The organism is Blastococcus xanthinilyticus, assembly GCF_008124835.1.
Classification (GTDB): Bacteria; Actinomycetota; Actinomycetes; order Mycobacteriales; family Geodermatophilaceae; genus Blastococcus; species Blastococcus xanthinilyticus.
This window is the reverse complement of sequence record NZ_VNHW01000003.1, coordinates 229,988-284,939: the sequence shown is the minus strand read 5'-3', so window position 1 is coordinate 284,939 and position 54,952 is coordinate 229,988. Positions and strand designations below refer to the sequence as shown.

Here is a 54,952-nt window from a genome sequence, read left to right as displayed (position 1 = left end):
CGCACCGCGGCTCTCGACGAACCGGGCGGCGTGCTCCAGGAAGCAGCGCTGCACCTCGATGGCGGTCATCCGCCGCCCGTCGCGCAGCAGCACGCGGTGGGTGAGCGTCGGGTCGTGGCTGATCGCCTGCAGCTCCCGCACCGGCTCCTCGAGGGCCAGGTCGTGCGGCAGGGCCCGGGCCTCGATCATCGCCAGCACCAGCGACGTCGTCCCGACCTTCAGGTACGTGGCCAGCTCGGCGAGGTTCGCGTCCCCGATGATCACGTGCAGCCGGCGGTACTTGTCCGCGTCGGCGTGCGGCTCGTCCCGGGTGTTGATGATCGGCCGCTTCAGCGTGGTCTCCAGCCCCACCTCGACCTCGAAGAAGTCGGCGCGCTGGGACAGCTGGAAGCCCTCGGTCCGGCTCTCGGTGCCGATGCCGACCCGGCCGGACCCGGCGAACACCTGCCGGGTGACGAAGAACGGCACCAGGCCGCGGATGATGTCGATGAACGGCGTGCGCCGGTCCATGAGGTAGTTCTCGTGGGAGCCGTAGGACGCGCCCTTGCCGTCGGTGTTGTTCTTGTAGAGCTGGATCGGGCTGGTGCCGGGGATGCGCGCCGCCCGCCGGGCCGCCTCGGCCATCACCTGCTCCCCCGCCTTGTCCCAGAGCACGATGTCGCGCGGCGTGGTGACCTCGGGCGTCGAGTACTCCGGGTGCGCGTGGTCGACGTAGAGCCGGGCGCCGTTGGTGAGGATGACGTTGGCCATGCCCGAGTCGTCGTCGAGATCGTTGTGGTCCAGCGCCTGCGCGGGCGTCAGGTCGAAACCGCGGGCGTCGCGCAGCGGCGACTCCTCCTCGAAATCCCAGCGCGGCCGGCGCGGAGCCGGGGCCTCGGCGACCGCCCACGCGTTCACGACCAGGCTCGACAGCGTCGTCGGGTTCGCCCCCGGCTGGCCGGGAACCGAGATCCCGTACTCGACCTCGGTACCCATGACCCGCCGCACGCTCATGACCCAACCCTAGGCCGCGGACGCCGGCGGCCGGGGCGGGTGCCCGGCGACGGCACCACGCCCGGCGGGTGGCAGGCGGCGGGACGACTCCGTACGCTCGGGACTGCCCGGCCGCAGCAGAGTGGTCAGGGCCCGCGCGCGGGGCGTGGGTGGCCGTCGAGCCGCCCGCCGCGCGCTTCCCGGACCCGCCGCGCGCCCCCTCCGCCCGGTGGCGTGGTCCGTCCCCCATCCGGCTCCGTGGGCGGAGCGCGCCGCCCGATGCCGGGCGCCGACGCCGGGCGCCCGCCGTTCGAGAGGATCATGACGAACCCGAGCACCACCTCCCGCCTGTCCACCCGCTCCCTCCGCCGCCGCACCGCCGGCGTCGCGGCGACCGGTGCGGTGCTGATCGCGCCGTTCCTCGGCGCCGGGACCGCCGGCGCCGCCGACGGCGCCACCTGGGACCGCCTCGCGCAGTGCGAGAGCAGCGGCAACTGGGCGATCAACACTGGCAACGGCTACTACGGCGGCCTGCAGTTCTCCCCGTCGACCTGGGAGGCCTTCGGCGGCACCGAGTTCGCGCCGCGCGCCGACCTCGCCACCCGCGAGCAGCAGATCGCGACCGCCGAGAAGACCCTCGCCGTGCAGGGCTGGGGCGCCTGGCCGGCCTGCTCGGCGAAGCTCGGCCTGACCGAGGCCGACAAGGACGGGACCGCGACGCCGCCCGCTCCTCCGGCGCCCGACGACCCGGCCGACGCGGCGCAGCAGTACACGGTGCAGGCCGGTGACACGCTGTCGTCGATCGCGAGGTCCGCCGGCCTGTCGTGGCAGTCGCTGTACGAGGCCAACCGCGACGTCATCGGCGCCGACCCGGGGATGATCTTCCCCGGCCAGGTGCTCCGCCTGGGCTGACCCACGGCCCGGAGCGGCCGAGAACGCCGACGGCCCGGCCACCCCGCGGGGTGGCCGGGCCGTCGGCGTCGCCGGGTGCGGCCTACAGGTACTGGCCGGTGTTCGTCGCGGTGTCGATCGCGCGGCCGGACTCGTTGCCCTTGCCGCTGATCAGGGTGCGGATGTAGACGATCCGCTCGCCCTTCTTGCCCGAGATCCGCGCCCAGTCGTCGGGGTTGGTGGTGTTGGGCAGGTCCTCGTTCTCCTTGAACTCGTCGAGGCAGGCGGCCATCAGGTGGCTGACCCGCAGACCCGACGTGCCGGTCTCCAGGTGCTCCTTGATCGCCATCTTCTTCGCCCGGTCGACGATGTTCTGCAGCATGGCGCCGGAGTTGAAGTCCTTGAAGTAGAGGACCTCCTTGTCACCGTTGGCGTAGGTGACCTCGAGGAAGCGGTTCTCCTCGCTCTCGGTGTACATGCGCTCGACGGTGCGCTGGATCATCCCGGCGACCGTCGCCTCGCGGCTGCCGCCGTGCTCGGCGAGGTCGTCGGGGTTGATCGGCAGCGACGTCGTCAGATACTTGCTGAAGATGTCGCGCGCGGCCTCGGCGTCCGGGCGCTCGATCTTGATCTTCACGTCCAGCCGCCCGGGCCGGAGGATCGCCGGGTCGATCATGTCCTCGCGGTTGGAGGCGCCGATGACGATCACGTTCTCCAGGCCCTCGACACCGTCGATCTCGCTCAGCAGCTGCGGGACGATCGTCGACTCGACGTCGGAGGACACCCCCGAGCCACGGGTGCGGAAGATCGAGTCCATCTCGTCGAAGAACACGATGACCGGCGTGCCCTCGCTGGCCTTCTCGCGCGCCCGCTGGAAGACCAGCCGGATGTGCCGCTCGGTCTCGCCGACGTACTTGTTGAGCAGCTCCGGGCCCTTGATGTTGAGGAAGTAGGACTTCCCCTGGCTCGTGTCGCCGTCGCCGCGGACGGCGGCCACCTTCTTGGCCAGCGAGTTCGCCACCGCCTTGGCGATCAGCGTCTTCCCGCAGCCGGGCGGGCCGTAGAGCAGGATGCCCTTGGGCGGCCGCAGCTCGTAGGTGCGGAACAGGTCGGCGTGCAGGAACGGCAGCTCGACGGCGTCCCGGATCTGCTCGATCTGCCGCGCCAGCCCGCCGATGTCGGCGTAGTCGATGTCGGGGACCTCTTCGAGGACGAGCTCCTCGACCTCGCTCTTGGGGATGCGCTCGTACACGTAGCCCGAACGCGTCTCCAGCAGGAGCGAGTCGCCCACGCGCAGCGGCTGGCCGGTGAGGGAGTCGGCGAGGTAGACCACCCGCTCCTCGTCGGTGTGCCCGATCACCAGCGCCCGCTGGGTCACCCCGTCGATCGGCTCCAGCAGCTCCTTGAGCATGACGACGTCGCCCTGCTTCTCGTAGCCGCGGGCCTCGACGACGTTCATCGCCTCGTTGAGCATGACCTCCTGGCCGGGGCGGAGCCCCTCGGCCGGCACGTTCGGCGACACCGAGACCCGCAGCTTGCGACCGCCGGTGAAGACGTCGACCGTGCCGTCGTCGTAGCCGCCGAGGAAGACGCCGTAGCCCGACGGCGGCTGGCCGAGGCGGTCGACCTCCTCCTTGAGCGTGACCAGCTGCTCGCGGGCGTCGCGCAGCGTGCCGGCGAGCTTGTCGTTGCGCTCCGACAGGAAGGCCGCACGCCCCTCCGCCTCGGCGATCCGCTCCTCCAGCGCGCGCACCTGCCGGGGGCTGTCGGCCACCTTGCGACGGAGCAGCCCGATCTCTTCCTCGAGGTAGGAGATCTGGCTGAGCAGCGCCGTCACGTCGCGTTCACGCCGCGCCCTCAGCTCGTCAGGACCATTGCTCGAACCTGGGCCCATCACGCACCTCCGCACAGTCGGGGGAGCCAGGACGCAAATCTATACACGCGCGACGACACTTCGCCGTGGGCTCGCGGAGGCCCGGGCGCGCCAGGGACGAGGGGGCAGGGACGAGGGACAGGGCCCCTGTCAGTGCTTCTGGGCGCGCCGCTGCCGGATGGGTGCGACGGCGCCCTCGGCGAGCCGGCGCGCGGTCACGAGGAACGCGGTGTGCGCCACCATCCGGTGCTCCGGTCGGACGGCCAGGCCGACCGCGTGCCACGGGCGCAGCAGGGACTCCCAGGCGTACGGCTCGGTCCAGACGCCCTGGGCCCGCAGCGCCTCGACGTAGGTCGACAGCTGCGTGACCGTGGCGACGTAGCCGACCAGCACTCCCCCGGGCCGCAGCGCCGCGGCCACCGTGGGCAGCACCGCCCACGGCTCCAGCATGTCCAGCACGACGCGGTCCACCACCTCCTCGGCCGGGTGGTCGGCGAGGTCGCCCAGCCGCAGGGTCCAGTTCGCCGGCACCTCGCCGAAGAAGGCCCCCACGTTGCCGCGGGCCACGTCGAGGAAGTCCTCGCGCCGCTCGTAGCTGGTGAGCGATCCCCCGGCGCCGACCGCCCGCAGCAGCGAGCAGCTGAGCGCGCCCGAGCCGGCCCCGGCCTCCAGGACCCGCATGCCCGGGCCGACGTCCCCGAACCCGACGATCTGCGCGGCGTCCTTGGGGTAGATGACCTGCGCCCCGCGCGGCATGGAGAGCACGTAGTCGGCCAGCAGCGGCCGCAGCGCGAGATAGCCGGTGTTGGCCGTGGAGTGCACGACGGAGCCCTCCGGCGCCCCGATCAGGTCGTCGTGCTCGATCGCCCCGCGGTGGGTGTGGAACTGCTTGCCCGGCGTCAGGACGACGGTGTGCAGCCGCCCCTTGGGGTCGGTGAGCTGCACCCGGTCGCCGGCGACGAAGGCGCCCTCGACCGGCTCCGCGCGCTGGGCCGGGGGCTCGGCAGCCACGTCCTCCGGCGCGTGCTGCGCCTCCTCGACGACGTCGGTGTCCGGCTCAGGCTGGGTGTCCACGGGCGACCAGCGTACGGACGGCGCCGGTGTGACCCGTGCCGCCGACGCGGCGCGGGTGCCCGGAAGTGTCGGGGGCGCCACCTAGCCTCGGGCGCATGACGGCGATGGCCTACCCCGACGTGCAGGCGGCCGACTCCCCGGCCGAGGCCGCTCCGGACGCGCCCGCCCCGCGGCGCCCCTCCCTCTCCCCCAGCCGCGCGGCCGATTTCAAGACCTGCCCGCTGCTGTACCGGTACCGCACCATCGACCGGCTGCCCGAGCGCAAGAGCCTGGCCGCGGTCCGCGGCACGCTGGTGCACTCGGTGCTGGAGCGCCTCTACGACCTCCCCCCGGCCCGGCGCACGCCCGAGAGCGCGCTGGAGCTCCTCGAGCCGGCGTGGGCGGAGCTGCGCGAGGAGCCGGGGGTCGCCGAGCTGTTCGGGACCGCGCAGCCCGACGGCGCGGAGACCGACCCGAACGCCCCGGAGTCGGTGCAGGCCTGGCTGGCCTCGGCCGGGAAGCTCGTGGAGCGGTACTTCACGCTGGAGGACCCGCGCCGCATCCAGCCCGAGGGCCGCGAGCAGCTGGTCGAGGTCACGCTGCCCGACGGGCTGCTGCTGCGCGGGTACGTCGACCGGCTCGACGTCGCCCGGAACGGCGCGCTGCGGGTGGTCGACTACAAGACCGGCTCGATGCCGCGCGAGGCGTTCGAGTCCAAGGCGCTGTTCCAGATGAAGTTCTACGCGCTGGTGCTCTGGCGCACCCGCGGCGTGGTCGCCGCCCAGCTGAAGCTGCTGTACCTCGGCGACGGCGACGCGCTGACCTACGCCCCCGACGAGGGCGAGCTGGTCCGGTTCGAGCGGACGCTGCTGGCCATCTGGTCGGCCATCGAGCGGGCCGTGGCCACCGGCGAGTTCCGCCCGAACAAGAGCCGGCTGTGCGGCTGGTGCGACCACCAGGCCCTGTGCCCGGCGTTCGGCGGCACGCCCCCGCCCTTCCCGGCCGAGGCTGCCGCGGCGGCCGGCTGGCGGACGACGCTGCCCCTCACGCCGGCCTGACCGGCACCGTGGCGCCTTCCGTGCGGCCGGCGGTCGCGACCGACCTGTCCGGCGTCGTGGCTCTGTACGCGCGCTGTACGCGGAGCTGGAGCTCGCCGGGTCCGACCGGGTCCGCGACGCGTGGGCCGCCACGCTGGCGACCCCGGGGCGGACCGTGCTCGTCGCCGAGGCCGCCGGGGAGATCGTCGGCACCGTGGACCTCACGGTGCTCGCGAACGCGGCGCACGCCGGCGACCCGTACCTGCTCGTCGAGAACGTCGTCATCGACGCGGCGCACCGGCGCTCCGGGGTGGGCGCGGCGCTGCTGGCAGCCGCACGGGACCACGGGCGCCGGGCCGGTTGCTACAAGCTGCAGCTCTCCGCCGACGAGCCGGAGGCGTTCGCGTTCTACGAGTCGCTGGGCCTGCGCCCGCTGGCCCGGACCTACAAGGAGTACCTGGCGTAGCGGCCGGAGGGCCTGGCGCGCCAGGTGGTTGGCAAACGTGAACGGCGCATTCACTATTGGCCGCATGAGCATCTCCGCCGACGAGTACCGCAGCTGGGACGCCGTCGAGATGGCGCGGCTGGTGCGCAGTGGCCAGGTCACGCCGGCGGAGCTGGCGGACGCCGCGCGCGCCCTGATGGCCGAACGGTCCGACCTCGGCGCCGTCGCCGCCCACGCCCCCGCCACCCCTCCCGCCGACGTCCCCCCGCCCGGTCCCGCCGGTCCCCTGGCCGGCGTGCCGTTCGCCGTCAAGGAGCTGATCGGCTGGCCGGGCCTGCCGTGGACCTTCGGCTCCCGGCTGTTCGCCGGGCACCGCACCGAGGAGTACTCCCCCTACGCCGCCCGGATCCGGGACGCCGGCCTGCAGGTCCTCGGCTCCACGACCAGCTCCGAGTTCGGCCTGCTCGGGAGCACCGAGACGGCGCTGCACGGCGTCACCGGCAACCCGTGGCGCGTCGGCGTGTCCGCGGGCGGGTCCTCCGGCGGATCCGCGGCCCTGGTCGCCGCGGGCGTCCTGCCCATGGCCCACGGCGACGACGCCGGTGGCTCGCTCCGCGTGCCGGCCGCGCTCACCGGCGTCGTCGGCTTCAAGCCGACCAACCAGCGGCCCACCCCCGTCGGCCCGGAGATGCCGGGCCTCGGCCGGTTGGTGGTGGAGCACTGCATCTCCCGCACGGTCCGCGACAGCGCCGCCTTCCTGGCGGCGACCGAGCGCACCGGGGCCGACGCGGTCCACCCGCCGGTCGGCGTCGTCCGCGGGCCGGCCAGGGACCGGCTGCGCATCGCGGTGCTCGGCGCGACGCTCATGGGCGCGGCGCCGCACCCCGCCGTGGCACGCGAGCTCCGGCGTGCGGCCGACCTCTGCGCCTCGCTCGGGCACGACGTGGTGGACGCCGCGCCGCTGGACGTCTCCGGCCCGGCACTCAGCCGCGGGTTCTTCGGCGCGGCGGCGCAGACGATGGCGGTCGTCGCCGCGTCCGTCACGCCGCTGCTCGGCCGGCCGCCGGGCCCGGAGGAGCTGGAGCCGTTCACGCTGGAGCTGATCGAGTGGGGTGCCACCCTCGGCCCCGACGAGGACGCCGTCCGAGCGGCGGCGTTCGCCGACGGGACCCGCGCCTACCTGCGGCTGTTCGAGCGCGCCGACGTCGTCCTCAGCCCCACGGTCGCCCGCCCGCCGTGGCCCGTCGGCCACCTCTCCCCCGACGCCGGGCGGGAGGTGCTGATCCGCCGCACGGAGGAGGCGGTCGGGTACACGCCGATCCACAACATGTCCTCCTGCCCGGGCATGTCGCTGCCGCTCGGCCAGGACGACGGCCTCCCGGTCGGGATGCACATCGCCGCGCGCCCCGGAGCCGACGCGCTGCTGCTGGCCCTCGCCTACGAGCTCGAGCAGGCCGCCCCCTGGCCGGCGGCGCCGTGGCCGGGGGGAGCCTGATGGCGCAGGTCCGGAAGCCCGAGGTCCGGGCCCGCATCGAGAGCGCCGCCCTGCGGTGCTTCGCCGAGCAGGGCTACCCGGGGACGTCGATGGCCGCCATCGCCGCCGCGGCCGGCACCGCGCCCGGCAACGTGTACCGCTACTTCCCCTCGAAGGAGACGCTCTTCGCCGCGGTCGTCCCCGGCGACCTCGCCGACCGGCACGACGAGCTGCTGGACGGCCGCGTGGCGGCCCTCGCCGAGCGGTCCCCCCGGACCTCTCCCGCGGCGGGCGAGCTGCTCGACTTCTGGCTGGATCACCGGCTCGCCGTGGTCGTGCTGCTCGACCGGGCGGCGGGCACGCCCTTCGCCGGCTACCCCGCCGGGTTCGTGGCCCGCCTCACCGAGCACGTCCTCCGCTCGCTCGATGTGCCGCCGTCCGCGGCCCAGCGGAAGGTGCTGGAGATCGTCTTCGACAACACCCGCAGGACGCTGGCCGAGATCCTGCGCACCGCCGAGGACCCGGCCGCCGCGCGGGCCATGGTGTCGGCCTTCTGGAGCTACCAGCTGCCGGGCCTCGACGGGCTGCTGGGCTTCCTGCGGGAGGGCGCCGCCGGCGCCCGGTGAGGGCCGGCCCCGTGACGGCAGCGCCGCCGGTGGCCCGTCAGCGGCCGGTGACGCCGTCCAGCAGCTCGCGGGTGGCGTCGGCGTGCCCGGCGTGCCGGGCGGTCTCCTCGACCAGGTGCAGCAGCACCCAGCGCAGGTCCCGCCCGCTGCCGTCGGCGCACGGCCGGGTCACCTCCATCGACCGCACGGCGGCGGCCGTGGCCGCACCCCGCTCGCGGTAGCCCCGCACGGCCGCGGGCACGGTCAGCTCCGGGCCCGGGGAGAACTCGGCCTCGCTCCGGTGCACCGCTTCCCCGAGCATCCGGCCGTCGATCCAGCGGCGCTCCACGTGGGTCAGGTGGTTCACGATGCCGATCACGCCGATCAGGGCACCGTCCGGCCGCCAGCGCGCCTGCTCCTCGTCCAGGTCCTCGAGCATGCGCAGGAGCGATGCCCGGAGGTGCTCCAGCCAGGCCAGCAGCAGCTCCCGTTCGTCCGCGATCGGTCCGGGCTGGGCCGTCTCGGGCTGGGCGGTCTCGCGGTGGTCGGCCACGCCGGCAGCCTAGGGCCGGGTCAGCAGCCGGCGGGCTCCATCGCCGGGCCGGCGGCGAGCACGGCGGCCAGCTCGGGCAGCCCCACCCCGGCGAGGGTGTCCCGGAGGGTGAGCCCGGGGGCCGGCGGCACCGGCTGGAGCGCCGGCACGCCGAGCACCGCCATCCCCGCGGCCAGCCCGGCGATGATCCCGACCAGCGAGTCCTCGACGACCACGCAGGTCCCGGGGTCGACGCCGAGCACCGCGGCGGCCTGCAGGTAGGGCGCCGGGTCCGGCTTCCGGGCGGGCACCTCGTCGCCGCAGACGGTGGCGTCGAACGGATCGGCGCCCAGATCGGCGGCGATGCTGGCGAGCACGACGTCGGCCAGCCGGCGGGGCGTCGTCGTCACCAGGGCGGTGGCGAGCCCGGCCGCGCGGACGCCACCGACCAGCTCCCGGGCACCGGGCCGCCACGGGATGCCGGCGGTGGCCATGAGTTCACCGGTGCGGTCCTCGACCCGGCGGGCGTCGGCCTGCAGCTGCTCCTCCGAGCGGGTCAGGCCGAGGTCGGCGTACAGCACCTGCATGGAGTTCCGCATGCTGGTGCCGACGGTCGCCGCGCGCGCCTCCGCCGACATGCGCCCCCCGAGCGAGGCGGCGAGCTCGAACATCGCCTCGCCCCAGTACTCCTCGGTCTCCACGAGAGTGCCGTCCATGTCGAACAGGACGGCGGCGGGGCTCTTCGTCATGTGAACTGCGATCCCTCTCGGCCACTCGGATGCCGCCGCGAGTCTCCCAGCCGACCGGGGTCTCCCCGATGGCGGCCCCGGTGGACCGAACCCGGGTGTGGGGAGGATCGGAACGGTTTTTGGCGGTAGCGGGACCGAAAGGGCCGTATTGGTGACGTAGCGTCCCACTGCTTATACGGTTTGTGGCTATGCCGGTCGATTTTCTGTCGGAAGAGCAGGTGTCCCGCTACGGGCGTTTGGGTCGCTGCAGCAAACCTCCCGCCACCTGGTCCACACCGACCGCATCGCCCAGCACTGGCCCGACATGCTGCGGGTGGCCGGTTCCCTGAGCCTGGGCGAGGTCCGCGGCTACGACCTGATCCGGATGCTCTCGCGAGAGGGACGCCCCACCGGCCTGGGCGACGCGTTCGCGCAGTACGGGCGGATCTTCAAGTCCCTGCACGTCCTACAGGTGATCGCTGACGGCGACTACCGGCGGATGCTCACCGCCCAGCTGAACATCTCCAAGGGCCGCCACACCCTGGCCCGGCGGATCTTCTTCGGCCACCGAGGCGAATTGCGCCAGCACTACCGCCAGGGGATGGAAGACCAGCTCGGCGCCCTCGGCCCGGCCCTGAACGCCGTCGTGCTGTGGAACAGCCTCTACATCGATACAACGGTCAAAACCCTGATGGAAAAGAAGTTTCCCGTCACGGACGAGATGATCGCCCGCATGTCGCCCCTGCAGTTCGAGCACATCAACTTCCTCGGCAGGTACGCCTTCACGCAACCCGACATCACCACCCTGCGATCACTTCGCGAGCCGGACACCTCCGCTGCCGGCCCGGAACCTTGGTGACCTTCGGTCCTGATCGCCATGCGGACTGCCCACGTCTGTCTTGGCTGGGCCGTGACGGTCCTCACCCTTGCTCCTCGGCGGCCTCCCGGTTAGGTTTGTTATTGTTCAATCACTAACCAAGGAGCGACCATGAACGCCAACCCGACCCGCGAACTCACCCCCGCGCAGCACGCCCTGGCAGAGCACCTGCGGCTGGTGTCCTCCGGCCAGATCGACGAGTGGATCGAGCTGTACGCCGCGGACGGCACGGTCGAGTTCCCCTTCGCTCCCGCCGGTGTGCCTACCCGGGTGCAGGGACGCGAGGCGCTGATCGCCCACATGCGCGGCTTCCCGCAGACCTTCGATGTGAAGTTCGTCGACGTGAAGTTCATCGAGACGACCGACCCCCGCACCGCGGTCGCCGAATACCGCTCGGAGGGAAGCGTCCTCAGCACCGGCAAGCCGTATGAGCAGACGGTCATCACGGTGATCCGCCTCGACGAGGCGGGCCTGGTCGAGCGGTTCGTCGACTACTGGAACCCTCTTGTGGTTATCGAGGCCATGACCCCCGACCAGGCGGCCAGTGGCCAAGACGTGTCGTGGCCCGCAGGGCGCTGATCCCGATTCGACAGGGTGAGAGGGGGGCAGGACGGGTCGCCCACCCGTCTTGCCCCCCTCTCACCCCGTCTCACCCCGCAGTGAAAAACTGGTAGACATGCCCGCCTCCGGCTCCAGCGTGAAAAGCGATCAACGCCGTCGGGTCGTGCTGGACGCTGCCGTGGCCTGTTTCGCGCGCAAGGGTTACTACGGCACGACAACCAGTGAGATCGCCGAACGGGCCGGAATCTCTCAGCCCTACGTCTACCGTCTCTTCGCCAGTAAGGAGGCGCTGTTCGCCGGTGCCGTCCTCCACGTGTCCGAGCTGCTCTCGGATGCTCTGACCGGAGCCGGCGCCGGCACCGATGAGGCAGGGCCGCCCCGACAGGCGGAAGGGGTGATGCGTGCGATCCGGTCCGCGTACAGCACCCTGATCCAGGACCGGGACGTCATGCGGTTCCTCATGCAGGCCAGTTGCGCAGCTGATGAGCCGCTCGTGGCCGAGGCGGTGCGCACGTGCTATGCCCGGCAGGTCGAACTCGTCAGTGAGCTCCTGAACCACGACGACGCTGCGGTCCGGCTCTGGTTCGGCGCCGGCATGCTCGAGAATGTCACGCTGACCCTCGGCCTGGCCGACGTCGACGAGCCCTGGGCACGGACCCTCAGCGGGCAACGGCCTCGATCGGACAGCGGTAACTTCACCCACTAGGTTTCGCCCTAGCTTCTACCGCAAGGGCGGGATATGCAGGCGGCCTGCCGGGCCGTCCCACTTCCTCGGAAGTGGGACACCGGCGGCCAGCTCCGGCGCCGATCACAGACGCCCAGGTCGAGATCGTCCCAAAAGCTGTCCCACAAGTGAGTACCGAATGTGTCGTACGATCTTGAATTTCGGTACGGTAGCGACCTGGATCTTGGGTACGCGCGGGTCTCGACCACCAAGCAAGATCTTGATCGGCAAATCATGGCGCTCGAGGCGGCCGACATCCCGCCCGAGCGGATCTACGTCGACAAGAAGTCCGGGGCCACACCAACCGGCCCGGCCTGCAGGCGGCGATGAGTTTCGCCCGGCACGGCGACGTCATCGTCATCCACACCCTCGACCGGCTCGGGCGGACCGTGCGCGACACCCTGAACCTGATCCACGACCTGGCCGAGCGCGGAGTCGGCATCCGCACCCTCGCCGACCCCATCAAGGTCGACTCCGCCAACCCGGATGATCCGATGGCCCAGCTGGCCGTCGTGCTGCTGGCGCTGTTCGCCCAGATGGAACGCACCTACAGCCTCGAACGCGCCGCCGGTGCCCGCGCGGCCGCGACCGCGAAAGGCCGGCGGATCGGGCGGCCCGCCGTCGTCGACCCCGACAAGCTCGCCTACGCCGCGCACCTTCGCGACACCGGCAGCACGATCGCCGAGATCGTCACTAAGAGCGGGATCACCCGCACCAGCCTCTACCGGCACCTGCCGCCACGCCCCGCGGCCCAGGTCACCGCCGCCGAGCATGAACTGCACGCGCCTCCGACGACCGAGGCATAGCCAGAACCAGAGCTGTGAACACTTCATCTCTGCTGGGGGCTTCGCCGTCAGCAGAGATGGCTACCGCCAACAACCGTTCCGATCCTCCTCGGACCCCAACCCGGCCCGCCTACGCCGACCCCTCGTCCGCGCGGCCCGCCTCGGACGGGCCGCCGGTCCTGCCGGTGACCGCGCCGAGCAGACCGAACAGGTCGCGGTCCGCGGGCAGGCTCCCGAGCCCGCGCAGCTCCGCGTCGATCCCGGCGATCACGGCCTGTCCCGTGGCGAGCAGCCGGCGGCCACGGGGAGTCAGGTCGAGCAGCGCCCGCCTCCCCCGGCCCGGACCGGCGGGCGCGACGGCGCCGGCCTCGATGAGTGCCGCGACGGTGGCGTGCATGCTCTGCGTCGTCACCCGCGCCCGCCGCGCGAGCTCGGTGTACGAGAGGCCGGGCTCGCGGGCCAGGTGCCCGAGGGCTCCGAGCAGCCGCAGGGACAGGCCGACCTCCTCGAGGGAGCCGTTGATCCAGCCGTCGAGCTGCCGGCCCAGGGCGACGAGCAGGACGGCGGGGCTGGTCGCCGGCGGGCTCGGCACGTCCGGGCTCGTCACGTCGTCTCCTCTCGTCGTCGGGCCGGGCCACATCCTCCCCCGGGCCGACACGGGCCGTGCTAGTTTCAGCCGGACTAATACCCCGGACGAGAGGGGAACCGATGGCCGCGGTACTGCTCAGCGTGCACGTGGTGGCGGCGGTGGTCTTCGTGGGCTCGGTGACCGTCGCGGTGAGCCTCTTCCCCCGCTACGCGCGCCTGGCGCTCGACGGGACGACGGCGCGGTCCGCCGTCCCGGCCCTGCAGCTGCTGCACCGCATCACGCGGGTGTACGCGGTCCTGGCGCTCGCCGTGCCGGTGTTCGGCCTGGCGACCGCCGCCCAGCTCGGCGTCCTGGGGAACGCCTGGGTGCAGGTGTCGATGGCGCTGACCGCGCTGGCCGGCCTGCTGCTGGCGGCCGTCGTGCTCCCCGGACAGCGGGAGCTGCTCTCCCGGGCCGCCGACGGGTCCGGGGAGCCCCCCGGCAGCGGGGCGGCCGCCACCACCCGGGCGGCCGCGCTCGACGCGCCCGCGCTGGTCCGCCGGCTGGGCGCGTACTCCGGCGTCGTCAACCTGCTCTGGGTGGTCGTCGTCGTGCTGATGATCGTGCGGCCCGGCTCGACGACGGGCGTCTGAAGTGCCCCAGCGCTGGCTGGTCGTCGCCGCGACGGTCGAGACGGCCACCCTGGTTCTCCTGCTGGCCAACCTGGCGACCGTCCACGTGCCGTCGGTCGCCTCCGCGCTCGGCCCGGTGCACGGGTTCTGCTACCTGGTCGTCATCGCGCTCGCCTGGCAGCTGCCCGCGCCGACCCGCGTCCGGGCGCTGTCGCTGGTGCCGGCCGTCGGCGGGCTCCTGGTCGTGCGGGCGGCGCCGGCGCGCTGACGCCCCGGCGGGAGGTCGTCCGGCTCAGGCCGGGCGGGTGGCCACCAGCGACGCGAACGCGATCACGTTGTCCGTGTAGCTGCGGGCTCCGGAGTCGAAGTCACCGCCGCAGGTGATCAGCCGCAGCTGGGCGTCGTCGGTGTTGCCGTACACCTCGATGGTCGGGAAGTCGTCCTTGGGGTGGCGCTCCACCCGGTCCACGCGGAAGACGGCGACGGTGCCGTCGGCCCGGGTGACCTCGACCTCGCTGCCGGGTTCCAGGGCGCCGAGATCGAAGAATATGCCGGGTCCGTGGGCGGCGGAGTCCACGTGGCCGAGGATCACCGCCGGGCCGACGGCGCCGGGCGCGGGCCCCCGCTCGTACCAGCCCGCCCGGTCGTCGGCCTCCAGCGGCGGGACCTCCACCGTGCCGTCGTCGTTGAGGCCCAGCCGCATGAGCTCGCTGCTCACGTCGATGGCCGGGATCGTCACCGCGACCGGCGGGGCCGCCGGGGCGGCGTCGGTGGCGGGGGTCGTCGGCTCCGGAGGGGCCACCTGGTCGGAGACCTCCGGGGCGGCCGAGGCGGCCGGCTCGGTCCGGTCGGTGGCCGCCGGCGGCTGCGGCGCGCGCTGCTGACCGGTCACGGCCAGCACCACGGCGAGGACGCCGACGAGCGCGAGCACCAGGGCCAGGGCGGTCCACGTGCGGGTGCCGGGTCGCCGGCTGCGCTGCTCGGTCACGGGGACCATCCTTCCTCCGGTGGGGCGGGGCGCGGAGCCGCGCGGGAGGGCATGCCCCCCGCGCGGCTCCGCGGCCGGATCAGGCCTGGTCGGCCTGGCGGCGGCGGTAGGCGATCGCCCCGGCACCCGCGGCACCGGCCAGCGCCAGCGCGCCGACGCCCATGGCGGTCTGCGCCTCGAAGCCGGCGGTGCTGCCGGCGCCGGTCTCGGCGCCACCCGCGGGAGCGGCGCCCATCTGCGCGGCCTCGAGCGACCCACAGGCGGCCGGAGCGGTCGCCTCCATGGGCAGCGACGGGTCGAGGTCGCTCATGACGTCACCGTCGTAGGCGCCGGAACCGTTCTTGTCGACGCCGTGCAGGACCAGGACGGCAGTGCCCTCCTCGAACGCCGCGTGGACGTCGTCGCTGACCTCGAAGGTCCGCTCGTAGCTGACCGAGCCGTCATCGGCGGTCGGGAAGCGGTCGATGGCCAGGCCGCTCTCGGGGCTGGTGTCGCCGGTGGTGGTCAGCGACGTGCCGATGGCGCCGTAGGCGGGCGCGCCCTCGGTGGTGCTCAGGAAGCCGTCGCCGTCCTTGTCGTCGGCGTCGGTCGGGCACTCGCCCAGGGCGCCGATGTGGAAGTGCTGGGCGTGCGGCGAGCCGGCCAGCAGGCCGGTCGCCTCGACCATGACGGTCGCGGTGTTGCCGTCCAGGGTGACCATCCCGGTGCCGTCGACACCAGAGGAGTTGAGGGCACCGAGGTCGGCCTGGTAGCTGTGCGCCCCCTCGTGCGCCGAGGCGGCGGACATGGTGAGCAGCGGGAACGCCGCGGCGGCGATGGCAACGGTCGGAAGTGCGAGTGCCTTGCGCAAGGTGAGCTCCTCGTCGTCGGAAGAGCCGACTCCGCTCGGAGGCGGGCCGGCGGGCCGCGGTTGGGAACCGCGGGCCCGTCGTGCCGGTGGATGCGCCGGTGCATCCACCGTGGTGCAGGTCTGGTGCGACCTCGGCCAGCGGGCCGGTTCCCCCGGCGGACGAACTCGCCGTCCGCCACCGCGCTGACCACATGACCTTCGTCGTCGATGCCCGATCGGTTCACCGTCATGCCGAAGTAACTCGATCGTGTCCTAGTCGGTTGCGCCCCACCTGGCCCTCCACCAGGCTGGACCCCCGCCTCCGGGGCGCGCCGGCCGGTGCCGCCCGAACCGGAACCGCCCGCACGGACGAAGGCCGGTCATGTCTGCATCGCGCACGCCCGGGCCCGCCCGGGGATCCCGGCCGTCAGCGCTGCTGGTCGTCGCCCTGGTGGCGCTCGGCATCCTGCTGGCGTCGCCCTCGGTGGCCTCCGCCCACGACGGGCTCGTCGGCAGCTCCCCGGGCGCCGGGGAGACCGTCGCGACCGCGCCGTCCGCCGTCGAGCTGCGGTTCAGCGGTACGCCGCTGCCCCTGGGCACCGAGGTCGTCGTCACCGGGCCGGACGGCGGGCGGATCGACCGCGGGGCCCCCGAGATCCGGGACGACGCCGTGGTGCAGCCGCTGGCCGACGCGCCGGACGCCGGCACGTACACCGTGCAGTGGCGCAGCACCTCCGCCGACGGGCACCCGATCTCCGGCTCCTTCGCGTTCGGCGTGACCGGGGACGGGGCCGGCGGCGGGGCAGCCCCGGCTCCGGCCGGCTCGGCCCCGGCGGCGGAGCCCGGCCCCGCCGGCGGTGGTACGGCGTTCGGTGGCCTCGCGGCGGGCGCGGTGGGCGCGGGTGCGCTGTCCGTCCTCGGGCTGCTGCTGGCCCGGCGGCTGCGCGGCCGCGCATGAGCAGCGCCGCACCGGCGACCCGGCAGGCCGGGCCGGAGGAGCCGCCGGTTGCGGCGACCACGGCCGGCCGCGGGCTGCTCCTGCCCGGGGTGGCCCTCGCCCTGGTCGCGCTGGTGCTCGGCGCGGCCGCGATCGGCGGGGACGGCCCGGCGTCCGGGACCGCCGGCCTGACCACGGCCGGCCCGGTGGTGGAGGGCGGGCTGCTGGTGGTCACGCTGGCCGGCCGGATCGCCGCGGTCGGCACGATCGGCGCCCTGGTCCTCGCCGCCGTCCTGGTCCCCGGCCGGTCCGGCTCCCTGGCGCCGGCCGCCCGCCGCGCTGTCCTCGCGACGTCCCGGTGGGCCGCGGCCTGGGCGGGAGCCACCGTCGCCGGCGCCGTGCTGACGCTCAGCCGGCTCGTCGGCGCACCCCCGACCGAGCTGACCTGGTCCTCGGCGCGGGTCTTCCTCACCGACACCGGGACGGGGCGGGCGGCGCTGGTCGTCGTCGCGCTCACCACCACCGTGGCCGTGGGCGCGCGCCGCTGCACCGGGGCGGGCGGCACGCGCGCGATCGGGCTCGTCGCACTGGCGGCGCTGGTCGTCCCGGTGGTGCTCAGCGGGCACTCCTCCGACGCCGACTCCCACCTCCTCGCGGTGACGGCCCTCGGTGCGCACGTCGTGGCCGCCGCGGTCTGGGTCGGGGGCCTGCTCGCCCTGCTGGTGCACGCCCGGCGGGGCGCGGACCTCCCCCGCGCCGCCGGGCGCTTCAGCGGGCTGGCACTGGCCTGCCTGCTGGTCACCGGGAGCTCCGGCGTGGTCGCGGCGTGGATCGTCGCGGGCGGCGCCGCCGGGCTGACCACCGTGCTGGGCAGCGGCTACGGGGAGCTGCTCCTGGCCAAGTCGGGAGCGTTCGTCGTCCTCGGGTTGTTCGGGTGGGCGCACCGCCGGCGCACGCTGCCGCGGCTGCGCGCCGGCGCGCCGGGCGCCTTCCGCCGGTTCGCCGGTGTCGAGGTGCTGGTCATGCTGGCCACCCTCGCGGTGGCCGTCGCGCTGGCCGCGAGCCCTCCCCCGCAGCCCGCGGTCCCCGCACCGGGCACCGCGGCCGCGACCGCGCCGGCGGCCGATCCCATGGCGGGCCACGACCACGGCGAGCTGTCGGTCACCGTGCTGATCGACGACGAGCGCTTCCACGTCGCCGGGCCGGTCGCCGCGGGGTCACGGGTGACCGTGCACAACGGCACCGCCGCGGAGGCGACGATCACCGCGGCCGACGGCTCGTTCGACGTCGTCGTCCCGGGGCGGTCGCTGATCACCTTCCTCGTCCCCGCCGAGTCGGGGAGCTACCCCTTCACCAGCCGCTCCTCCCCCGCGTTCGCCGACGTCCTCGTCGTCGAATGACCCGGTGGGGCGGGGTCGGTCACTCGTCCTCGGTGCGGTAGCCGAGGTTCGGTGACAGCCACCGCTCCGCCTCGGCCACGGTCCAGCCCTTGCGGCGGGCGTAGTCCTCGACCTGGTCGCGGCCGACCCGGCCCAGGACGAAGTAGCGCGACTCGGGGTGGGCGAAGTACAGGCCGCTGACCGCCGCTCCCGGCCACATGGCGAGGTTCTCGGTGAGCTCGATGCCGGTGGCCGCCTCGACGTCGAGCAGCTCCCAGATGGTGCGCTTCTCGGTGTGCTCGGGGCAGGCCGGGTAGCCCGGAGCCGGCCGGATGCCGGCGTACTTCTCGGCGATCAGGGCGTCGTTGTCCAGCGCCTCGTCGGCGGCGTAGCCCCAGAACTCACGGCGGACCCGCTCGTGCAGGCGCTCGGCGAACGCCTCGGCGAGCCGGTCGGCCAGCGCCTCCAGCATGATCGCGCTGTAGTCGTCGTTCTCCTTCTTGAACGCCGCCACCCGCTCGGCCGCCCCGAGGCCGGCGGTCACCGCGAAGGCCCCGACGTAGTCGGGCAACCCGGTCTCCTTCGGCGCCACGAAGTCCGCCAGCGACTTGCGCGGCACGCCGTCGCGGCCCTCGGTCTGCTGGCGCAGCTGGTGCAGGGTGGCCCGGACTTCCGCGCGCGACTCGTCGGTGTAGAGCTCGATGTCGTCGCCCTCGACCTGGTTGGCCGGGAACAGCCCGAACACCCCGCTGGCCCGCAGCCACCTCTCATCCACGACCCGGTCGAGCATCGCCTGGGCGTCCTCGTACAGCCGGCGGGCGGCCTCGCCGGTGGTCGGGTTGTGCAGGATGTCGGGGAACCGGCCGCGCATCTCCCAGGCGTTGAAGAACGGCTGCCAGTCGATGTAGCCGCGCAGCTCCTCCAGCGGGTAGTCGGCGAAGGTCTTCACGAACTGGGTGGCCGCGTGCTGGAGGTGGTCGCAGGGCGGCCCGGAGCAGGTGTCGAGGGCCTGCTGCAGCAGCATCCGCGGCCGGGGCGGCGCGTAGCTGCTCCAGTCGATCGGCGGGGCCGCGGCCCGCGCCGTGGCGATCGGCAGCAGCGTCCGGCTGTCCTGGCGGGCCGCGTGCCGCTCGCGCAGCGCCGCGTAGTCGGCGTCGGTCTCGGCCAGCAGGGTGGGCCGCTGCTCGTCGGACAGCAGGGCGGCGACCACCGGCACGGACCGCGACGCGTCCTTCACCCAGATGACCGGCCCGTGGTACTTCTGGTCGATCTTGACCGCGGTGTGCGCGCGCGAGGTCGTCGCCCCACCGATGAGCAGCGGGATCTCGAAGCCCTGCCGCTCCATCTCCGAGGCGAGGGTGACCATCTCGTCCAGCGACGGCGTGATCAGCCCGGACAGGCCGATGACGTCGGCCCCCTCCGCCTTGGCGGCGTCCAGGATCTTCTGCGGCGGGACCATGACGCCGAGGTCCACGACGTCGTAGTTGTTGCACTGCAGGACGACACCGACGATGTTCTTGCCGATGTCGTGCACGTCGCCCTTGGCCGTCGCCATGACGACCTTGCCGTTCGAGCGCTCGGCGTCGCCCGGCTGCTTCTCCGCCTCGATGTAGGGGATGAGGTGGGCGACGGCCTTCTTCATCACCCGCGCCGACTTCACCACCTGGGGCAGGAACATCTTGCCGGCGCCGAACAGGTCGCCGACGACGTTCATGCCGTCCATGAGCGGGCCCTCGATCACCTCGATCGGCCGGCCACCGCGGGCGGCGATCTCCTGGCGGAGCTCCTCGGTGTCGCTCTCCGCGAACTCGTCGATGCCCTTCACGAGCGCGTGGGTGATCCGCTCCCCCACCGGCAGCGACCGCCACTCCTCGGTGGCGACCTCCTTCACCGAGCCGTCGCCGGCGAAGTCCCCGGCGATCTCGAGCAGCCGCTCGGTGCTGTCCGGACGGCGGTTGAGGATCACGTCCTCGATCCGCTCGCGCAGCAGCTCCGGCACCTCGCTGTAGACCTCCAGCTGGCCGGCGTTGACGATCGCCATGTCCAGCCCCGCCGCGATGGCGTGGTACAGGAAGACCGAGTGGATCGCCTCGCGCACCGGGTTGTTGCCGCGGAAGGAGAAGGACACGTTCGAGACGCCGCCGGAGACCAGGGCGCCGGGCAGGTTCTGCTTGATCCAGCGGGTGGTCTCGATGAAGTCCAGGCCGTAGTTGGCGTGCTCCTCGATGCCGGTGGCGACGGCGAAGATGTTCGGGTCGAAGATGATGTCCTCGACCGGGAACCCGACCTGCTCGACGAGGATGTCGTAGGCCCGCCGGCAGATCTGCGTACGCCGCTCGAAGTTGTCCCCCTGGCCGTCCTCGTCGAACGCCATGACCACGACCGCGGCGCCGTACTTGCGGCACAGCCGCGCGTGGTGGACGAACTTCTCCTCGCCCTCCTTGAGGGAGATGGAGTTGACGATCGCCTTGCCCTGGACGTTCTTGAGGCCGGCCTCCATGACCTCCCACTTGGAGGAGTCGACCATGACCGGCACGCGCGAGATGTCGGGCTCGGCGGCGATCAGCTTGGTGAAGCGGTCCATCGCCTCGACGCCGTCGATCATCCCCTCGTCCATGTTGACGTCGATGACCTGCGCGCCGGCCTCCACCTGCTGCCGGGCGACGGTGAGCGCCGTCGGGTAGTCACCGGCCTTGATCAGGTTCCGGAAGCGGGCCGACCCGGTGATGTTCGTGCGCTCGCCGACGTTGACGAACAGGGACTCCTCGGTGACCGTCAGCGGCTCCAGGCCGGAGAGCCGCAGCGCCGGCCGGATCTCCGGGACGGCGCGCGGCTCCTGGTTCCCCACCGCCCGGGCGATCGCGGCGATGTGCGCCGGGGTGGTGCCGCAGCACCCGCCGACCACGTTCACGAACCCGCTCTCGGCGAACTCCGCGACGATGGCCGCCGTCTCCTCCGCCGCCTCGTCGTACTCGCCGAAGGCGTTGGGCAGCCCGGCGTTCGGGTAGCAGGACACGAACGTGTCGGCAACGCGGGAGATCTCGGCGATGTAGGGCCGCATCTCCTTGGCGCCCAGGGCGCAGTTGAGCCCCACCAGCAACGGCTTGACGTGCCGCACCGAGTACCAGAACGCCTCGGTCACCTGCCCGGAGAGGGTGCGGCCGGAGGCGTCGGTGATGGTGCCGGAGATCATGACCGGCCAGCGGCGGCCGCGCTCCTCGAACAGCGTCTCCAGCGCGAAGATCGCCGCCTTGGCGTTGAGGGTGTCGAAGATCGTCTCGATCAGCAGCGCGTCGACGCCGCCGTCGACCAGGCCGTTCGCCTGCTCCAGGTACGCCGCCACCAGCTGGTCGAAGCTGACGTTCCGGGCGCCGGGGTCGTTGACGTCCGGGGAGATCGACGCCGTCCGGCTGGTCGGGCCGATCGCGCCGGCGACGAACCGCGGCTTGTCCGGCGTGCGCGCGGTCATCCCGTCGCACACCTCGCGGGCGAGGCGGGCGGAGGCGACGTTGAGCTCGTAGGCGAGGTCGGACATGCCGTAGTCGGACAGCGAGATCGCCGTCGCGTTGAACGTGTTGGTCTCGATCAGGTCCGCGCCGGCCTCGAGGTACTCCCGGTGGATGGCGGCGATGATCTGCGGCTGGGTGAGGCTGAGCAGGTCGTTGTTCCCCTGCACGTCGCTCGGCCAGTCGGCGAAGCGCTCGCCGCGGTACCCGGCCTCGTCGGGCCGGTCGCGCTGGATCGCCGTCCCCATGGCGCCGTCGAGCACGAGGATCCGCTGCCGGAGCAGCTCGGTCAGCGCGGCGGTGGCGTCCGGGCGGAGGGTGGGCGAATCGGACACGGCAGATCCCCAGTGGTGAATCGATGGGCGTGCGGGCGCTGTCCCCGGGTGGAGGCGCTCCGTCACCCCGGCGGGCTGGCCCAGGCCTGGGCGTTCCCGATGTCGTGCTCCATCGTCTCACCTCGCCGTCCGCGGGCGCAGCAGGCGAGCACGCGCCACCTGCGCTCGCGCGTCCCGGGCGGGTGGACCGACGTAGGCTGACAGGGGTGACCGACCCGAAGTCCAGTCCCGACGACCTGCCCCAGCTCACCGACCCGGTGGTCGTGGTGGCGTTCGAGGGCTGGAACGACGCCGGAGACGCCGCCACCGGAGCCGTGGAGCACCTCGAGCTGATCTGGGACGCCAAGCCGCTGGCCGCGCTCGATCCGGAGGACTACTACGACTTCCAGGTCAACCGGCCCACCGTCTCGCTGATCGGCGGGGTCAACCGCCGCATCGAGTGGCCCACCACCCGCATCTCGGTCGCCCACCCCGAGGGCATGGACCGCGACGTGGTGCTGATCCGCGGCATCGAGCCCAACATGCGCTGGCGCGGCTTCTGCGCCGAGCTCATCGAGATCCTCGAGGAGCTCGACGTCTCCATGGTGGTCGCCCTGGGCGCGCTGCTGGCCGACACGCCGCACACCCGGCCGACCCCGGTGACCGGCTCGGCGTACGACCAGGAGTCCGCCCGGGCCTACGGGCTGGAGACCTCCCGCTACGAGGGCCCCACCGGCATCCTCGGCATCTTCCAGGACGCCTGCGTGCAGGCCGGGCTGCCGGCGATCAGCTTCTGGGCCGCCGTGCCGCACTACGTGTCGCAGCCGCCGTCCCCGCGGGCGACCGTGGCGCTGCTGCAGCGGGTGGAGGAGGTCCTGGAGACCACCGTGCCGCTGGGCGCGCTGCCGCAGCAGGCCGACGAGTGGGTGAAGACCGTCGACGAGATGGCCCGGGAGGACGACGAGGTCGTCGAGTACGTCCGGTCGCTGGAGGAGCGGGCCACCGAGGTGGACCTGTCCCAGGCCAACGGCGACCAGATCGCCCGCGAGTTCGAAAGATATCTGCGCCGCCGCGGCGGCTCCGCCGGCGGAGCCTGAGGCCCCTCGCAGGGTCCCGCCGCGAGCGTGCGAGCGGTGGGGGGCGACGGAGTCCTTCTGCTGCGCCGCCGCGGCGGCTCCGCCGGCGGAGCCTGAGCCGGTCTCCCGCGCGTGGCACGCCCCCACGCGGTGACGAGCCCCTAGATTGCCGCCATGGATCCCGGCTTCCCTGAGCTCCCCCTCTTCATGCTCATCGCGATGGGTGCGTTCGGGGTCGTCTTCCTCGGCGCGCTCGCGTACATCGTGACGACGGCAGTTCGCAGCCGACGGGTGCTCCGCGACGCCGGGCTCGACCCGGTGGCGGCACCCGCCCAGCTCGTGGCACGCCTGGCCCAGGGGCCGCTCGCCCGTCCGGCGACGAGCCTGGAGGCCCGGCTGGCCGAGCTCGACGACCTGCACCGCCGCGGGCTGATCACCGCCGCCGAGCACGCCGCCGCGCGCGCCCGCGCTCTCGACCCCTCCCGCTGAGCCCCGCTCCGGCGGCTAACGGCGGGACAGACCCGTCACGAAGGCGCGCGCCTCGCGCAGGTAGCGCAGGCAGGTCGCCTCGTCGGGCGCGGGGATCGTCACCCACTCGCGCATGGGCCGGCCGGGCCGGGGCGAGCAGGGCTCCCCGGCACCGCCGGCGATCAGCTCCGCCACGCGCTCGGCGGGCAGCTTGACCACCAGTGCGTCGTCCGAGGCGAAGCCGTAGAACTTCCCGCCGGTGCGGAGCCCCGGCGCGTGCAGCATCCGGCCCTCCTCGTCCTGGGGGTGCTCGGCGAGCAGCTGTGCGGCGGCGGCCGGGAACGCGGTCGCGGCTGTGGGCGCTGGCTGGGTCGGCACGGTCGTCCCTCTCGTCGGCGTGGTCCAGGCATGCAACCACCCCCGGCGGGGAAACGGGGTCAGACCGTGCGCAGCAGCGGGCGCATCTGCGCCGAGGCGTCGGCGTCGAACAGCCGGTCGTGGGTCGCCAGCGCGAACCGGTCGGTCATCCCGGAGACGTAGTCGACGACCTGGGTGACCGGGTCCGCCGCGGTGTCGCGGTAGGAGGCAGGTATCAGCTCGGGGTGCGCGAGGTGGTGGTCGACCAGCCGGCGGATCACGTCGACGGCGAGGTGCTTCTGGCCGGCGGCGACGTCGGAGGCGTAGACGCGGGCGAACATGAAGTCGCGCAGCTCGTGCATCGCCTGCAGCGCGTCGGTGTCCATCACCACGGCGCCGGCGGCGTTCGCCGGCGAGAGCGAGCCGGCGACGACGGCGTCGATCATGGTGCCCACCATCTGGCTGCCCGGCTCGCCGAAGACGGCGACGGCCCGCGCCGGCAGGTCGGCGGTGCGGATGACGCCGGCGCGGGCGGCGTCCAGCGCGTCGTGCGAGAGGTACCCGATCCGGTCGGCGTACCGCACGCACTCGGCCTCGCGGGTGGCCGGCGGCGGGTCGATCTTCCAGCTGTGCGCCCGGATGCCGTCGCGGACCTCCCAGCTGAGGTTGAGGTCCTCCAGCACCTCGACGATCCGCACGCCCTGGGCGGCGTGGTGCCAGCCGCCGGGCACGTAGGGGTCGAACGCCTCCTCGCCGATGTGCCCGAACGGCGAGTGCCCGACGTCGTGGCCCAGCGCGATCGCCTCGGCGAGCGTCTCGTTGAGCCCGAGGGCCCGGGCCAGGGACCGCGCCACCTGGGTCACCTGCAGGGTGTGGGTCAGCCGGGTGACGAAGTGGTCGCCGTCGGGGTGCAGGAAGACCTGCGTCTTGTGCTTGAGCCGGCGGAACGCCTTGGCGTGCAGGATGCGGTCGCGGTCGCGCTCGAAGGCGGTGCGCAGCGCGTCCTCCGGCTCGGAGCGCGCCCGGCCCCGCGACCCGGCAGCACGGGTGGCGGCGGGCGCGAGCAGCTCCTCGGCCCGCTCGCGCGCGGCCCGGTCGGTCGGCCGGAACGGGCCGGGAGGCGCCTCGGGCATCAGCAGTCCGCCAGCTCCACGCCGAGCAGCGCGTCGACGGCGTCGGCGACGACCTGCGGGGCGTGGTCCTCCAGGTCCTCGCCACCGGCGAGGGTGTGCGCGGCCCACGCGTCGACCAGCGCGATGGCGCCCGGGCTGTCGAGGTCGTCGGCCAGCCGCTGGCGCAGCCCCTGCAGCACCGGGCCCGCCGGGGCCCCGGCGTCGCGGGCGGCGGCGCAGCGCCAGGTGGCCAGCCGGTCCTCCGCCTCGCTCAGCAGGGCGGCCGTCCAGGCCCGGTCGGTGCGGTAGTGCCCGGAGAGCAGGGCCAGCCGGATGGCCATCGGGTCGACCCCCTCGCCGCGGAGCTTGGAGACGAACACCAGGTTCCCGCGGCTCTTGCTCATCTTCTCGCCGTCGAGGCCGATCATCGCGGCGTGCACGTACGCCTTGGCGAAGGGCTCGCCCTTGACCCCCGTGGCCGCGGCGGCCAGCGCCTCGACGTGCACGGCGGAGAACTCGTGGTGCGGGAAGATCAGGTCGCTGCCGCCGCCCTGCACGTCGAAGCCCATGCCGATGGTGTCCAGCGCGATGGTGGCGCACTCGATGTGCCAGCCCGGCCGGCCGGTGGTGCCGTTCGGCCCCGCCCAGGAGGGCTCCCCCTCGCGCCGGCCGCGCCACAGCAGCGGGTCGAGGCGGTTGCGCTTGCCCCCGCGGTCGGGGTCTCCCCCGCGCTCGGCGAAGAAGCGCAGCATGGTGGCCTCGTCGTAGCGGGACTCCGAGCCGAACCCGGGGGCCTGCGTGACGTCGTGGTAGACGTCACCGGTGCCGTCGTCCAGCACGTAGGCCAGGCCCTCCTCGAGCAGCTGCTCGATGTACCCGACGATGCGCGGGATGGCCTCGACGGCGCCCACGAAGTCCTCCGGCGGCAGGATCCGCAGCGCCGTCATGTCCTCGCGGAACAGCGCCGTCTCCCGCATGGCCAGGACCACCCAGTCCTCGGAGTCGCGTGCGGCCCGGTCCAGCAGCGGGTCGTCGATGTCGGTGACGTTCTGGACGTAGTGGACGGCGTGGCCGGCGTCCCGCCACATCCGGTTGACCAGGTCGAAGGCCAGGTAGGTGGCGGCGTGACCGAGGTGCGTGGCGTCGTAGGGCGTGATGCCGCAGACGTACATGCGCGCCGTCCGGTCCGGGGTGGTCGCGACGATCTCGCCCCGGGCGGTGTCGTAGACCTTGAGGACGGAGCCGGTGCCGGGCAGGGTCGGCAGCAGCGGAGCGGGCCAGGAGAGCACGGTACGAGCCTAGAGGCGCGGTCCGACGACGCCGATCCGCACGTCCGTGCGGGTCATCACGTCGGGGTGCGCTCCCCCGCCGTCCGCAGGAGGAACCATGGACCTCGACGAGTACCTGCCGGCCCTGCGGCGCGCGGACGCCCGGTTCGCCGAGGCCGCCGCGGCCGCGGTTCTCGCCTCCGGCTGGGGCGCCGCCGTGCCCGGCTGCCCGGGCTGGACGCTGGCCGACCTGGTGTGGCACCTGGCCGAGGTGCAGCGCTTCTGGGCCTGGGTGGTGCGCACCCGCGCCACCTCCCCGGCGGAGTACGACGAGCCCACCAGGCATCCGGACGACGAGCTGCTCGGCTACGTCACCGCGCGGAGCGCCGACCTGGAGACAGCGCTCGCCGGCGCCGATCCGGCCGAGCCCGTGTGGACGTGGGCGCCGCGCAAGGACGTCGCGTTCGTGCTGCGGAGGCAGGTGCAGGAAGCCACCGTGCACACCGTCGACGTCGAGCAGGTGCTCGGCGACGTCCGCCCCATCCCCGCGCGCGTCGGGCTGGACGGGCTGGACGAGTGGCTGGAGCTCATGGTCCCCGCGGCGCTGCCCGACGGCCCGCCCGCCGACGCCCACCCGGTGGTGTTCCACGCCGTGGACGCGGACGCCGTGCGCACCCTGTTCCCCGGGACCAGGCCGTTCCCGATCGCGGCACTCACCGGCACGGCCGGCGACCTGCTCCTGGCCGCGTGGCGCCGGGTGCCCCTGGAGGTGCTGACGGTCGATGGCGACGGGCTGCAGGCCGCCGCGATGATCGGGCTGGTGAGCAACGACTGAGCTCCGGGGCGGCTGCTCACGGCCAGGTCACCGCGTGCCGGTCGAACTCGTCGCCGGTCTGGACGCCGACGACGCAGAACACCAGCCCCGCCGGGTCGAGCAGCTGCCAGAACGAACCCATGTCCGCATGACGGGTGGCCCCCAGGGCCTCCAGGCGGGCGACCTCGGCGGGGATGTCGTCGGTCTCGACGTCGACGTGCCAGCGCGGCGGCGTTCCCTCACCCGTGCGCTGGACCTCGACGTGCCACCCGTCGGCGAACGATCCCAGCGATGCCCACTTCTCGTCGTCGGCGTCGGGTTCGGCGGTGCGCCCGGTGGCGCCGGCCCAGAAGGCGCTGCCGGCGGCATGGTGCTCCGGCGGCAGGTCGAGCAGCAGGATCGACAACCGCGAACGATGGCCCATTGATCACCCCTCAACGACTACGTCGGAACCCGACGACGAACTCTGATCATCAGACCTCTCAGACTCGGCATCCAAGACCCCGAGGTAGGGCCGGAAAGCTGGATGGATTGCCACATATGCCTCCCGGTGCAGCTTGACCCCAAGGCGCGCGGCTAGCACGCGCGCCTTTTTTTCTCCCTGATCAGTGACGGGATAGTCGAACTCCCCCTGTCGCACCTCGATGCCGAGGAAGTTGGCTCTAAGCAGGCGACTGAAGGCTTCTTCGGCGGTCATACTACTTACTGCACCCTCCAGCAGCGCCATGACCTCACTAAGAGGCATCGCCGAGTCTGCGCCAGCGAACTCCAGCAGCACATCATCGAGGTCGTCGGATGCAGAACCTTCAACACGCAGGGCATCGAGAGCAAATCTCGAGTAGTCCTCCTCTGCGCGAGCGACGTCCCCTTCTTCAATACGGTTATGACGCCTGTTCGTGGCAGTAAGTACGCAGGAGTTGCACAGATAGACCAGATCGCGAGGGCGCGGTAGTGAACGCCAGAGCAGATAATCCCGAGTAGGCATGCCTCGGACCTCGGGACAGAAAAAGTCCGTCCACAACTCGCTGCCTATGGCACCTCCCCCACGATGGGCCTCGTATCGGTCCTCAATGAGACGGGCCAACAGTTCCTGATCGTCCCACTGAACCTGCAAGGTCTTAATCTTGTCAGGCTCCCGGGCGTGCTGACGTACGACATCGAAAATATCAGCGCGAAGAAAAACCGCGAGAGTCACGTTCACCTTGGCGCGCCAAGCATCCTCGCGCCGGAAGTCCTTCTCTACCCGCCCGACGGCAGACAGAAGCCCAAGAATCATGCGACTCTGGAGCTCTCTGTCTGCGCCCCGCTCCCACGCCTTGTCAAGATTGTCAATTAGTAGTGCAACCCGCTGCCTATCTCGGAGAGCCCGACCCATTACCGCACGAAGATCGGCAAGCGCTCCACCGTGAAGCCGCCCAGAGAGCCAAGCCTGAGCGTCCTCAACACCCTCCGGCAAATCAGACAGACCAGGCAGCAGCTCATCTAGCAGTCTTTCCAAGCGAAGGGCGAAATTGAGGTCGGCACCCCCAGCGAACTCCTCCATATGAGTACGAAGACGGTCCATATCGCTACCAGTAGCGATACCCGCTGGACGCCCCTCCGCCTCGCGGACCGCCGAGCTGGCAATCTCCGTCAGAAGCATGTAGCGCCAGAGCCCGTCGAGGAGGTAGTCGGCGACTTCGCGCTTCGGGAGGTGGGTCAGCACGGCGACGAGACCCTCAAGCTCGTACCCCGATGGCTTAATGACAGTGACCAGATTGCGCTTGTCGACCGCTAGGCTTTCCGCAGCCGTTAGCATGTTGGCCGTCTTTCCCGTACCTTTGCGACCCACAAAGACCGATGAGGTGCTCGAAAGGACCGCTTCGTACTGCCCAGTTTCCACGAAGTAGTCGGCCAATGCATCTTGCTCATTCTCGGCGACATACTCACCAAACCGTGGCAGCTCCGCCGTTAGCTTTTTGCGACCGACTGCGCGCGTCCCTTCCAGAGCTGGTAGTTCGTCCAGCCATCGCGTTGCATGCTCTCCCAGCTGTTTGGCAGTCGGATAGATGTAGAGGAGATCGCGATAATCCAGTGGTGGCTCAAATCCTTCCTCGGCTACGAGGAGAGTTGGCAACCCGAGCCCAGCAGCCATGCCCGCGAACAGGCTGGCTCGTGCATTGTGCACAGCCGCGCGCTGCCGACTCGGCGCTCGGAGATGCACAATTGCAGCACTGGACGAATAGATTTGACCGACGTACCACGACAGCGGAGCGAGCCCTTGGACCTCCTCGTCGGCAGTGTTTACCGACAGATTTTTGCGCGCCAGCAGCGTCCGATCTAGCGTCTTTCCGGCGTCACCCCTGGTACCGACGGGAAGATAGAAGATTGTACGCGGCTCCCTGGGGCGCACGCCGCCCGCCACTAGCAGGTCCTCCCAGAGCTTGTCGGTGCGCTCATGAGGCCGTAGCTCCGCAAAAGCCTTTGAGAGATGTTCACTGCTACCGCTGTATCCGGTGTACCCGATCGACGAGAGGACTCCCAGCTCCTGCCAGTTTCTGATGGCACGCGTATCGGTGTTGTCGATCAGGAGCATCACCTGCTTCTCCAGGGCCATCGCGTAGCCCACTTCGAAAAGCACATTGGAGTTGATTGAACCAATCTCAGCAGCCACCACGGTCGACGAGTCGATGGCACGGAGAACCTCGTTTATCATGACTCGGCCGTCGACTTTGAGCTGCTCCCATGTCGTGCACGTCACTTGAGAGCGGACCTCGACCTTATGAGCGGAACTGCGCAGTGTCTCTGCAAGCAGCGGGGGCGAGCCGGGGTACGCGAAGAAGACCTGTCCAGTGGGGAGCGTCACACCGCCACCCTGCCACGACACACTGACAGCGGGGAGTCACGGAGCACTGGCGGAACGCCTTCGATCGCGGTGCGAGCCCTCAGAAGTAGCGCAGGCGCCCACCTGGCCGCGGTCGGAGCCCGGAGGGCGACAGATTAAAACGGCGGCCAGGGAAGGGCGGGCCACTCCCCGTTGGGCTCGGGGTGCCGGCCGGTGCGCAGCAGGTCGGCGACCCGGCGCTGGGTGCAGCGCACCTCTGCCCGGGTGAGGTGCTCGTGCAGCTGCTCGCCGAGGTCGGCGCGGAGGTCGTCGGCGAGCCGCTCCAGCATCTCGACCGCCTCGGCGGGCAGCTGCTTGCCCGCCCAGCGCCACAGCAGGGTGCGCAGCTTGGGGTCGACGGAGAAGCAGATGCCGTGGTCGACGCCGTACACGTGGCCGCCGGGCATCGGGATGATGTGGCCGCCCTTCCGGTCGGCGTTGTTGACCACGGCGTCGAACACCGCCATCCGCCGCAGCGCGGGGTCGTCGCGGCGCACGAAGGCGGCGAGGTCCACCTCCGGGTCACCGTCCATCCACAGCTGCACCATGCCGGGACCGAACGGGCCCTCCCGCAGCACGGTGGGTGGCACGACCTGCCAGCCGGTGGCCTCGGAGACGAGGAACGCGGAGATCTCCCGGCCGGCGAGCGTGCCGTCGGGGAAGTCCCAGAGCGGCCGCTCCCCCGCCACCGGCTTGTAGATGCACTCGGCGGCGAGGTCGCCGGTGCGGATGGCGCCGACGAGCGTCACGTTCGACGCGTCGAGCATGCGCCCCTCGAGGTCGATCACGCCCTCGCGGAGCAGCTGGGCGGCCTCGGCGTCGTCGGCCGGCGGGCGGAGGTCGGGCTCGGTGGGCTGCTCGCTCATCGAGGAGCCGCCGCTCAGCGGCGGTAGCCGTTCTGCCGCGGGCAGACGTGGCCGACCGGGTCCAGCGGGAGGGAGCACAGCGGGCAGGACGGGCGGCCGGCGGCCACGACCCGGCGGGCGCGGGCGATGAAGGCCCGTGCGGCCGTGGGGGTGATGGTGACCCGCAGGGCATCGGGGCCCTCGTCGCTGTCGGAGAGGATCGCGTCCTCCTCGATCGGCTCCTCGCCGGCGGCGACCGCCTCCACGACGACGGCCTCGGCGGTGCCGTCCCACGCCAGCCCCATGGCGGCGACGCGGAACTCCTCGTCGACCGGCGCGGTGAGCGGCTCCAGGTCGTCGACGTCGGCGTCGGCCGGGATGACCGTGTCGGGCCGGTTGCCGACCTCGTCGAGCAGGTCGTCCATCCGGTCGGCGAGCACCTGGACCTGGTTCTTCTCCAGCGCCACGCTCACCGTGCGGCCGGTGTCGTCGGTGGCCTGCAGGTAGAACGTGCGGTCCCCGGGCTGACCCACCGTTCCTGCGACGAACCGGGTGGGGCGATCGAAGAGATGGACCTGGCGGGGCACGCGCCCAGGTTACGCGGTACGAGCACCCGGCCCGTCCCACGCCTCGCAGGCCCGGGACGGAACCGGCGGCCTCAGGCGGGCGCGCCGGCTCCCCCGCCCACCACCGCGTCGGACGACGCCTTGCGCCGGCGGCCCTTCCGCGGCGGCGGGATCAGGGCGGAGACGTCGCCCCCGGTGTCGTTGACGCGGGCCACGAACGGCCGGGTGTCGGTGTAGCTGACCACCGAGATCGACGCGGGGTCGACGACGATGCGCTGGAAGGAGTCCAGGTGCAGGCCCAGGGCGTCGGCGAGGATGGCCTTGATGACGTCGCCGTGGCTGCACGCCAGCCACACCGCGTCGGGGCCGAGCCGGGCGTTCCACTCGCGGACGGCGGCGACCGCCCGGGCCTGGGTCTGGGCCAGGCCCTCCCCCTCGGGCCCCGGGAAGACCGCGGCGGAGGGGTGCTGCTGGACCACCTTCCACAGCGGTTCCTTGGCCAGCTCCTTGATCGCGCGGCCGGTCCAGTCGCCGTAGCGGGCCTCACCGAGCCGGTCGTCGGTCTGCGGCTCCAGGTCGCGGCCGGCCCCGACGGCCGCCGCGGTCTGCCGGCAGCGCTCCAGCGGGCTGCTGACGACGGCCGCCAGCGGAACCTTCGCCAGCCGCTCCCCCACCGCCCGCACCTGCGCCTGGCCGGTCTCGTCGAGCTGGACACCGGGCGTCCAGCCGGCCAGCACCCCGCCGGTGTTCGCCGTCGTCCGGCCGTGCCGGAGGAGGATCACGGTGGTCACCGGGCGAGCGTAGGCGGTGACTGCCGCGGCCCCCGGTCCCGCGGCCGGTCCACCGGCGCCTCGATCGAGGCCACCATGTCGTCGAGGAAGGCGTCGATCACCGCCCGCTGCTCGGGGGTCCGCTCGGCCAGCACCGCCGCCGTGGCGTCGACGAGCGGGCCGAAGAACGCCCAGCCCAGCTCCTTCGCCGACTCCTGGACGACCACGTCGACCCGCCGGCGGTCGTCGCTGCGCGGGGTGCGGCGGACGTGACCGGCCCGCTCCAGGCGGTCGAGCAGTGTGGTGACCGAGGCGGTGGTCATGCCCAGCTGCCCGGCGAGCCAGGTGGGGCTGGCCGGCAGGCCCGCCCGTTCCCGGTCGAGCAGGCAGATCAGCGCGCGCACGTCGTTGGCACCGAGCCCGTTGCCCGCCGCGAAGGCCTGTCCCGCGGTGTCCAGCAGCAGGGTGAGGGCGCGCAGCCGGTGCACGGTCGCCGGCGCACGCCGCTCCTCGGAGGTCACCGGAGAATCCTAGGTTGCCGAACAGCTAGATTGTCTAGTTACCTGTCCGCGTGACGTTCGAGCAGAGCTACGCCGCCGCGGCCGCCCGCTGGCCGGCCGGTTCCGACGGCTCCCTCGTCGGGACGTCGTGGGGCCGCACGCACGTGCTGGCCGCCGGGTCGCCCGGCGCGCCGTCGGTGGTGCTGCTGCACGGCGACGGCGCCACGGCCACCGCCTGGGCCGGCGTCGCCGCGGGGCTCGCCGGCCGGTTCCGAGTGCTGGCACCGGACCAGCCCGGCAATCCCGGGCGGAGCACCAGCAGCCGGCCGTTCCGCTCGACCGCGGACCAGGTGGCCTGGCTGGGCGAGCTCCTGGCGGCCGCCACCGACGGCCCCGTGCACCTCGCCGGCCACTCGGCCGGCGCGCACCTGGCGCTCTCCTACGCCCTGGCCGACGACGGGCCGCCGCCGGCGTCGCTCAGCCTGCTCGACCCGACCGCCTGCTTCACCGGGTTCAGCCCGCGCTACCTGCTGCGCGCCGCGCCGTCCCTGGTGCGCCCGACCCCGGCCCGCGTCCGCCGGTTCCTCGCCTGGGAGACCGGCGGGCGCCCGCTGCAGCCGGCGTGGCTGGACACCTACGTCCGCGGCGCCACCGAGTGCCCGCGGACGCCGATCGTGCGCACCCGCCGGCCGGCCCGCGACCGGCTGGCCGGCCTCGCCGTCCCGACCCTGGTGCTGGTCGCCGGGCGCAGCCGCGCGCACGACCCGCGCCGGCTGGTGGCCGGCGCGCGGTCGGCTTTGCCGTCGGTTGACCTGCAGGTGCTCCCCACAGCCACCCACCACACGATGCCGGTGCTGGACGCGCCCGAGCTGGCCGCCGCGATCGAGCGGCACGCCCAGGGCTGACCGGCCCCGGGTCAGGCGCCGGCGGCCGGCTCCAGCACCCCGGCGAACACCAGCGCCAGGATGAGCACGCCGAGCACGATCCGGTAGACGACGAAGGGCACGTAGCTGCCGCGGTCGAGGTAGCGCAGCAACCAGGCGATGACCACCAGGCCGACGCCGAACGCGAGCACCGTCGCGAGGATCGTCGGCCCCCAGGCCAGCGGCGGGCCCTCGACGTCCCCGCTGAGCACCTCGTACACCTGGAAGAACCCCGCGCCCAGGACCGCCGGTACGGCCAGCAGGAACGAGTACCGGGCGGCGGCCGACCGGGTGTAGCCCAGGAAGAGGCCGGCGGTGATCGTGCCGCCGGAGCGCGAGACGCCGGGGATCAGCGCCATGGCCTGGGCGAAGCCGAAGGTGATGCCGTGGCCCACGGTGAGCCGGTCCAGCTCCCGTCGCTTGGCGCCGACGCGGTCGGCCCAGAAGAGCACCAGGGAGAAGACGATCAGCGCGGTCGCCGTGATCCGCAGGTCGCGGAAGGTCGTCTCGATCGAGTCCTGGAACAGCAGGCCGAGGACGACGATCGGCAGCGTGCCGATGATGATCAGCCAGCCCATGCGGGCGTCGGGATCACCCTTCCGGCGTCCGCCCAGGGAGGCGATCCAGGCGGTGATGATCCGCCAGATGTCGTGCCGGAAGTACAGCAGGACGGCGGCCTCGGTGCCGATCTGGGTGATGGCGGTGAACGCCGCGCCGGGGTCGTCCCAGCCGAAGGCCTCCCCCACCACGCGCAGGTGGGCGCTGGAGGAGATCGGCAGGAACTCGGTGAGCCCCTGCACCAGCCCGAGGACGACGGCTTCGATCCAGCCCACCTCAGCACCCCCGGGAGGGGACGGGGGCGGCCGGGCGCGGGACGGGTCGATCGGGCACGGGTGCCCACCCTAGGTGCTCCCGGTGCCGGGCTCGTCGCGGCGCCCCGAGCGTCCGGTGCTCCCGGGTGCCGGCCGCCCGGCGCCGGTAGGTTGGCCGGTCGTGGAGCAACGGGCGTTGGGGCGCAGCGGACTGGTCGTGTCCCGGCTCGCGCTGGGGACGATGACCTGGGGCCGCGACACCGACGAGGACGAGGCAGCGATGCAGCTGACCGCCTTCGTCGACGCCGGCGGCACCCTGGTCGACACCGCCGACGTCTACTGCGACGGCGAGAGCGAGCGGGTGCTGGGGCACCTGCTGGCCGACGTCGTGCCCCGGACCGACGTGCTGGTCGCGACCAAGGCCGTCGGCCGGACCGGGCCGGGGCCGATGGGCCGCGGCGCGTCCCGCGGCCACCTGATCTCGGCCCTCGACGCCTCGCTCGAGCGGCTGGGCCTGGACCACGTCGACCTCTGGCAGCTGCACGCCTGGGACGACGCCACGCCGCTGGAGGAGACGCTGGCCGCCTGCGACCTGGCCGTGAGCTCCGGCCGCGCCCGCTACATCGGGATTAGCAACTTCACCGGCTGGCAGACCGCGCAGGCCGCCACCTGGCAGAAGGCCTGGCCGGGTCGCACGCCGCTGGTGAGCACCCAGGTCGAGTACTCGCTGCTCCAGCGCGGCGTCGAGCGCGAGGTCGTGCCCGCCGTGGAGGCACTGGGCCTCGGGCTGCTGGCGTGGTCGCCGCTGGGCCGCGGGATCCTCACCGGCAAGTACCGGCACAGCACGCCGTCGGAGTCCCGGGGCGCCTCCCCGCAGTGGCAGGGCTTCATCGACGGGCTCCGGTCGGCGAAGTCCGACCGGATCGTCGAGGCGGTGATCACCGCGGCCGAGGGGCTGGGCACCAGCCCGCTCGCCGTCGCGCTGGCCTGGGTGCGCGACCGGCCCGGCGTCGTCGCCCCCGTGGTGGGCGCCCGGACGGCCGGCCAGCTCCAGGCCTCCCTGGACGCCGACGGCGTGCGGCTCCCCGCGGCCATCCGCACCGCGCTCGAGGACGTCTCGGCGCCCCCGTTCACCTACCCCGAGCGGCGGTCGGACCGGTGACGCCCGAAGCGCCCACCCCCGGCCCGGACCTGGTCTTCGCCGCGTTCTGCACCGCGGGCCTGTGGCCCGGGCTCGGCAAGCGCACCGCCGCCGACCTCCCGGCCGCCGGCATCACCACCCCGGACGACGTCACGGCCGACCGGCTGGTGAAGCTGCCCCGGGTCGGCCGGCAGCGGGCCGAGCGGCTGTTCTCCAGCTTCCTGGCCGCCGCCCCGACCTACGAGGTCGTCGAGATGCTGGTGGCGGCCGGGCTGCCGGCCAAGCTCGCGTCCGGGGTCGCCGACGGGCTGGGACCCGACGCCGCACGCCGGCTGCGCGACGACCCGTGGGCGCTGCTCGGGCTGCCCGCGGTGGCCCTTGCCGACGCCGACCGGCTGGCCATCGCCGTCCTCAAGGGCGCCGACCGGCAGGACACCCGCCGCGGCCGGGCGATCGTCGGGCTGACGCTGCGCACCGCCACCCGGGACGGGCACACCGTGCTGCCGGTCGACCTGGTCGTGGCGGCGCTGCGGGCCGAGGGCATCGGCGACCCGGTGGCCGCGGTGGTGGCCGCCGTCGACTCCGGCGAGGTGCTGGAGCACGAGCCCCCCGAGCCGGAGGTCGACGAGGACCGGGTGGGCGGGGAAGACGGCGCAGAGCTGCCCGAACCGGATCCGGCGCTCCGGACGCTCTCGCTGGCCCGGTTCGGCATGGCCGAGGAGGCGGTGGCCGAGGGCGTCGCCCGGCTGGCGGCCTCCGCCGAGCGGATCGCCGACCCGGCGTCGGTGCGGTCGGTGGCCCAGGGCCTGGACGAGGCGCAGAAGCAGGCGGTCGCCCAGGTGCTCACCGCCGGCGTCAGCCTGCTCACCGGTGGGCCGGGTACCGGGAAGAGCCGCACGGTCGCCGCCGTGGTGAAGCTGCTGCGGGCCAAGGGCGCCGACGTCGCACTGGCCGCTCCGACCGGCCGGGCGGCCAAGCGGCTGGAGGAGCTCACCGACCACCCGGCGGTGACGGTGCACCGGCTGCTGGGCGCCCAGGGTGCCTCGGGTGGCTTCGCCCGCACCGAGGAGTGGCCGCTGGACGCCGACGTCGTCGTGGTCGACGAGGCCTCGATGCTGGACGTGGAGCTGACCGCCGCGCTGCTGGAGGCCTGCCCGGACGGCACGCACCTGCTGCTGGTGGGCGACCCGGCGCAGCTGCCCTCGATCGGCCCCGGGCACGTGCTCGGCGACCTGATCGACTCCGGCGCCGTCCCGGTGACCGAGCTGACCACCCTCTACCGGCAGGCCGAGGGCGGGGCGATCGCCCGGCTCGCCTCGGGCGTGCGCGGCGGGGAGCTGCCGCCGGTGGACTCCCCCGACCGCGAGGTGGTGGTGGTGCCCGCCACGGGCAGCGCGGAGGCCGCCCGCCGGGTGGTGCAGCTGGTCACCGACTCCATCCCCCGGGCGCTGGGCATCGAGCCGGGGGCGGTGCAGGTGGTGACGCCGGTGCACCGCGGGCCGGCCGGCACCATCGAGCTGAACAAGGCGCTCAAGGCGAAGCTGAACCCCGGCGATGGCGCGGTGTTCGGCTTCGACCCCGGCGACCGCGTGGTCGCGACCGCCAACCACATGGACCTGGAGCCGACCGGCTTCGCCAACGGCGAGGTCGGCGTGGTCACCAAGACCGGCGACGGGTCGATGGACGTCGCCTTCGCCTCGGGGCCGGTCACGGTCTCCGGGCAGGCGCTGTTCGACCTCCGGCACGGCTGGGCGATCACCGTGCACCGGGCGCAGGGCTCGGAGTGGCCCGGCGTCGTGGTCGTGCTGCCGCCCGAGGCCGGGGGGATGCTCTCCCGGCCGCTGGTCTACACCGCCCTGACCCGCGCCCAGCGGCACCTGTCGATCGTGCACGCGAGCGGCGGGGCGCTGGCCCGGGCGGTGCGCGACGTCGACGTCCGGCCGCGCCGCACCCGGCTCGCCGAGCTGCTGCGCGAGATTCCCGGCTGAACTCAGCCGCGCGCGGCCCGGGCGGCGCAGAGCACCCGGGCGACCGCCGGGCCGAGCTGGCCGGCGCAGGTGAGCGGCCGCGGAAAGGGCACCCGGACGTCGACGTGCCCGAACCGCCGCTCCACCCGCAGCCGGAAGCCGAACCGGTCCAGGGCCAGCGGCCGGAGCACGTCGCCGGGGCCGAGCAGGCCGGCCGGGAGGCGGCCGGCCAGGAGGGCGAGCACGTCGGCGTGGTCGGCGGCCAGGTGCGTGAGGTGCTCGGCCTCGATGCCGGCCAGCGGGTCGGGACGGGCGGCCAGGAACTCCTGCAGCCCGACGTCGGCGGCCGCGCCGGCCTCGCCCAGCACCACCTCCGCCAGGTCCAGGCGCAGCAGCTCGGCGGTGCGCCCGACGTCGAGCAGCGACGGGTCGGGGCGCTGCTCGGCGAAGGCGAGGACGGCGGTCCGCCGGTCGGCCGGCCGGACGGGGGTGGCCCAGCCCGAGAGCCACAGCTGCGCCCGGACCGGGCAGCGCAGCGGCACCGGCGCGTGGTCGCTCACCATCAGCAGGGTGGAGAGGTCCTGGCCGGGCGCGGCGCGCACCGCGGTGGCGAGGTCTCCGTCGCGGGACACGACGAGCAGCACCTGGCCGTCGCGGGTGACGGTGTGCGCGAGCACCCGCCCGCCCTGGATGCCGGGGGCGCACACCGTCGCCGCCGGGCGGGTGGCGACGGTGCGGGCGCGCTCGGCGGCGTCCGGGCCGACGGCGACCGGCTCGGGGCGGCGCTCCGGCACAGGAGGGTTCGGCGGCACGGGGTGGCCTGGGGGCACTGGGTGGCTCGGGCTGCTCGGCATGACCCCTCCTCGGGTAGTTAGGGCAGCCTAACCACACCGGGCGGTGGTGAGAAGAGCCGTCAGCTCGCCGGACCCGCCGTCCGGCGGCGCTGCCGCGCCAGGTGCAGGAGCAGCAGGCCGACGCCCGGCACCAGCAGCGGCCAGGCGCCCGCGGTCGTCGCTGCGCCCTGCACCAGCACGGCGAGGGTGGCGAGCAGGGCCCCGGCGGCCAGGCCCAGGAGCACCCCGCGGCTGAACCGGGCGGTCGTGGACGTCCGCGGGGTGGCATCGAACGCCACCGACGGCGGGACCCCGGCGGCCCGCGCCCAGCGCTCGGCCGCGGCCCGCACCTCCGCATCGGTCGAAGCCCGGCCGTGCTCGTCCGCCGTCACCGCCGGCCACCTCCCCGTCGCGTCGTCCGTCGTCCCACCCTGCCCCCGCCCCGGCGGGCCGGCAGGCCGGAACCGCGGCTTTCACCCACCCGGCGGACCCGTGCGGCCGGCGGCGGGACGGGAGACGACGAGGCCCGGGAACGGCGACGGGGCCCGGCGGATGCACCGCCGGGCCCCGTCGCGAGCCGCTGCCGATCCGGGGTCACTCCCCCGGCTGGTCGTCCTCGATCGGGACGTCGGTCTCCTGCTCCAGCACGTCGGCGTCGTCGGCCTCCCGGTAGCCCACCGGTCCGCGGGGGCCACCGGCCTCGCCGGGGCGGGCGGACAGCTGCTGCTCGAGCGCGTCGGCCTCGGGCACGTCCTCCGCCGGCGGCGTGGCCTCCGCGGTGCGGACCACGGCGGGCGGGTCGAGGAGCGCCTCCTGCTCCGCGCGGTCGGCGTCGGGCACGTCGCTCGTGGAACCGGGCTGGGTCACGTCGTCCTCCCTTTGTGCAGGCGGTTCGGTCGGTCCCCATCGTGCCGTCCCGGCGACGACCCGGCAGGGCGGGCGGGTGTGAGGGAGGCGACGACGACGTGACCGGAGCGGGAACGGCAGGCACAATCGCTCGGGATGAACACCGCTGGGGACTACGAGTTCGCGCCGATGCGGATCCCGCCGGGTACCTCCCGGTCCGCCGCCGCCACCATGCTGAGCCTCCAGTCCGACGTCGGCGGCTGGGAGCTGGCCCGCCTCCAGCTGCACGCCGACGGCACCCGCAAGGTGATCCTGCGGCGCCGCGCGCGGCTGTCCTACCTGCCCAAGCCGGTCATCTAGCCCCAGTGCGCCGGGCGGTGCACCGCCGCCGGGATCCGCGTCGCCGCATCCCCCCGGGCCGCCGACACCTGCGGCTGGGTGAGGAACAGGCAGCGGCCGAGGTCGGCGCCCCGGACGTCGGCGGCGCGCAGATCGGCGCCGAGCAGGTCCGCCGCCCCCAGGTCGACGCCCCGGAGGTCGGCGCCGATGAGGTAGGCGCCGCGCAACCCGGCGTCCCGCAGATCCGTCCGGCGCAGGTCGCGGCCCATGAGGTCTGCCCCGCGCCGGTCCCGCCCCCGCCCGCGGACCCGGTCGCTGACCCGGCCCAGGAGCTCGCCCACCGCGGCCCGCAGCGCTCCGACGTCGAGGCCGGTCAGCTCGTCGGCGGTGCCGCGGGTCAGCGCCTCGACGTCGTCCCGCAGCCGCGCGGCCTCGCCGGCCAGCGCACCGGCCGCGGGCAGCGCCCGCGCCTCGGTGAGGTACCAGAGCATCTCGTGCAGCTGGCGCATCACCGGCAGGACGGCGAACTGCGCCCGGGCCAGCTCCGGCGTCTCCCGCCAGCTGCGGCCGCCGAAGGTCTGCTGGGTGATCCGCTGCCCGGCGCCGAAGCAGTCGAACACCGTGCAGCCGGGGAACCCCTCGTCGCGCAGCCGGTCGTGGATGCCGCAGCGGAAGTCGTCGGCCAGGTGCCGGCAGGGCGTGCCCGCCGGCTTGTCGATTGCGAAGTCCGCCGAGGCGGCGAACGCCGGCGCCACGCAGCAGAGCCCGGCGCACCGCGAGCAGTCCGCCCGCAGGTGCGACCGGTCGTCGATCACGGGGAGCGGGTCGGAGGGCATGGCGGGACCAGGCTAGGCCGGGTCCCGCCGGGCCCCGGCCTCAGGGGACGAGCACGACCTTGCCGACGGTCTCGCGGGAGGCCAGCCGGGCCAGCGCCTGCGGGGCCTCCTCGAGCGGGTGCACCGCGCCGACCAGCGGGTCGACGTGCCCGTCGGCGACCAGCCGGGTCAGCTGCTCGTGGACCATGCCGAAGACCGCCGGGTCGTGCTTGCGGTAGAGCCCCCAGTGCAGCCCGACGACGCTGTAGTTCTTGACCAGCAGGTGGTTCGCCCGGGCCTCGGGGATCCGGCCGCTGGTGAACCCGACGACCACGATCCGCCCCTCGAAGGCGATGCACTTGGTGCTCTTGTCGAAGACGTCGCCGCCGACCGGGTCGTAGACGATGTCCGCCCCGTGCCCGCCGGTGACCTCCTTGACGATGGGGACGAAGTCCTCGGTCGTGTAGTCGACGACGTGGTCGGCACCGAGGTCGGTGCACACCTGCGTCTTGCGGGAGCCGCCCGCGGTGGCGATGACCTTCGCGCCGGCGGCCTTCGCCAGCTGGATCGCCGCCGTCCCGACGCCGCCGGCCCCGGCGTGCACGAGCACCCAGTCGCCCGCGGCGATGCCGGCCCGGCGGTGCAGGCCGACGTAGCCGGTCTGGTAGGTCAGGTAGAGCGCGGCGGCCTTCTCGTCGGAGAGCCCCTCGGGCGCGGGGAACGCAGCGGCGGCGTCCATGAGCGCGTACTCGGCGAAGGCGCCCGGGCCGCCGGCCGGCGAGCCGATGACCCGCTGCCCGGTGCCCACGATCTCGCCGCACAGCTCCACACCCGGGGTGTAGGGCAGCGGCGGCTTCTCCTGGTACGTGCCCATCGCCATGAGCACGTCGGGGAAGTTGAGGGCCGCGGCCCGCACCTTCACCAGCACCTGGCCCTCACCGGGGGTGGGCTGCTCGACCTCGTCGAGGCTCATCACCTTCGAGGGATCACCGAGTTCGTGGACCCGCCATGCACGCATGCCCCGACCTTGCCAGACACCCCGTGACCGCCGTCACGGGGGCCGCTTGGCCCGGGTGGCGTCGGCGTGCCAGGGTGCGCAGCGGTGGCTGTCCTCCCGGCGGCCCCGGGAGGGGAACCGATGATCGAGCACGTGACCGACCGGCTGCGCTTCCTGGGCGCGTTCCTGGCCCACCCGCGACAGGTCGGCGCGGTGCTGCCCACCTCGCGCGCGGCGGTCCGCGACATGCTGGACATGGCCGACGTGCCGGCCGCCGGCCTGGTCGTCGAGCTGGGGGCGGGCACCGGGGCGCAGACCCAGGAGATCCTGGCCCGCCTGCGACCCGGGGCGCGGTTGATCACGCTGGAGATCGACCCCCGGCTGGCGAAGCTGCTCGACGAGCGCTTCGACGATCCGCGCGTGCAGGTGGTCTGCGACTCCGCGGAGAACCTCAGCGCCCACCTGGGCGACGCGCGCGCCGACGTCGTCGTGTCCGCGCTGCCCTACACCTCGCTGGAGCCCGGCCTGCGGCGGCGGATACTGGACGTGCTGCCCGGGGCGGTCGCCCCCAGCGGCACCACCGTGGTCATCCAGTACTCGCCGCTGCTGCTGCCGGAGCTGCGGAAGCGGTTCGCCTCGGTGCGCTGGCGGATCACGCCGTGGAACGTCCCGCCGGCGTTCCTCTTCGCCTGCCGGCAGGACTGAGCCTCAGCGCATCGACGGCGGGCGCAGCGCCTCGGGGACGACGGCGGTCTCGCCGCTCGCGGTCTTCGCCGACGGGACGCCCTTGAACCTGTAGGGCACCGTGCCCACACCCGGCTGGATGACGTAGGCGGCGCCGGGCTCGGCCGACGTCCAGGCCATGACCATGGCGTCGGCGACCTCCTCGGCGGTGAGCACCGGGAAGTTCGCGGCGGTGAACTGGTCGCGGATCCGGTCGATGATCGCGGTGTCGGCGAAGCCCGGGCAGATGGCCGAGATGGTGATGCCCTCGCGCTGCAGCCGGGGGGCCATGGAGCGGGCGAACGCGATGGCGCCACCCTTGGCCACGCTGTAGCCGGGGTCGCCGGCCATCGGCGACAGGCCGGCCAGCGACGCCGTCACCACGATCGCCCCTCCCCCGGCCCGCTTGATCGCCGGGCGGGCCGCCTCGGCTCCGTAGACGACGCCGAAGAGGTCGATCTGGACGACCCGCATGAACTCGTCCATGTCGAGGGCGTCGTCGCTCTTGGCCGCCGAGATGCCGGCGTTGAGGTAGGCGGCGTCCAGCCGGCCGTGCTCGGCCTCCACCTGGGCGACGACCGCCTCGTTGGCGGCGCGGTCGGTGACGTCGAGGACGACGAACGGGCAGCCGAGGTCGGCGGCCACCTGCCGGTTGCGCTCGCTGTCGAGGTCGGCGAGCACCGGGGTGACGTCGAGGGCCCGCAGCTTGGTGGCGAGAGCGCGGCCGAAGCCACCGGTCCCTCCCGTGATCAGAGCGACGGAACCGGCGGCAGGTGTGGGAGTCGTCACGGTCGCATCACACCACGTGCCCCGTCCCGGAGGGTGGCCGCGGGGCTCAGAACGGCCCCGGGCGCTCCGGCTGGAAGAAGGTGAGCGCGTTGCCGTCGGCGTCCAGGGCGGTGAACTCCCGGCCCCACGGGCCGTCGTCCAGGCCGCCGTTCGGGTGCACCACCCCACCCGCACGCAGCTCGTCGTGCAGCGCTGCCACGTCGGCGACCGCGATCCGGCACGAGCCGCTCCCCGCCAGGTGCGGCTCGGCTCCCGCCACGCCCGGCGAGTCGGCCGGCCACAGGTGCAGCTCCACCCGGTCGCGGGTGACGACGCCGTAGTCGGCGTCGACGTAGCCGGCGGTGAAGCCCAACCGGGCCACGAGGTGCTCGACCGACCGCCGGATGTCGCGGACCGGCAGGGCGGGCACCGCGCTGAGCAGGGTCATCGGGCACCTCCGTGGGGTCCGGCGCTCTGCACAGCCTTCCACCCGCGGACCGCGACGCGGCGGTCAGCTGGCGCGCAGGAAGCGGTCGAGCACCCGGATGCCGAAGCGCAGCGACTCGACCGGCACCCGCTCGTCGATGCCGTGGAACAGCGAGGCGAAGTCCAGGTCCGGCGGCAGCCGCAGCGGGGAGAACCCGAAGCACCGCATGCCCAGGCGCTGGAAGCTCTTGGCGTCGGTGCCACCGCTCATCGTGAACGGCACCGGCCGGGCGCCGTCGTCCTCGGCCTTGAGCGCGGCGACCATCGAGTCGACCAGCGCACCGTCGAACGTCGTCTCCACCGCCTGGTCGTGCACCAGCCACTCGCGCTGCACGCCCTCGCCGATCAGCGCGGCGAGCTGGCGTTCGAACTCCTCCTCCTGGCCGTAGAGGAAGCGGCCGTCGACGGTGGCGCTGGCGCTGCCGGGGATGACGTTGGCCTTGTAGCCGGCGTCGAGCATCGTGGGGTTGGCGGTGTTGCGCAGCGCCGCGCCGATCATCCGGCTGATGCTGCCCAGCCGCGCCAGGGCGAGCTCGGGCTCGGCCGGGTCGATCTCGACGCCGTAGGCGTCCTCGATCGCGGCGATGAACTGCCGCATGGGCGGGGTGAGGGTGAGCGGGAAGCGGTGCGCGCCCACGCGGGCAACGGCCTCGCACAGCCGGGTGACGGCGTTGTCGTCGTGCTCGAAGGAGCCGTGGCCGGGCCGGCCGGCGGCGGTCAGCCGCATCCAGGCCAGCCCCTTCTCCGCGGTCTGGACCAGGTAGAGGCGCAGGTCGTCGCGGACGGTGATGCTGAAGCCGCCGACCTCGCTGATCGCCTCGGTGCAGCCCTCGAAGAGATCGGCGTGCTCGTCGACCAGGAAGTGCGCGCCCAGCTTGCCGCCGGCCTCCTCGTCGGCCACGTAGGCCAGCACGATGTCGCGCGGCGGCTGGACGCCGGTGCGGGCCCAGTCGCGCACCAGCGCCAGGACCATCGCGTCCATGTCCTTCATGTCCACCGCGCCCCGGCCCCAGATGTAGCCGTCGCGCTCCTCGCCGGAGAACGGGTGCACGCTCCACTCGGCCGGATCGGCGGGGACGACGTCGAGGTGGCCGTGCACCAGGAGGGCGGGGCGGCTGCGGTCGGCGCCCGGGATGCGGGCGACCAGGCTGGCCCGGCCGCGCTCGGACTCGAAGATCTGCGACCCGATGCCGACCTCGTCGAGCTTGCCGGCGACCCACTCGGCGGCGGCCCGCTCCCCCGCGCCGGTGGCCGTGCTGCCGGTGTTGGTGGTGTCGATCCGGATCAGGTCCGACAGCAGCTCGGCCACCTCGGCCTGGGCGCCGGCGAGCGGTGCGGGGGTCTCGGCCATGCACCCGATCGTGCCGCAACGCCAGGACACCTGCCCCCCACGGGTGAATAGGCCTACAGCAGCCGCTCTCCGCCGTCGATGATCCGGGCGTGAGGATGACGCGCGCGCTGCGCGCCCACGAGCCCCGGGGAGCCGGGCACAGCGCCGCCCTCATCCTCGTCGTGACCGCGTTCGCGCTGCTGGTGCTGCCGCTGTTCGGCGTCCCCATGGGGGGCGTGGGCACCAAGCTGATCCACTTCGGCGGCGTGGTCGCCCTGCTCGGAGCCGCCGCGGCCTGCCACGTGCTGCCCGACGAGCTGCTCGAGCGCTGGCACGTCGTGCCGGCCATCGCCCTGGCCGGCATCGCGCTGATCGGGACGCTCAACACGCTCACCGGCGACGCCTCCGCCGGCTCCCAGGCGTTCTACGCCTTCCCCGTGCTGTGGGTGGCGATCCATCTGCGGACGCCGGCCGTGGTCCTGGTGACGGCGAGCGCGCTGCTCACCGACCTGGTCACCCTGCTCATCCTGCTGCCGACGGCCGCGGCGCTGGCCGACTTCATCTTCTTCGGCGCCGTGCTCGCCGTCATCGCCACGCTGCTGGTCCGGGCCAACCGCACCCAGGCGCTCCTCGTCGAGGCCCTGCAGCGGCAGGTGACCATCGACTCGCTGACCGGCCTGGCGACCCGGCGGGCGTTCGACGAGGCGCTGGAGACGGCGCTGCACCACCCGGTGCCCGGCGGCACCTCGCTGGTGCTCATCGACGTCGACTCGTTCAAGTCGATCAACGACAACCACGGGCACCCGGTGGGCGACGACGTGCTGGTGCACCTCGCGCGGGTGCTCCGCGGCCGGATCCGGGCGGAGGACGCCGTCCTGTCCCGGCTGGGCGGCGACGAGCTCGCCGTCCTCCTGCCCGGGTGCGCGGTGGACGTCGCCGCCCGGCGCGCCGAGGAGCTGCTGCACGCGGTGCGCGCCGAGCCGCTCGTGCTCCCCGACGGCACCCTGCTGTCGCTATCGATCAGCCTGGGCGTGGCCCACCTCCCCCGGTTCTCGCGGGACCGCCGCGCGCTCTACACCTCGGCCGACGCGGCGCTCTACGACGCCAAGCGGGCCGGCCGTGGACGGGTCGCCCTGGCTCCCGCCTGACCCGCCACGGCGCCGCCGGGGGGTGCGTGATCAGCCCCCGGGGGTCAGGTAGTCTTCTCCTCGCACTCGTCCGGGTGGCGGAATGGCAGACGCGCTAGCTTGAGGTGCTAGTGCCCTTTATCGGGCGTGGGGGTTCAAGTCCCCCCTCGGACACCAGCTCATGCACACCTCTTGATGGGTGTCACTACACGATTCCTCGTGTCAGGACCCACCGGTGTTCGAAGTCGAGTACCTCGGCGGCGATCTCGAAGTCGCTGTCGTAGTGCAGGACCGTGACCCCGTGTTCCGCGGCAAGCACCGCCGTTAGCAGATCGGCGATACCCACCGCTCGATGCCGCCCGCTTCGGGCGAGCGTTCGCTGGGCGTCGAAGGCACGCTGCCAGTGAACGTCGTCGGTGGGCAGGTACTCGTACGCCTCTCGGCGGTCCGCACGCACCTGCTCGTACTCGGCCGGGCTGCGAGCGCTGTGGAGCGCCTCGGCATCGAGGGTGGCGCAAGTGGCGACCAGACCGCCGGTGATGAGCGGCTCCAATCGGTCCGCGACGGCAACCACGCGCATACGGGCCGCCGCGCTGGTGTCGATGAGAAACCGGGCGATCACCGCCACACGTCAGTCCGCTTCTCCGGATCGGCCAACGTCTCCAAGCCACCCTCTCGCAGCCAAGCAACCTGCCGCGCACGCGCGGCCGCGCTTGCTGCCTGCCACAGCGCGGCGCGGACCGTGTCCGACACCCCGCGGGTGTTCAGTTCCCTCTGCGCTCGAGCAAGCAGTTCGTCATCGAGGTCGATCAGGCGCTTGGTCATTGCACAACTCCCGGGCATATATGCCTATCGGCCCAGCAGCATATACACGCATGATCGCGTTGGCCACGCTCGCTTCGGGGGCTCATCGCAGTCGAGGGTGGTGCAGAGCGGCGGCGAGGAGCCGGCAGCGGAGCCGGGCCGAACTGCTCGCACTCAGATTTACCTGACCTGCGCTCGGTCTCCGACGGGCCCGTGATCGTCGTAGCGTTCGTGGTCATGAGCACCACCTCCGCCTCGCAGAACCTCGACCACGTCATTGCCGTCGCGACCCGCTACATCGAGCAGCATCTCGGGGAAGATCCGCTGCAGTGGCAGGAGGTCATCGACCACCTCAAGGCGGGCGGCTACACCGATGAGGCCACCGTGGCGGTCACGCGCGCCGTCCTGGACCTCGAACGCACCGACGTGATGTTCTACGCGCTCGAGGGAATGCGCCGCCCCCGCCCCGCTGACGCCGCACCCGCACCTCTCGACGAGGTCTCGAACGCCGTCCTGTCTCTGCAGTGGCCGTGCACCCGCAACGACCGACCGGGCGGCAGCCGGTCCATCTGGGAGGCGTTCGAGGAGCTCGGCGGCCGTCACCGGCACTGCGACGTCTACGAGGCCATGCACACCCTGCTGAAAGGTCACGAACTCAAGAGCAGCCGCGTGTACTGGCAGCGAACCGAGCTGCCATCACGCTTTGACACGGCTGGCCGCTTCGCTCAGCGGGCCGCAGCCGTCGCCGAGCAACCACCGGCTTCACCCGCCCGCCAGCAGCTGGAAGCGGACCTTGTCGCCGCGTACGTCGCAACACTCCCGCACCCCTACCTCCGAGAGCATCCCATCGGTGAACTGCGAGCCGACGTGTACGAGCCGACGGTCCGGCGCATCGTGGAGGCGAAAGCCGCCGCCGATGTCGTCACCGTCGCTCACGCGTGGGCTCAGGCAGCCGCCTACCGGTACGCGGCGAACACCTCCGCCCTCGACGACCGGATCACCGTCGAGTCCATCGCGGTCCTGCTCCCGGCCGCACCCACCGGGACCGCCCGCAGCTTCCTCGAGCATGTCGCCGCAGACAGCTTCGAGGTCGAGCTCATCTACCCCCACGGCGAGACGTTTCAGCACGAGCAACTCACCTGACCTGAGCGCCGACAACGGTCAGGTCAGCTGCGCCGGGAGCTCCCTGCACGACGGCGACCGCATACGGAGATTCCCCCGAAGCAAGGCCACAAGCACCACCTTGATCGCAGTACTCGGCTCCGGTGTTCCAGCAATGCTGACCGAGCTCCGCCGTCAGGTTCCGCAGCCTCACCAAGTACATCGCCAGACTTCTTCTCGAGATCGGGGGGCTCCGCCGCCCCCGACTACATCCTCATCTGCGATGAGCAGCTTTGGGACGGGACTGCTCGGATTCCGAGCAGGTCACCGAAGCGCGTCGAGGGGTGTGCGTATGTAGCGTGTCGCCCCTCGGCACAAGATGCCTGGCTCACGCCAGGACCGAACGCGACAGGGCGCCCACATCGTGGGCGCCCTGTCGTCGGTAACGAGCCAGTCTCACCGCCCCAGTCATCATCGACCTGCCGATCTGACGCGCCATCATCTGCGGGCAGGGCGTCGGGACGTCGCGGCATGGCGATACTGCAGCCGTGACCTCAGAGTTGGCAACCCTGCGCCTGGAGCCCGCTGTCGTGAAGCAGGTCTTCCATGACGGCAACGTCACGCGCCACCCCGAGTCGTGCTTCCTCGACCTGGTGGTCAACGGCCAGTCGCTGCGGTCGGTCGCGGCCACCCCGGGGCCGGACCTGGTGACGGAGCTGAACCGTCCGTGGCTGCCGGGCATCCCAGACGCGGTCGAGGGATTCATCGGTCGTCGTCCCAGCGAAGACCTCGCGCCTGGCCGACTGGCACTGCTGGTGTGCGTCGTGGACGGGGACCTGGGATGCGGGGCGCTCACCACCGCGCTCGGCCTCGGAGACACCGAGGTCTCGTGGTCGGACTTCCTCTGGGAGGACGGCATCTACGACCCCAGGCCGGTGAATCAGCTCGACCAGCCGATCATCTTCGACCGCAACCAGTACGAAACCGCCTTCGTCGATGCCCATGCGCGAGTGGCCGACTTCCCGTACGACGAGCTGGCCCACCACGGTCGCCGGTTCCTCTGGCCCTGGCAGTGGGGATGGAAGCTGCCGCGCGACTGACTGGCGGACACGTCGAACGCACGACCGCCACCATGCTCCGACACATGGCGCGCCCGTTGCACTCAGTGGACCGCTACCGGCCCCGCCTATGGTCACCCCAGCAAGCAGGTGTCCACGCAAGCGGGTCAACTCCACCGGGTTACGTGTGGGCACGACCGGCGGCGAGTAGCCCGGCCACGGGAACGACTTCGACGTACTCCAGGGTCACGAATTCCACGCCGTCGAGACCCCGCCACGTCACCCACCCGAGCGTGCTCACCCGCACGCTGCACGCGCACGTGATGATGGAGCGCAACGCCGGCGCGCTCGTCGGGTAGTGCCGTCCCGTACACCGTTATCTTCGCGCTCATGTACCTCGTCGTGGCGGGACCCGCCATCGCGCTGCTCGTGGCCGCGGAGCGATGAGCCGAGCGGGGAGCCCTGTGTCGAGCCCCGGCAGCAGCGACCAGAGGAAGGCTCGACGGCACCTTCCGGGGCGAAGCACCCGAGCGGCCGCGCTGCTCGTGCTGGTGGGGATCGTGCTGCCGGTGCTGGTCCACGCCTTTTCGGTGCAACCCGGCGCGCACATCGTCCGCGCGCTGTTCGAAGCCGACCACCTCACCGCCGGACCGTTCGCCGAGGAGGCCGCCGCGGTCGACGTCACCGAAGTCACCCTGCCCGGAACCCCCGCGGCCCGCCTGCGCCTCTCCGTGCCGCCCCACAGCGACGCGACGCTGCGGCCCGTCATCCTCTGGATGCACGGCGGTGGGTGGATCTCCGGCTCCCCCACCCAGATCGACGCCTACGCCCGCGTCCTGGCCGCCCAAGGCTTCACCGTTGCGAGCCTGGACTACACCGTCGCGCCGGACGCCCGGTACCCCGTCCCGGTCGAGCAGGCCAACTCGGCCCTCACCTACCTGCGGACCGAGGCCCCGCGGTTCGGCGGCGACCCGACCCAGATCTTCCTCGGCGGGGACTCCGCGGGTGCTCAGATCGCCAGCCAGGTCGCCGCACTGCAGACCAGCAGCACGTTGCGCGAGCGGATGCACCTCACCGCCGCCCTGGAATCGGAGCACCTGCGCGGAGTCATCCTGTTCTGCGGCTTCCACGACATGGACACCGTGATGCGCACCGGCTTTCCCGCGCTGCGGACCTTCGGCTGGGCGTACCTCGGCCGGCGCGACTGGGTGACCCACCCACGGATCGAGGAACTCTCCACGGTGCGCACGGCGACGAGCGACTACCCCGACGTCTACCTGACCGTCGGTGACGGCGATCCGTTCGAGGACCAGGCCTACGAGTTCGACGCCGTCCTGCGCGCCCGAGGCGTCGACGTCACCAGTCGCTACTGGACCGGTACCGGCGAGAACCTGCCGCATGAGTACCAGTTCGACCTGGACACCGCTCCCGGACAGACCGTCCTGGAGGACGTCGTCGCCTTCGTCGAGGCCAGGGCGACGTGAACCGGCGACTGCTCGGGCAGGTGCTCTTCTGGGCCACCATCACGACGGCGTCCGTGCTACTCGGAGCCGTCGTCTACGGCGCGCTCGTCTACTTCAACGTGTGAGCAGGCCTCAGCCCGCGTCCTTCGCATCCGAACCAGGACGTCCGGCCGACAAGCGACGTGCACGCCCGACGGACCGCGTCGCGGTGACTACGCGACCCTAGAGGTTCCGGTAGATCGCGGGTGGCATCTTCCATCGGGCTCCCGTCACGCGCGAACAGTCGCATCTGGAAGGCGGGTGTCCACCACCCGTCGACGACAACAGGCGACTCGTCGCAGTGGGTTGAGTCGTGTGCGTATGTAGCAAGTCGCCCCTCGGACACCAAGTTGAACCCCACGGTCTTCAGGCCGGTGGGGCTTCTCCTGTTTCTGACGCCGGCGCGTCCGCTGGACGCCTGAAGGACTTCATCGAACTCCGCTGGCCGTGGTCCTCGGACGGGTCTTGGTCATCCGCTCACTGGCAAGGGATCAGCCGAAGTGGGGGCGGCGCCAAGCGTCACCGCCAGGACCACGGCCAGGCCGCAGCAGACGTACCGGTTGGCGACCCCCTGCGAGAATCGTTACCGGACGGGGCATGCGGGACGTCCGCCGCACGGCGCACCGCCTGACCTGCGCCATTCCCGTAAGGCGTTCGTCTTGTGGGACGAACCGCCTCCGGGTGTCGACTGATCCGCTGACCACTGAGTCGCATGGGAGGGCCTTCGGCAGGATGAGCGCCTAACCGGCCTCTACCAGCACCTCGGACACCACGAGGCGGCGATCCGCTTTCAGAGCATCAGTCATCTAGCGACGGCATCTCGAACGTTCGCATCTGGGCGGGCTCGGGTTCAAGGGCGGTGTCGGGACAGTCATGCGAAACGGGTTTCGTGGCGGCCGCCCATGACGGGACGTGCGCCCGTCGGCCTGGTTGTGACCGTTAGGTCTCGAGGAGGTGCAGGCCGGCCGCGCCGGCGAGGATCAGCACGAGACACGTTCCTCGCGCCCAGGTGACGTGCTCGCCCAAGAAGACCATGCCGACCGTTGCTACCCCTGCGGCTCCCAGACCTGTCCACACTGCATAGGCAGTGCCGACCGGCAGGTCGCGCAGGGCCAGGGCCAAGGCGCCGAGGCTGAGCGCGGCGACGGTCACGGCCGTGAGCGCCCAGCCCGGGCGGGTGAGTCCGTTCGCGCGCTGCAGCGCCACGGCCCAGACGACCTCCAGGGCCGCCGCGACCAGAAGCAGCAGCCACGCCGTCGCGACGCGCGTCATGCTGCGAAACCGCCGTCGACGAGGATGGCGGTGCCGCTGACATATGCGCCGGCTTGTCCCGCCAAGGCGGCCACCGTCGCGGCGATCTCGGCTGGACTGGCGTAGCGCCCGAGCGCGATCAGGTCGCGCTCGGCGTCAGCATCCGGGCCGTCTGCAGGATTCATGTCGGTGTCCGTGGACCCCGGGTGCACCACGGTGGCAGTGATGCCTCGCGGGCCGAGGTCGCGGGCCAGCCCGCGCACCAGGCCGGAGAGCGCTGCCTTGCTCATCGCGTACGCCGTGATGCCCCCGTAGGGCACACGCTCGGCAAAGCATGACCCGACGAAGATGAGCCGCCCGCCATGCTGCATGTGGGGTGCGGCAGCCTGGGCGGCGAGGAAAGCCGACCGCGCATGCACGTCGAGCGCGGCGTCGAGGTCCGCCAATGTCACCTGCTCCAGGGGGCCGGAGGGGAACACCCCGGCGTTGTGCACCAGGACGTCAAGACGTCCCAACTCCTCGACGGTCTGCTGAACAGAGTCGCGCACTGCCGATGCGTCCGCAGCCTCAGCCCGCAGCGCGAGCCCCCGGTGGCCGAGCTGACGAACGCGGCGGCACACGTCCTCGGCTGTCGACGCGGACCTCTGGTAGGTCACCGCGACGTCGGCACCCGACTCAGCCAGTGCAAGGGCTATCGCGGCGCCGATACCCCGCCCCCCGCCGGTCACGAGTGCCGCCCTTCCATCCAGCTCACCCATCTCGGTCTCCCTCCTTTTGTAGAACGTTCGCTGTGAATATAATGGCGAGCGAGGGAGTTGTAAAACGAACGTTCTAGAACGGGGTATGGATGGCTACCCGTGGTCGACCACGCTCCTTCGACCGTGACACGGCGTTGACGGCTGCCATGACACTTTTTTGGCAGCGCGGGTACGAGGCGTGCTCGATGAGGGACGTCGCCGACGTGACCGGGCTCGGTCCCGCCAGCCTGTACGCCGCCTTCGGGTCCAAGGCCGAGCTCTACACCGAGGCGGTCAACCGCTACGAGGCGGTCGAGAGCACCGCTACCGCTTCAGCACTGGCCGGGTGCCCGACCGCGCGCGGTGCCGTCGAAGAGCTGCTGATGGGCAACGTCCGTGCCTACACCCGCGCGGACCACCCCCGAGGCTGCATGGTCGTGCTCGGCGTGAGCACGGTGCCCGACTCCGAGAAGGGCGTGCGTGACTTCCTCGACCGGTGCCGTACCGCGTCGCGCGACGCCATCGCTGCCCGGCTGCGCCAGGCGGTCGACGAAGGAGAACTGACAGCCGACGCGCCGGTCGAGACGGTGGCCGACCTCGTCTACACCGTCCTGGAGGGACTCGCGCTCGCCGCACGCTCGGGTGCTTCGCCGGAGCAGCTGACGTCCACCGTCGACTGCTTCATCAGCGCCTGGGATGCCCTCGTAAGTGCTCCCGCCGGTCCATTACCCCCGGAGGCTCGCTCTAGAGGGTATGGATTAAACGCTCAGGGCTGCTGAGGGTTGCAGGCCGGGGCCCACTCACAATTGGTCGTGGGTTACCGAGTAGGGCAGGCCCTGCTCGGCCTCTCCAACAGTTGTGGGAGGCTCCGGTGTTCACCGAGCGTACGAGCGTTGGGCTCGACGTGCACGCAGGATCTGTCGCGGCAGCAGCGATCGACGGCGTCACGGGCGAGTTGGTCCAGACCATGCTGACCCCGTCTTACGAGCACGTCAGGTCCTGGGTGCAAAGCCTGCCGGGTCCGACTGCGGTCGCCTATGAGGCCGGGCCGACCGGGTTCGGGCTGTACCGGGCGCTGACCGCAGCCGGGTTCCGGTGGGAGGTCGGGATTGCTGCACAAGTAGGTGACATCTGATCTGTGGTGCCGACAGGTGCCGCTGGAAGGATGTTCACCGTGCCCAAGCCCTACCCCAAGGAGTTCCGCGACGACGTCGTGAACGTCGCCCGCAACCGTGAGCCGGGCCAGCATCTGAAGCAGATCGCTGCCGACTTCGGCATCAGCGAGTCCTGCCTGACGAACTGGATGAAGGCCGCCGACGTCGAGGACGGGGTCAAGCCCGGCACCACCGCGGCGGAGAACGCGGACCTGCGTGAGGCGCGCAAGCGGATCCGGCTGCTTGAGCAGGAGAACGAGGTCCTGCGCCGGGCGGCGGCCTACCTGTCCCAGGCCAACCTGCCGGGAAAATGTTCTACCCGCTCGTCCGAGAGCTCGCCGCCGACGGAATCCCCGTCGCGGTGACGTGCCGGGTCCTGAAGATCGCCCGCCAGCCCTACTACCGGTGGCTGACCGGGCCGGTCACCACCAGCGAACTCCTCCGGGCTCACCGGGCCAACGCGCTGTTCGACGCCCACCGCGACGACCCGGAGTTCGGCTACCGGCTTCTGGTCGACGAGGCCGCAGCGAACGGGCAGCCGATGGCGACACGCACCGCGTGGGCGCTCTGCGCGGCCAACCGCTGGTGGAGCGCATTCGGCAAGCCCCGCCGGGGCAAGGGCGGTCGTCCCGGCCCACCGGTGCACGACGACCAGGTCAACCGGGTGTTCACCGCCGAGGCGCCCAACGCCGTCTGGTTGACCGACATCACCGAGCACGCCACCGGCGAGGGCGAGCTCTACCTGTGCGCGATCAAGGACGTGCACTCCAACCGGATCGTCGGCTACTCCATCGACTCCCGGATGAAGTCCCGGCTCGCGGTCACCGCGCTCGACAACGCCGTCGCCCGGCGGAATGCCGACGGCGCGGACGTGGCCGGCTGCATCGTGGATTCCGACCGCGGATCGCAGTTCCGCAGCCGGAAATTCGTCCACGCCCTCAACCGGCATCAGCTGTCCGGCTCGATGGGCAGAGTCGGTGCGGCCGGCGACAACGCGGCCATGGAGTCGTTCTTTGCGCTGCTGCAGAAGAACGTGCTCGATCGCCGCCGCTGGCGTACTCGCCAGGAACTGCGCATCGCGATCGTCACCTGGATCGAACGCACCTACCACCGGCGGCGCCGGCAAGACGCCCTCGGCCTACTCACGCCCATCGAGTACGAGACCATCGTCCCCACACTGGCCGCTCAGGCTGCCTGACCCGACCTGTCACCTACTCGTGCAGCAGTCCCCTCCCCCTCGGACACAGGACCGCTGGCTCACGCCAGTGCCGACGCACAGGGCGCCCGCGCGTAGCGGAGCGCCCTGCGTCGTTTCTGCGCGGTGGTCACTGCCGGGTCTGACGTAGCTCTGCGACAGAGCTGGGAGAGCGCCGGCGAGGTCCCCGCGCTCCCCCCGTCGCTGCCGCCCCGTCCGTCATTGCCTTTCGGTGGAGGTCCGCGCAGGAGGACGGCTGGCTTCAGCGCCCCCTGGACGACGCGGCTCCACGACCGGGGACGGCTGCGCCGACCCCGATGACACCGTGGGGCTGCCAGGCCCGCTTTCCGCCGCCTCGAACTCTTCGAACAGGCGCTCCAGCGCCATGCGGCCGTAGACCTGCTGCTGCGTGGCCACCCGCTGGGCTCGGCCGCGCCCGAGGAAGCTGACCAGCCAGTCGAGCACCGTGACGACGCGGCTCCTGAACCCCACCATGTAGAAGAGGTGGACGGCCAGCCACATGAGCCACGCGAGGAAGCCCCCGAACTCGACCCTGCCGATCTGCACGACGGCGAAGAAGCGCGAGATCGTGGCCATCGAGCCCTTGTCGAAGTACCGGAAGGGCCCTCGCGGGTCCTTTCCGGTGTGCCGACGCTGGATCGCGTCTGCGGCGTACCTGCCGCCCTGGATGGCC

The 54,952-nt window shown here is 72.6% G+C and carries 61 protein-coding genes and 1 tRNA gene (2 of these 62 cut by a window edge); 30 read left to right on the top strand and 32 right to left on the bottom strand.

Annotated elements, in window-relative coordinates:
- Nucleotides 1-993, bottom strand: partial view of a depupylase/deamidase Dop gene (gene dop, locus BD833_RS06540; protein ID WP_166532308.1) — the 5' portion only. Its footprint begins 513 nt before the window's first position; 993 of the gene's 1,506 nt are visible here — the first part of the coding sequence; its start codon is at nt 991-993; the stop codon falls past the left edge of the window.
- A 300-nt stretch (nt 994-1,293) separates the two neighbouring features.
- On the opposite strand from dop, the gene BD833_RS06535 reads away from it, so the two are divergent.
- Nucleotides 1,294-1,884 carry a LysM peptidoglycan-binding domain-containing protein gene (locus BD833_RS06535; RefSeq protein ID WP_166532307.1) on the top strand — a complete coding sequence of 197 codons (591 nt, stop codon included), beginning with the start codon at nt 1,294-1,296 and terminating at the stop codon, nt 1,882-1,884.
- 82 nt (nt 1,885-1,966) lie between these two features.
- Here the strand turns inward: BD833_RS06535 and arc are convergent, their stop codons facing one another.
- The gene (gene arc, locus BD833_RS06530) at nt 1,967-3,700 is read right to left on the bottom strand and encodes a proteasome ATPase (RefSeq protein ID WP_243737486.1); all 1,734 of its coding nucleotides are present in this window, start codon (nt 3,698-3,700) and stop codon (nt 1,967-1,969) included.
- A 186-nt stretch (nt 3,701-3,886) separates the two neighbouring features.
- Nucleotides 3,887-4,810: a tRNA (adenine-N1)-methyltransferase gene (locus tag BD833_RS06525; protein ID WP_279535999.1), complete on the bottom strand. Its 924-nt coding sequence runs from the start codon at nt 4,808-4,810 to the stop codon at nt 3,887-3,889.
- Nucleotides 4,811-4,905: 95 nt separating this feature from the next.
- On the opposite strand from BD833_RS06525, the gene BD833_RS06520 reads away from it, so the two are divergent.
- The 4 genes from BD833_RS06520 (at nt 4,906) to BD833_RS06505 (ending at nt 8,371) form a co-directional block, all read left to right on the top strand.
- A complete protein-coding gene (locus BD833_RS06520; RefSeq protein WP_243737485.1) occupies nt 4,906-5,847 on the top strand; it encodes a RecB family exonuclease in 942 nt (313 codons plus the stop codon).
- Complete coding sequence (locus BD833_RS22885) at nt 5,798-6,292, top strand: GNAT family N-acetyltransferase (protein WP_166532435.1); 495 nt, start codon at nt 5,798-5,800, stop codon at nt 6,290-6,292. The genes BD833_RS06520 and BD833_RS22885 overlap by 50 nt, the downstream gene beginning before the upstream one ends.
- A gap of 64 nt (nt 6,293-6,356) precedes the next feature.
- Nucleotides 6,357-7,766, top strand: a complete 1,410-nt coding sequence (locus tag BD833_RS06510) for an amidase (protein WP_166532305.1) — start codon at nt 6,357-6,359, stop codon at nt 7,764-7,766.
- Nucleotides 7,766-8,371: a TetR/AcrR family transcriptional regulator gene (locus BD833_RS06505; RefSeq protein WP_166532304.1), complete on the top strand. Its 606-nt coding sequence runs from the start codon at nt 7,766-7,768 to the stop codon at nt 8,369-8,371. The genes BD833_RS06510 and BD833_RS06505 overlap by 1 nt, the downstream gene beginning before the upstream one ends.
- Nucleotides 8,372-8,408: 37 nt before the next feature.
- Here BD833_RS06505 and BD833_RS06500 read toward each other — a convergent pair whose 3' ends face one another.
- Together BD833_RS06500 and BD833_RS06495 are read right to left on the bottom strand one after the other, a co-directional pair.
- On the bottom strand, nt 8,409-8,903 hold the full coding sequence (locus tag BD833_RS06500; RefSeq protein WP_166532303.1) for a mycothiol transferase: 495 nt from the start codon (nt 8,901-8,903) through the stop codon (nt 8,409-8,411).
- A 20-nt stretch (nt 8,904-8,923) separates the two neighbouring features.
- Nucleotides 8,924-9,631: an HAD family hydrolase gene (locus tag BD833_RS06495; RefSeq protein ID WP_166532302.1), complete on the bottom strand. Its 708-nt coding sequence runs from the start codon at nt 9,629-9,631 to the stop codon at nt 8,924-8,926.
- A 244-nt stretch (nt 9,632-9,875) separates the two neighbouring features.
- On the opposite strand from BD833_RS06495, the gene BD833_RS06490 reads away from it, so the two are divergent.
- From BD833_RS06490 to BD833_RS23375, 5 genes are all read left to right on the top strand, one after another.
- A complete protein-coding gene (locus BD833_RS06490) occupies nt 9,876-10,469 on the top strand; it encodes a Tn3 family transposase (RefSeq protein ID WP_166532434.1) in 594 nt (197 codons plus the stop codon).
- A gap of 129 nt (nt 10,470-10,598) precedes the next feature.
- Complete coding sequence (locus BD833_RS06485; RefSeq protein WP_166532301.1) at nt 10,599-11,066, top strand: nuclear transport factor 2 family protein; 468 nt, start codon at nt 10,599-10,601, stop codon at nt 11,064-11,066.
- A gap of 97 nt (nt 11,067-11,163) precedes the next feature.
- Nucleotides 11,164-11,754, top strand: coding sequence for a TetR/AcrR family transcriptional regulator (locus tag BD833_RS06480; RefSeq protein WP_166532300.1), 591 nt, complete (start codon nt 11,164-11,166; stop codon nt 11,752-11,754).
- A gap of 159 nt (nt 11,755-11,913) precedes the next feature.
- Nucleotides 11,914-12,102, top strand: a complete 189-nt coding sequence (locus BD833_RS23515; RefSeq protein WP_208092383.1) for a recombinase family protein — start codon at nt 11,914-11,916, stop codon at nt 12,100-12,102.
- Entirely contained in the window at nt 12,087-12,578 is a 492-nt protein-coding gene (locus BD833_RS23375) for a recombinase family protein (RefSeq protein WP_481748694.1), read from the top strand. Before BD833_RS23515 ends, BD833_RS23375 begins: the two co-directional genes overlap by 16 nt.
- A 109-nt stretch (nt 12,579-12,687) precedes the next feature.
- Here the strand turns inward: BD833_RS23375 and BD833_RS06470 are convergent, their stop codons facing one another.
- Nucleotides 12,688-13,164, bottom strand: a complete 477-nt coding sequence (locus BD833_RS06470; protein ID WP_166532299.1) for a MarR family winged helix-turn-helix transcriptional regulator — start codon at nt 13,162-13,164, stop codon at nt 12,688-12,690.
- A gap of 101 nt (nt 13,165-13,265) precedes the next feature.
- Here BD833_RS06470 and BD833_RS06465 point away from each other — a divergent pair, with 101 nt between their 5' ends.
- Together BD833_RS06465 and BD833_RS06460 are read left to right on the top strand one after the other, a co-directional pair.
- Complete coding sequence (locus BD833_RS06465) at nt 13,266-13,778, top strand: hypothetical protein (RefSeq protein WP_166532298.1); 513 nt, start codon at nt 13,266-13,268, stop codon at nt 13,776-13,778.
- 1 nt (nt 13,779) lies between these two features.
- Nucleotides 13,780-14,025: a DUF3817 domain-containing protein gene (locus BD833_RS06460; RefSeq protein ID WP_166532297.1), complete on the top strand. Its 246-nt coding sequence runs from the start codon at nt 13,780-13,782 to the stop codon at nt 14,023-14,025.
- A gap of 24 nt (nt 14,026-14,049) precedes the next feature.
- Here BD833_RS06460 and BD833_RS06455 read toward each other — a convergent pair whose 3' ends face one another.
- Both BD833_RS06455 and BD833_RS06450 read right to left on the bottom strand, forming a co-directional pair.
- Nucleotides 14,050-14,745 carry a class F sortase gene (locus BD833_RS06455; protein WP_243737483.1) on the bottom strand — a complete coding sequence of 232 codons (696 nt, stop codon included), beginning with the start codon at nt 14,743-14,745 and terminating at the stop codon, nt 14,050-14,052.
- 79 nt (nt 14,746-14,824) lie between these two features.
- Nucleotides 14,825-15,595 (bottom strand): hypothetical protein, encoded by a 771-nt coding sequence (locus BD833_RS06450; RefSeq protein WP_166532295.1) that lies wholly within the window; start codon nt 15,593-15,595, stop codon nt 14,825-14,827.
- Between the two features lie 361 nt (nt 15,596-15,956).
- On the opposite strand from BD833_RS06450, the gene BD833_RS06445 reads away from it, so the two are divergent.
- Nucleotides 15,957-16,532 carry a copper resistance CopC family protein gene (locus BD833_RS06445; protein ID WP_166532294.1) on the top strand — a complete coding sequence of 192 codons (576 nt, stop codon included), beginning with the start codon at nt 15,957-15,959 and terminating at the stop codon, nt 16,530-16,532.
- Nucleotides 16,529-17,911 carry a copper resistance D family protein gene (locus tag BD833_RS06440; protein ID WP_166532293.1) on the top strand — a complete coding sequence of 461 codons (1,383 nt, stop codon included), beginning with the start codon at nt 16,529-16,531 and terminating at the stop codon, nt 17,909-17,911. The genes BD833_RS06445 and BD833_RS06440 overlap by 4 nt, the downstream gene beginning before the upstream one ends.
- Before the next feature lie 19 nt (nt 17,912-17,930).
- Here BD833_RS06440 and metH read toward each other — a convergent pair whose 3' ends face one another.
- On the bottom strand, nt 17,931-21,731 hold the full coding sequence (metH, locus tag BD833_RS06435; RefSeq protein WP_208092381.1) for a methionine synthase: 3,801 nt from the start codon (nt 21,729-21,731) through the stop codon (nt 17,931-17,933).
- Between the two features lie 206 nt (nt 21,732-21,937).
- Between metH and BD833_RS06430 the strand changes: the two genes are divergently transcribed.
- Nucleotides 21,938-22,807: a PAC2 family protein gene (locus tag BD833_RS06430; protein WP_166532292.1), complete on the top strand. Its 870-nt coding sequence runs from the start codon at nt 21,938-21,940 to the stop codon at nt 22,805-22,807.
- Nucleotides 22,808-22,960: 153 nt separating this feature from the next.
- Complete coding sequence (locus tag BD833_RS06425) at nt 22,961-23,275, top strand: SHOCT domain-containing protein (RefSeq protein ID WP_166532291.1); 315 nt, start codon at nt 22,961-22,963, stop codon at nt 23,273-23,275.
- 15 nt (nt 23,276-23,290) lie between these two features.
- On the opposite strand, the gene BD833_RS06420 is transcribed toward BD833_RS06425, so the two are convergent.
- Genes BD833_RS06420 through mshC form a run of 3 tightly spaced genes read right to left on the bottom strand, consistent with a single transcriptional unit; the run spans nt 23,291 to nt 26,012 of the window.
- Entirely contained in the window at nt 23,291-23,632 is a 342-nt protein-coding gene (locus tag BD833_RS06420) for a hypothetical protein (protein ID WP_166532290.1), read from the bottom strand.
- Between the two features lie 59 nt (nt 23,633-23,691).
- Entirely contained in the window at nt 23,692-24,744 is a 1,053-nt protein-coding gene (locus BD833_RS06415; RefSeq protein ID WP_166532289.1) for an HD domain-containing protein, read from the bottom strand.
- Entirely contained in the window at nt 24,744-26,012 is a 1,269-nt protein-coding gene (mshC, locus tag BD833_RS06410) for a cysteine--1-D-myo-inosityl 2-amino-2-deoxy-alpha-D-glucopyranoside ligase (RefSeq protein ID WP_166532288.1), read from the bottom strand. The genes BD833_RS06415 and mshC overlap by 1 nt, the downstream gene beginning before the upstream one ends.
- A 97-nt stretch (nt 26,013-26,109) precedes the next feature.
- Here mshC and BD833_RS06405 point away from each other — a divergent pair, with 97 nt between their 5' ends.
- Complete coding sequence (locus BD833_RS06405) at nt 26,110-26,826, top strand: maleylpyruvate isomerase family mycothiol-dependent enzyme (protein WP_166532287.1); 717 nt, start codon at nt 26,110-26,112, stop codon at nt 26,824-26,826.
- 16 nt (nt 26,827-26,842) lie between these two features.
- Here the strand turns inward: BD833_RS06405 and BD833_RS06400 are convergent, their stop codons facing one another.
- The 6 genes from BD833_RS06400 to BD833_RS06375 all read right to left on the bottom strand — a co-directional run bounded on the left by BD833_RS06400 (nt 26,843) and on the right by BD833_RS06375 (nt 32,370).
- On the bottom strand, nt 26,843-27,211 hold the full coding sequence (locus tag BD833_RS06400; protein ID WP_243737482.1) for a VOC family protein: 369 nt from the start codon (nt 27,209-27,211) through the stop codon (nt 26,843-26,845).
- A gap of 21 nt (nt 27,212-27,232) precedes the next feature.
- On the bottom strand, nt 27,233-29,650 hold the full coding sequence (locus BD833_RS06395; RefSeq protein WP_166532285.1) for a P-loop ATPase, Sll1717 family: 2,418 nt from the start codon (nt 29,648-29,650) through the stop codon (nt 27,233-27,235).
- A 134-nt stretch (nt 29,651-29,784) separates the two neighbouring features.
- Entirely contained in the window at nt 29,785-30,534 is a 750-nt protein-coding gene (locus BD833_RS06390) for an SCO1664 family protein (protein WP_166532284.1), read from the bottom strand.
- A 14-nt stretch (nt 30,535-30,548) separates the two neighbouring features.
- Nucleotides 30,549-31,100, bottom strand: a complete 552-nt coding sequence (locus BD833_RS06385; RefSeq protein WP_166532283.1) for a DUF3090 family protein — start codon at nt 31,098-31,100, stop codon at nt 30,549-30,551.
- A 71-nt stretch (nt 31,101-31,171) separates the two neighbouring features.
- The gene (locus BD833_RS06380) at nt 31,172-31,870 is read right to left on the bottom strand and encodes a histidine phosphatase family protein (RefSeq protein WP_166532282.1); all 699 of its coding nucleotides are present in this window, start codon (nt 31,868-31,870) and stop codon (nt 31,172-31,174) included.
- A complete protein-coding gene (locus tag BD833_RS06375) occupies nt 31,867-32,370 on the bottom strand; it encodes a MarR family winged helix-turn-helix transcriptional regulator (RefSeq protein ID WP_166532281.1) in 504 nt (167 codons plus the stop codon). The genes BD833_RS06380 and BD833_RS06375 overlap by 4 nt, the downstream gene beginning before the upstream one ends.
- Before the next feature lie 50 nt (nt 32,371-32,420).
- Between BD833_RS06375 and BD833_RS06370 the strand changes: the two genes are divergently transcribed.
- Entirely contained in the window at nt 32,421-33,254 is an 834-nt protein-coding gene (locus BD833_RS06370) for an alpha/beta fold hydrolase (RefSeq protein ID WP_166532280.1), read from the top strand.
- An 11-nt stretch (nt 33,255-33,265) separates the two neighbouring features.
- Here BD833_RS06370 and BD833_RS06365 read toward each other — a convergent pair whose 3' ends face one another.
- Nucleotides 33,266-34,105 carry an undecaprenyl-diphosphate phosphatase gene (locus BD833_RS06365; protein WP_166532279.1) on the bottom strand — a complete coding sequence of 280 codons (840 nt, stop codon included), beginning with the start codon at nt 34,103-34,105 and terminating at the stop codon, nt 33,266-33,268.
- A gap of 160 nt (nt 34,106-34,265) precedes the next feature.
- On the opposite strand from BD833_RS06365, the gene BD833_RS06360 reads away from it, so the two are divergent.
- Both BD833_RS06360 and BD833_RS06355 read left to right on the top strand, forming a co-directional pair.
- Nucleotides 34,266-35,246: an aldo/keto reductase gene (locus BD833_RS06360; protein WP_166532278.1), complete on the top strand. Its 981-nt coding sequence runs from the start codon at nt 34,266-34,268 to the stop codon at nt 35,244-35,246.
- On the top strand, nt 35,243-37,213 hold the full coding sequence (locus BD833_RS06355; protein ID WP_166532277.1) for an AAA family ATPase: 1,971 nt from the start codon (nt 35,243-35,245) through the stop codon (nt 37,211-37,213). Before BD833_RS06360 ends, BD833_RS06355 begins: the two co-directional genes overlap by 4 nt.
- Before the next feature lie 2 nt (nt 37,214-37,215).
- Here BD833_RS06355 and BD833_RS06350 read toward each other — a convergent pair whose 3' ends face one another.
- The 3 genes from BD833_RS06350 to BD833_RS06340 form a co-directional block, all read right to left on the bottom strand.
- A complete protein-coding gene (locus BD833_RS06350; RefSeq protein WP_243737481.1) occupies nt 37,216-37,986 on the bottom strand; it encodes a DUF2470 domain-containing protein in 771 nt (256 codons plus the stop codon).
- 119 nt (nt 37,987-38,105) lie between these two features.
- Nucleotides 38,106-38,417 carry a hypothetical protein gene (locus BD833_RS06345; RefSeq protein WP_166532275.1) on the bottom strand — a complete coding sequence of 104 codons (312 nt, stop codon included), beginning with the start codon at nt 38,415-38,417 and terminating at the stop codon, nt 38,106-38,108.
- Between the two features lie 202 nt (nt 38,418-38,619).
- The gene (locus tag BD833_RS06340) at nt 38,620-38,892 is read right to left on the bottom strand and encodes a hypothetical protein (protein WP_166532274.1); all 273 of its coding nucleotides are present in this window, start codon (nt 38,890-38,892) and stop codon (nt 38,620-38,622) included.
- Nucleotides 38,893-39,027: 135 nt separating this feature from the next.
- Here BD833_RS06340 and BD833_RS06335 point away from each other — a divergent pair, with 135 nt between their 5' ends.
- Complete coding sequence (locus BD833_RS06335) at nt 39,028-39,231, top strand: DUF5703 family protein (protein ID WP_166532273.1); 204 nt, start codon at nt 39,028-39,030, stop codon at nt 39,229-39,231.
- On the opposite strand, the gene BD833_RS06330 is transcribed toward BD833_RS06335, so the two are convergent.
- Both BD833_RS06330 and BD833_RS06325 read right to left on the bottom strand, forming a co-directional pair.
- Nucleotides 39,228-40,046, bottom strand: a complete 819-nt coding sequence (locus BD833_RS06330) for a pentapeptide repeat-containing protein (RefSeq protein ID WP_166532272.1) — start codon at nt 40,044-40,046, stop codon at nt 39,228-39,230. The two genes, BD833_RS06335 and BD833_RS06330, sit on opposite strands and share 4 nt — an antisense overlap.
- 40 nt (nt 40,047-40,086) lie before the next feature.
- Nucleotides 40,087-41,043 carry an NADPH:quinone oxidoreductase family protein gene (locus BD833_RS06325; RefSeq protein WP_166532271.1) on the bottom strand — a complete coding sequence of 319 codons (957 nt, stop codon included), beginning with the start codon at nt 41,041-41,043 and terminating at the stop codon, nt 40,087-40,089.
- Between the two features lie 120 nt (nt 41,044-41,163).
- Here BD833_RS06325 and BD833_RS06320 point away from each other — a divergent pair, with 120 nt between their 5' ends.
- A complete protein-coding gene (locus BD833_RS06320) occupies nt 41,164-41,727 on the top strand; it encodes a class I SAM-dependent methyltransferase (RefSeq protein WP_166532270.1) in 564 nt (187 codons plus the stop codon).
- Nucleotides 41,728-41,730: 3 nt separating this feature from the next.
- On the opposite strand, the gene BD833_RS06315 is transcribed toward BD833_RS06320, so the two are convergent.
- The 3 genes from BD833_RS06315 to BD833_RS06305 all read right to left on the bottom strand — a co-directional run bounded on the left by BD833_RS06315 (nt 41,731) and on the right by BD833_RS06305 (nt 44,350).
- On the bottom strand, nt 41,731-42,534 hold the full coding sequence (locus BD833_RS06315) for an SDR family oxidoreductase (RefSeq protein ID WP_166532269.1): 804 nt from the start codon (nt 42,532-42,534) through the stop codon (nt 41,731-41,733).
- Nucleotides 42,535-42,580: 46 nt separating this feature from the next.
- Nucleotides 42,581-42,961: a VOC family protein gene (locus tag BD833_RS06310; RefSeq protein WP_166532268.1), complete on the bottom strand. Its 381-nt coding sequence runs from the start codon at nt 42,959-42,961 to the stop codon at nt 42,581-42,583.
- A gap of 63 nt (nt 42,962-43,024) precedes the next feature.
- Complete coding sequence (locus BD833_RS06305; RefSeq protein ID WP_166532267.1) at nt 43,025-44,350, bottom strand: M20/M25/M40 family metallo-hydrolase; 1,326 nt, start codon at nt 44,348-44,350, stop codon at nt 43,025-43,027.
- 95 nt (nt 44,351-44,445) lie between these two features.
- Between BD833_RS06305 and BD833_RS06300 the strand changes: the two genes are divergently transcribed.
- Nucleotides 44,446-45,477, top strand: coding sequence for a GGDEF domain-containing protein (locus BD833_RS06300; protein WP_243737505.1), 1,032 nt, complete (start codon nt 44,446-44,448; stop codon nt 45,475-45,477).
- Nucleotides 45,478-45,545: 68 nt separating this feature from the next.
- Nucleotides 45,546-45,633: transfer RNA gene (locus BD833_RS06295), tRNA-Leu, on the top strand.
- 28 nt (nt 45,634-45,661) lie between these two features.
- On the opposite strand, the gene BD833_RS06290 is transcribed toward BD833_RS06295, so the two are convergent.
- Together BD833_RS06290 and BD833_RS06285 are read right to left on the bottom strand one after the other, a co-directional pair.
- Nucleotides 45,662-46,084, bottom strand: a complete 423-nt coding sequence (locus tag BD833_RS06290; protein ID WP_166532266.1) for a PIN domain-containing protein — start codon at nt 46,082-46,084, stop codon at nt 45,662-45,664.
- Nucleotides 46,075-46,281 carry a DUF2191 domain-containing protein gene (locus tag BD833_RS06285; protein ID WP_166532265.1) on the bottom strand — a complete coding sequence of 69 codons (207 nt, stop codon included), beginning with the start codon at nt 46,279-46,281 and terminating at the stop codon, nt 46,075-46,077. Before BD833_RS06285 ends, BD833_RS06290 begins: the two co-directional genes overlap by 10 nt.
- A 216-nt stretch (nt 46,282-46,497) precedes the next feature.
- Here BD833_RS06285 and BD833_RS06280 point away from each other — a divergent pair, with 216 nt between their 5' ends.
- The 3 genes from BD833_RS06280 (at nt 46,498) to BD833_RS06270 (ending at nt 49,903) form a co-directional block, all read left to right on the top strand.
- A complete protein-coding gene (locus BD833_RS06280) occupies nt 46,498-47,403 on the top strand; it encodes a hypothetical protein (protein WP_166532264.1) in 906 nt (301 codons plus the stop codon).
- A gap of 506 nt (nt 47,404-47,909) precedes the next feature.
- Nucleotides 47,910-48,461, top strand: a complete 552-nt coding sequence (locus BD833_RS06275) for a hypothetical protein (protein WP_166532263.1) — start codon at nt 47,910-47,912, stop codon at nt 48,459-48,461.
- 509 nt (nt 48,462-48,970) lie between these two features.
- The gene (locus tag BD833_RS06270) at nt 48,971-49,903 is read left to right on the top strand and encodes an alpha/beta hydrolase (RefSeq protein WP_166532262.1); all 933 of its coding nucleotides are present in this window, start codon (nt 48,971-48,973) and stop codon (nt 49,901-49,903) included.
- Between the two features lie 957 nt (nt 49,904-50,860).
- Here BD833_RS06270 and BD833_RS06265 read toward each other — a convergent pair.
- Together BD833_RS06265 and BD833_RS06260 are read right to left on the bottom strand one after the other, a co-directional pair.
- Entirely contained in the window at nt 50,861-51,193 is a 333-nt protein-coding gene (locus BD833_RS06265; RefSeq protein WP_166532261.1) for a DMT family transporter, read from the bottom strand.
- Nucleotides 51,190-51,930 carry an SDR family NAD(P)-dependent oxidoreductase gene (locus BD833_RS06260; protein WP_166532260.1) on the bottom strand — a complete coding sequence of 247 codons (741 nt, stop codon included), beginning with the start codon at nt 51,928-51,930 and terminating at the stop codon, nt 51,190-51,192. Before BD833_RS06260 ends, BD833_RS06265 begins: the two co-directional genes overlap by 4 nt.
- 89 nt (nt 51,931-52,019) lie before the next feature.
- On the opposite strand from BD833_RS06260, the gene BD833_RS06255 reads away from it, so the two are divergent.
- The 3 genes from BD833_RS06255 (at nt 52,020) to BD833_RS06245 (ending at nt 54,261) form a co-directional block, all read left to right on the top strand.
- Nucleotides 52,020-52,688 carry a TetR/AcrR family transcriptional regulator gene (locus BD833_RS06255; protein WP_341770581.1) on the top strand — a complete coding sequence of 223 codons (669 nt, stop codon included), beginning with the start codon at nt 52,020-52,022 and terminating at the stop codon, nt 52,686-52,688.
- 92 nt (nt 52,689-52,780) lie between these two features.
- On the top strand, nt 52,781-53,044 hold the full coding sequence (locus tag BD833_RS06250) for a hypothetical protein (RefSeq protein ID WP_208092380.1): 264 nt from the start codon (nt 52,781-52,783) through the stop codon (nt 53,042-53,044).
- 39 nt (nt 53,045-53,083) lie between these two features.
- Nucleotides 53,084-54,261, top strand: a protein-coding gene (locus BD833_RS06245; RefSeq protein ID WP_243737479.1) for an IS3 family transposase whose coding sequence is annotated in 2 segments (ribosomal slippage) — nt 53,084-53,368 and nt 53,371-54,261 — 1,176 coding nt in all. Because the reading frame shifts where the segments join, the coding sequence is not laid out codon by codon here.
- A gap of 216 nt (nt 54,262-54,477) precedes the next feature.
- On the opposite strand, the gene BD833_RS06240 is transcribed toward BD833_RS06245, so the two are convergent.
- Nucleotides 54,478-54,952 carry the final stretch of an NAD(P)/FAD-dependent oxidoreductase gene (locus BD833_RS06240; protein ID WP_166532258.1) on the bottom strand. The gene runs 992 nt beyond the window's last position, so the window shows 475 of its 1,467 coding nt (coding positions 993-1,467); its start codon lies off the right edge, out of view; its stop codon occupies nt 54,478-54,480.

Excerpts from the sequence above, each read along its gene's own strand:
- BD833_RS06535 (WP_166532307.1), top strand. The coding sequence starts at position 1,294 with ATGACGAACCCGAGCACCACCTCCCGCCTGTCCACCCGCTCCCTCCGC.
- BD833_RS06520 (WP_243737485.1), top strand. The coding sequence starts at position 4,906 with ATGACGGCGATGGCCTACCCCGACGTGCAGGCGGCCGACTCCCCGGCC.
- BD833_RS06510 (WP_166532305.1), top strand. The coding sequence starts at position 6,357 with ATGAGCATCTCCGCCGACGAGTACCGCAGCTGGGACGCCGTCGAGATG.
- BD833_RS06505 (WP_166532304.1), top strand. The coding sequence starts at position 7,766 with ATGGCGCAGGTCCGGAAGCCCGAGGTCCGGGCCCGCATCGAGAGCGCC.
- BD833_RS06495 (WP_166532302.1), bottom strand. The coding sequence starts at position 9,631 with ATGACGAAGAGCCCCGCCGCCGTCCTGTTCGACATGGACGGCACTCTC.
- BD833_RS06485 (WP_166532301.1), top strand. The coding sequence starts at position 10,599 with ATGAACGCCAACCCGACCCGCGAACTCACCCCCGCGCAGCACGCCCTG.
- BD833_RS06480 (WP_166532300.1), top strand. The coding sequence starts at position 11,164 with ATGCCCGCCTCCGGCTCCAGCGTGAAAAGCGATCAACGCCGTCGGGTC.
- BD833_RS06465 (WP_166532298.1), top strand. The coding sequence starts at position 13,266 with ATGGCCGCGGTACTGCTCAGCGTGCACGTGGTGGCGGCGGTGGTCTTC.
- BD833_RS06445 (WP_166532294.1), top strand. The coding sequence starts at position 15,957 with ATGTCTGCATCGCGCACGCCCGGGCCCGCCCGGGGATCCCGGCCGTCA.
- BD833_RS06440 (WP_166532293.1), top strand. The coding sequence starts at position 16,529 with ATGAGCAGCGCCGCACCGGCGACCCGGCAGGCCGGGCCGGAGGAGCCG.
- BD833_RS06425 (WP_166532291.1), top strand. The coding sequence starts at position 22,961 with ATGGATCCCGGCTTCCCTGAGCTCCCCCTCTTCATGCTCATCGCGATG.
- BD833_RS06415 (WP_166532289.1), bottom strand. The coding sequence starts at position 24,744 with ATGCCCGAGGCGCCTCCCGGCCCGTTCCGGCCGACCGACCGGGCCGCG.
- BD833_RS06405 (WP_166532287.1), top strand. The coding sequence starts at position 26,110 with ATGGACCTCGACGAGTACCTGCCGGCCCTGCGGCGCGCGGACGCCCGG.
- BD833_RS06390 (WP_166532284.1), bottom strand. The coding sequence starts at position 30,534 with ATGAGCGAGCAGCCCACCGAGCCCGACCTCCGCCCGCCGGCCGACGAC.
- BD833_RS06335 (WP_166532273.1), top strand. The coding sequence starts at position 39,028 with ATGAACACCGCTGGGGACTACGAGTTCGCGCCGATGCGGATCCCGCCG.
- BD833_RS06330 (WP_166532272.1), bottom strand. The coding sequence starts at position 40,046 with ATGCCCTCCGACCCGCTCCCCGTGATCGACGACCGGTCGCACCTGCGG.
- BD833_RS06325 (WP_166532271.1), bottom strand. The coding sequence starts at position 41,043 with ATGCGTGCATGGCGGGTCCACGAACTCGGTGATCCCTCGAAGGTGATG.
- BD833_RS06320 (WP_166532270.1), top strand. The coding sequence starts at position 41,164 with ATGATCGAGCACGTGACCGACCGGCTGCGCTTCCTGGGCGCGTTCCTG.
- BD833_RS06310 (WP_166532268.1), bottom strand. The coding sequence starts at position 42,961 with ATGACCCTGCTCAGCGCGGTGCCCGCCCTGCCGGTCCGCGACATCCGG.
- BD833_RS06305 (WP_166532267.1), bottom strand. The coding sequence starts at position 44,350 with ATGGCCGAGACCCCCGCACCGCTCGCCGGCGCCCAGGCCGAGGTGGCC.
- BD833_RS06300 (WP_243737505.1), top strand. The coding sequence starts at position 44,446 with ATGACGCGCGCGCTGCGCGCCCACGAGCCCCGGGGAGCCGGGCACAGC.
- BD833_RS06285 (WP_166532265.1), bottom strand. The coding sequence starts at position 46,281 with ATGACCAAGCGCCTGATCGACCTCGATGACGAACTGCTTGCTCGAGCG.
- BD833_RS06280 (WP_166532264.1), top strand. The coding sequence starts at position 46,498 with ATGAGCACCACCTCCGCCTCGCAGAACCTCGACCACGTCATTGCCGTC.
- BD833_RS06265 (WP_166532261.1), bottom strand. The coding sequence starts at position 51,193 with ATGACGCGCGTCGCGACGGCGTGGCTGCTGCTTCTGGTCGCGGCGGCC.
- BD833_RS06260 (WP_166532260.1), bottom strand. The coding sequence starts at position 51,930 with ATGGGTGAGCTGGATGGAAGGGCGGCACTCGTGACCGGCGGGGGGCGG.
- BD833_RS06255 (WP_341770581.1), top strand. The coding sequence starts at position 52,020 with ATGGCTACCCGTGGTCGACCACGCTCCTTCGACCGTGACACGGCGTTG.